At 71.8% G+C, this 55,712-nt stretch carries 55 protein-coding genes, 1 tRNA gene, 1 other RNA gene and 2 riboswitches (2 of these 59 cut by a window edge); of the genes, 43 read left to right on the forward strand and 14 right to left on the reverse strand.

What is annotated here, in order from left to right; translation table 11 throughout:
- The 3 genes in view from EPD65_RS06745 to EPD65_RS06755 are tightly spaced (each overlapping or abutting the next) and all read left to right on the forward strand, a layout consistent with a single transcriptional unit that may run on beyond the window.
- Positions 1–514: the 3' portion of a patatin-like phospholipase family protein gene (locus EPD65_RS06745; RefSeq protein WP_131582473.1), read on the forward strand. It extends 425 nt beyond the left edge of the window; only the last 514 of its 939 coding nucleotides appear in the window; its start codon lies off the left edge, out of view; its stop codon occupies positions 512–514.
- Positions 511–1,977 carry a flavin-containing monooxygenase gene (locus tag EPD65_RS06750; RefSeq protein ID WP_131582475.1) on the forward strand — a complete coding sequence of 489 codons (1,467 nt, stop codon included), beginning with the start codon at positions 511–513 and terminating at the stop codon, positions 1,975–1,977. The genes EPD65_RS06745 and EPD65_RS06750 overlap by 4 nt, the downstream gene beginning before the upstream one ends.
- Entirely contained in the window at positions 1,974–2,807 is an 834-nt protein-coding gene (locus tag EPD65_RS06755; protein ID WP_131582477.1) for an SDR family oxidoreductase, read from the forward strand. Before EPD65_RS06750 ends, EPD65_RS06755 begins: the two co-directional genes overlap by 4 nt.
- Positions 2,808–2,813: 6 nt before the next feature.
- Here EPD65_RS06755 and EPD65_RS06760 read toward each other — a convergent pair whose 3' ends face one another.
- Positions 2,814–3,017, reverse strand: coding sequence for a hypothetical protein (locus EPD65_RS06760; protein WP_131582479.1), 204 nt, complete (start codon positions 3,015–3,017; stop codon positions 2,814–2,816).
- A 93-nt stretch (positions 3,018–3,110) separates the two neighbouring features.
- On the opposite strand from EPD65_RS06760, the gene EPD65_RS06765 reads away from it, so the two are divergent.
- Together EPD65_RS06765 and EPD65_RS06770 are read left to right on the forward strand one after the other, a co-directional pair.
- Entirely contained in the window at positions 3,111–3,983 is an 873-nt protein-coding gene (locus EPD65_RS06765) for an AAA family ATPase (protein WP_131582481.1), read from the forward strand.
- Between the two features lie 2 nt (positions 3,984–3,985).
- Positions 3,986–5,401: a vWA domain-containing protein gene (locus EPD65_RS06770; RefSeq protein ID WP_131582483.1), complete on the forward strand. Its 1,416-nt coding sequence runs from the start codon at positions 3,986–3,988 to the stop codon at positions 5,399–5,401.
- Positions 5,402–5,406: 5 nt separating this feature from the next.
- Here EPD65_RS06770 and EPD65_RS06775 read toward each other — a convergent pair whose 3' ends face one another.
- Positions 5,407–6,546 (reverse strand): glycerophosphodiester phosphodiesterase, encoded by a 1,140-nt coding sequence (locus tag EPD65_RS06775; protein WP_131582485.1) that lies wholly within the window; start codon positions 6,544–6,546, stop codon positions 5,407–5,409.
- Positions 6,547–6,647: 101 nt separating this feature from the next.
- Here EPD65_RS06775 and EPD65_RS06780 point away from each other — a divergent pair, with 101 nt between their 5' ends.
- A complete protein-coding gene (locus tag EPD65_RS06780) occupies positions 6,648–8,153 on the forward strand; it encodes a potassium/proton antiporter (protein WP_131582487.1) in 1,506 nt (501 codons plus the stop codon).
- A 59-nt stretch (positions 8,154–8,212) separates the two neighbouring features.
- Here EPD65_RS06780 and EPD65_RS06785 read toward each other — a convergent pair whose 3' ends face one another.
- The gene (locus tag EPD65_RS06785) at positions 8,213–8,725 is read right to left on the reverse strand and encodes a LytR C-terminal domain-containing protein (RefSeq protein WP_165872916.1); all 513 of its coding nucleotides are present in this window, start codon (positions 8,723–8,725) and stop codon (positions 8,213–8,215) included.
- A 12-nt stretch (positions 8,726–8,737) separates the two neighbouring features.
- On the reverse strand, positions 8,738–9,034 hold the full coding sequence (locus EPD65_RS06790; RefSeq protein WP_131582491.1) for a type II toxin-antitoxin system VapB family antitoxin: 297 nt from the start codon (positions 9,032–9,034) through the stop codon (positions 8,738–8,740).
- A 54-nt stretch (positions 9,035–9,088) separates the two neighbouring features.
- Here EPD65_RS06790 and EPD65_RS06795 point away from each other — a divergent pair, with 54 nt between their 5' ends.
- Entirely contained in the window at positions 9,089–9,736 is a 648-nt protein-coding gene (locus EPD65_RS06795) for a LysE family translocator (RefSeq protein WP_131582492.1), read from the forward strand.
- Positions 9,737–9,798: 62 nt separating this feature from the next.
- Positions 9,799–11,535: a helicase HerA-like domain-containing protein gene (locus EPD65_RS06800; protein ID WP_131582494.1), complete on the forward strand. Its 1,737-nt coding sequence runs from the start codon at positions 9,799–9,801 to the stop codon at positions 11,533–11,535.
- On the opposite strand, the gene eccCa is transcribed toward EPD65_RS06800, so the two are convergent.
- Positions 11,513–14,266 (reverse strand): type VII secretion protein EccCa, encoded by a 2,754-nt coding sequence (gene eccCa, locus EPD65_RS06805; protein WP_131582496.1) that lies wholly within the window; start codon positions 14,264–14,266, stop codon positions 11,513–11,515. The two genes, EPD65_RS06800 and eccCa, sit on opposite strands and share 23 nt — an antisense overlap.
- Before the next feature lie 154 nt (positions 14,267–14,420).
- Between eccCa and EPD65_RS06810 the strand changes: the two genes are divergently transcribed.
- The 8 genes from EPD65_RS06810 to arr are packed head-to-tail and all read left to right on the forward strand — an operon-like array spanning position 14,421 to position 21,239.
- A complete protein-coding gene (locus tag EPD65_RS06810; protein ID WP_165872917.1) occupies positions 14,421–14,735 on the forward strand; it encodes a WXG100 family type VII secretion target in 315 nt (104 codons plus the stop codon).
- A gap of 10 nt (positions 14,736–14,745) precedes the next feature.
- Positions 14,746–15,039, forward strand: coding sequence for a WXG100 family type VII secretion target (locus EPD65_RS06815; protein ID WP_165872918.1), 294 nt, complete (start codon positions 14,746–14,748; stop codon positions 15,037–15,039).
- 3 nt (positions 15,040–15,042) lie between these two features.
- Entirely contained in the window at positions 15,043–16,266 is a 1,224-nt protein-coding gene (locus EPD65_RS06820) for an EsaB/YukD family protein (RefSeq protein ID WP_131582502.1), read from the forward strand.
- Between the two features lie 41 nt (positions 16,267–16,307).
- Positions 16,308–17,363: a cobalamin biosynthesis protein gene (locus EPD65_RS06825; protein ID WP_131582504.1), complete on the forward strand. Its 1,056-nt coding sequence runs from the start codon at positions 16,308–16,310 to the stop codon at positions 17,361–17,363.
- A 4-nt stretch (positions 17,364–17,367) separates the two neighbouring features.
- The gene (locus tag EPD65_RS06830) at positions 17,368–18,855 is read left to right on the forward strand and encodes a cobyric acid synthase (protein WP_243640488.1); all 1,488 of its coding nucleotides are present in this window, start codon (positions 17,368–17,370) and stop codon (positions 18,853–18,855) included.
- On the forward strand, positions 18,852–20,057 hold the full coding sequence (gene cbiE, locus EPD65_RS06835) for a precorrin-6y C5,15-methyltransferase (decarboxylating) subunit CbiE (protein WP_131582508.1): 1,206 nt from the start codon (positions 18,852–18,854) through the stop codon (positions 20,055–20,057). Before EPD65_RS06830 ends, cbiE begins: the two co-directional genes overlap by 4 nt.
- Positions 20,054–20,803, forward strand: coding sequence for a precorrin-4 C(11)-methyltransferase (cobM, locus tag EPD65_RS06840; protein WP_131582510.1), 750 nt, complete (start codon positions 20,054–20,056; stop codon positions 20,801–20,803). The genes cbiE and cobM overlap by 4 nt, the downstream gene beginning before the upstream one ends.
- Before the next feature lie 25 nt (positions 20,804–20,828).
- On the forward strand, positions 20,829–21,239 hold the full coding sequence (arr, locus tag EPD65_RS06845) for an NAD(+)--rifampin ADP-ribosyltransferase (RefSeq protein ID WP_131582512.1): 411 nt from the start codon (positions 20,829–20,831) through the stop codon (positions 21,237–21,239).
- On the opposite strand, the gene EPD65_RS16435 is transcribed toward arr, so the two are convergent.
- On the reverse strand, positions 21,232–22,365 hold the full coding sequence (locus EPD65_RS16435; protein WP_243640489.1) for a cobalt-precorrin-5B (C(1))-methyltransferase: 1,134 nt from the start codon (positions 22,363–22,365) through the stop codon (positions 21,232–21,234). The genes arr and EPD65_RS16435 overlap by 8 nt on opposite strands.
- Before the next feature lie 36 nt (positions 22,366–22,401).
- On the opposite strand from EPD65_RS16435, the gene EPD65_RS16440 reads away from it, so the two are divergent.
- Entirely contained in the window at positions 22,402–23,115 is a 714-nt protein-coding gene (locus EPD65_RS16440) for a cobalt-precorrin-6A reductase (protein WP_207891435.1), read from the forward strand.
- Positions 23,116–23,151: 36 nt separating this feature from the next.
- Here EPD65_RS16440 and cobJ read toward each other — a convergent pair whose 3' ends face one another.
- The 4 genes from cobJ to EPD65_RS06875 form a co-directional block, all read right to left on the reverse strand.
- Positions 23,152–24,708, reverse strand: a complete 1,557-nt coding sequence (cobJ, locus tag EPD65_RS06860; protein ID WP_131582518.1) for a precorrin-3B C(17)-methyltransferase — start codon at positions 24,706–24,708, stop codon at positions 23,152–23,154.
- A complete protein-coding gene (locus EPD65_RS06865; RefSeq protein ID WP_131582520.1) occupies positions 24,705–25,337 on the reverse strand; it encodes a precorrin-8X methylmutase in 633 nt (210 codons plus the stop codon). The genes cobJ and EPD65_RS06865 overlap by 4 nt, the downstream gene beginning before the upstream one ends.
- On the reverse strand, positions 25,337–26,542 hold the full coding sequence (locus tag EPD65_RS06870) for a precorrin-3B synthase (protein WP_165872919.1): 1,206 nt from the start codon (positions 26,540–26,542) through the stop codon (positions 25,337–25,339). Before EPD65_RS06870 ends, EPD65_RS06865 begins: the two co-directional genes overlap by 1 nt.
- 72 nt (positions 26,543–26,614) lie before the next feature.
- Positions 26,615–28,471, reverse strand: a complete 1,857-nt coding sequence (locus EPD65_RS06875) for a CocE/NonD family hydrolase (protein ID WP_131582523.1) — start codon at positions 28,469–28,471, stop codon at positions 26,615–26,617.
- Between the two features lie 114 nt (positions 28,472–28,585).
- Positions 28,586–28,661: riboswitch (cobalamin riboswitch) on the forward strand.
- 51 nt (positions 28,662–28,712) lie between these two features.
- Between EPD65_RS06875 and cobN the strand changes: the two genes are divergently transcribed.
- Genes cobN through cobC form a run of 6 tightly spaced genes read left to right on the forward strand, consistent with a single transcriptional unit; the run spans position 28,713 to position 38,072 of the window.
- The gene (gene cobN, locus EPD65_RS06880) at positions 28,713–32,294 is read left to right on the forward strand and encodes a cobaltochelatase subunit CobN (protein WP_131582524.1); all 3,582 of its coding nucleotides are present in this window, start codon (positions 28,713–28,715) and stop codon (positions 32,292–32,294) included.
- Positions 32,294–34,321: a magnesium chelatase subunit D family protein gene (locus tag EPD65_RS06885; protein ID WP_131582526.1), complete on the forward strand. Its 2,028-nt coding sequence runs from the start codon at positions 32,294–32,296 to the stop codon at positions 34,319–34,321. The genes cobN and EPD65_RS06885 overlap by 1 nt, the downstream gene beginning before the upstream one ends.
- Complete coding sequence (cobO, locus tag EPD65_RS06890) at positions 34,321–34,935, forward strand: cob(I)yrinic acid a,c-diamide adenosyltransferase (protein WP_131582527.1); 615 nt, start codon at positions 34,321–34,323, stop codon at positions 34,933–34,935. The genes EPD65_RS06885 and cobO overlap by 1 nt, the downstream gene beginning before the upstream one ends.
- A gap of 4 nt (positions 34,936–34,939) precedes the next feature.
- A complete protein-coding gene (locus EPD65_RS06895) occupies positions 34,940–36,340 on the forward strand; it encodes a cobyrinic acid a,c-diamide synthase CobB (protein WP_243640490.1) in 1,401 nt (466 codons plus the stop codon).
- Positions 36,337–36,633, forward strand: coding sequence for a DUF1905 domain-containing protein (locus EPD65_RS06900; protein ID WP_131582529.1), 297 nt, complete (start codon positions 36,337–36,339; stop codon positions 36,631–36,633). The genes EPD65_RS06895 and EPD65_RS06900 overlap by 4 nt, the downstream gene beginning before the upstream one ends.
- Entirely contained in the window at positions 36,630–38,072 is a 1,443-nt protein-coding gene (gene cobC / locus EPD65_RS06905; protein WP_131582530.1) for an Rv2231c family histidinol phosphate aminotransferase CobC, read from the forward strand. The genes EPD65_RS06900 and cobC overlap by 4 nt, the downstream gene beginning before the upstream one ends.
- 11 nt (positions 38,073–38,083) lie before the next feature.
- On the opposite strand, the gene EPD65_RS16210 is transcribed toward cobC, so the two are convergent.
- Positions 38,084–38,260 (reverse strand): hypothetical protein, encoded by a 177-nt coding sequence (locus EPD65_RS16210; RefSeq protein WP_165872920.1) that lies wholly within the window; start codon positions 38,258–38,260, stop codon positions 38,084–38,086.
- Positions 38,261–38,441: 181 nt separating this feature from the next.
- Here EPD65_RS16210 and EPD65_RS06910 point away from each other — a divergent pair, with 181 nt between their 5' ends.
- From EPD65_RS06910 to EPD65_RS06950, 9 genes are all read left to right on the forward strand, one after another.
- Positions 38,442–38,630 carry a hypothetical protein gene (locus EPD65_RS06910; RefSeq protein ID WP_131582532.1) on the forward strand — a complete coding sequence of 63 codons (189 nt, stop codon included), beginning with the start codon at positions 38,442–38,444 and terminating at the stop codon, positions 38,628–38,630.
- A gap of 131 nt (positions 38,631–38,761) precedes the next feature.
- Positions 38,762–38,930, forward strand: a riboswitch (cobalamin riboswitch).
- 22 nt (positions 38,931–38,952) lie between these two features.
- Entirely contained in the window at positions 38,953–39,138 is a 186-nt protein-coding gene (locus tag EPD65_RS06915; RefSeq protein WP_131582533.1) for a CbtB domain-containing protein, read from the forward strand.
- Complete coding sequence (locus EPD65_RS06920) at positions 39,138–39,941, forward strand: CbtA family protein (protein ID WP_131582535.1); 804 nt, start codon at positions 39,138–39,140, stop codon at positions 39,939–39,941. Before EPD65_RS06915 ends, EPD65_RS06920 begins: the two co-directional genes overlap by 1 nt.
- The gene (locus tag EPD65_RS06925) at positions 39,938–40,315 is read left to right on the forward strand and encodes a (2Fe-2S) ferredoxin domain-containing protein (protein WP_207891436.1); all 378 of its coding nucleotides are present in this window, start codon (positions 39,938–39,940) and stop codon (positions 40,313–40,315) included. The genes EPD65_RS06920 and EPD65_RS06925 overlap by 4 nt, the downstream gene beginning before the upstream one ends.
- 46 nt (positions 40,316–40,361) lie before the next feature.
- Positions 40,362–40,988, forward strand: a complete 627-nt coding sequence (locus tag EPD65_RS06930) for a TetR/AcrR family transcriptional regulator (RefSeq protein ID WP_131582537.1) — start codon at positions 40,362–40,364, stop codon at positions 40,986–40,988.
- Entirely contained in the window at positions 40,985–41,455 is a 471-nt protein-coding gene (locus EPD65_RS06935; protein WP_131582539.1) for a hypothetical protein, read from the forward strand. Before EPD65_RS06930 ends, EPD65_RS06935 begins: the two co-directional genes overlap by 4 nt.
- A gap of 19 nt (positions 41,456–41,474) precedes the next feature.
- Positions 41,475–42,203, forward strand: a complete 729-nt coding sequence (locus EPD65_RS06940) for an acyltransferase (RefSeq protein ID WP_131582541.1) — start codon at positions 41,475–41,477, stop codon at positions 42,201–42,203.
- Positions 42,204–42,272: 69 nt separating this feature from the next.
- Complete coding sequence (locus EPD65_RS06945) at positions 42,273–43,142, forward strand: alpha/beta fold hydrolase (protein WP_131582543.1); 870 nt, start codon at positions 42,273–42,275, stop codon at positions 43,140–43,142.
- Between the two features lie 68 nt (positions 43,143–43,210).
- Positions 43,211–44,392 carry a serine/threonine-protein kinase gene (locus tag EPD65_RS06950; protein WP_131582544.1) on the forward strand — a complete coding sequence of 394 codons (1,182 nt, stop codon included), beginning with the start codon at positions 43,211–43,213 and terminating at the stop codon, positions 44,390–44,392.
- A gap of 78 nt (positions 44,393–44,470) precedes the next feature.
- Here the strand turns inward: EPD65_RS06950 and EPD65_RS06955 are convergent, their stop codons facing one another.
- Both EPD65_RS06955 and EPD65_RS06960 read right to left on the reverse strand, forming a co-directional pair.
- Positions 44,471–44,920 carry a cyclic nucleotide-binding domain-containing protein gene (locus EPD65_RS06955; RefSeq protein ID WP_131582546.1) on the reverse strand — a complete coding sequence of 150 codons (450 nt, stop codon included), beginning with the start codon at positions 44,918–44,920 and terminating at the stop codon, positions 44,471–44,473.
- A 137-nt stretch (positions 44,921–45,057) separates the two neighbouring features.
- Positions 45,058–45,624: a TetR/AcrR family transcriptional regulator gene (locus EPD65_RS06960; protein WP_131582548.1), complete on the reverse strand. Its 567-nt coding sequence runs from the start codon at positions 45,622–45,624 to the stop codon at positions 45,058–45,060.
- Between the two features lie 93 nt (positions 45,625–45,717).
- Between EPD65_RS06960 and EPD65_RS06965 the strand changes: the two genes are divergently transcribed.
- From EPD65_RS06965 to EPD65_RS06980, 4 genes are read left to right on the forward strand one after another with little or no spacing between them, the layout of a single operon-like run.
- On the forward strand, positions 45,718–46,968 hold the full coding sequence (locus tag EPD65_RS06965) for an NADH:flavin oxidoreductase/NADH oxidase family protein (RefSeq protein WP_131582550.1): 1,251 nt from the start codon (positions 45,718–45,720) through the stop codon (positions 46,966–46,968).
- Positions 46,969–46,988: 20 nt separating this feature from the next.
- Entirely contained in the window at positions 46,989–47,648 is a 660-nt protein-coding gene (locus tag EPD65_RS06970; protein ID WP_131582552.1) for an enoyl-CoA hydratase-related protein, read from the forward strand.
- 14 nt (positions 47,649–47,662) lie between these two features.
- Positions 47,663–48,604: an oxygenase MpaB family protein gene (locus EPD65_RS06975; protein WP_165872921.1), complete on the forward strand. Its 942-nt coding sequence runs from the start codon at positions 47,663–47,665 to the stop codon at positions 48,602–48,604.
- A 1-nt stretch (position 48,605) separates the two neighbouring features.
- Positions 48,606–49,478 (forward strand): alpha/beta fold hydrolase, encoded by an 873-nt coding sequence (locus tag EPD65_RS06980; protein ID WP_131582556.1) that lies wholly within the window; start codon positions 48,606–48,608, stop codon positions 49,476–49,478.
- A 61-nt stretch (positions 49,479–49,539) separates the two neighbouring features.
- On the opposite strand, the gene EPD65_RS06985 is transcribed toward EPD65_RS06980, so the two are convergent.
- Positions 49,540–50,988, reverse strand: a complete 1,449-nt coding sequence (locus tag EPD65_RS06985; RefSeq protein WP_131582558.1) for an MFS transporter — start codon at positions 50,986–50,988, stop codon at positions 49,540–49,542.
- A gap of 97 nt (positions 50,989–51,085) precedes the next feature.
- Between EPD65_RS06985 and EPD65_RS06990 the strand changes: the two genes are divergently transcribed.
- The 7 genes from EPD65_RS06990 to EPD65_RS07020 form a co-directional block, all read left to right on the forward strand.
- Entirely contained in the window at positions 51,086–51,712 is a 627-nt protein-coding gene (locus tag EPD65_RS06990; protein ID WP_131582560.1) for a TetR/AcrR family transcriptional regulator, read from the forward strand.
- A gap of 72 nt (positions 51,713–51,784) precedes the next feature.
- A tRNA-Ser gene (locus tag EPD65_RS06995) sits at positions 51,785–51,873 on the forward strand.
- Between the two features lie 131 nt (positions 51,874–52,004).
- An RNA gene (ffs, locus tag EPD65_RS07000) (signal recognition particle sRNA small type) lies at positions 52,005–52,094 on the forward strand.
- A 13-nt stretch (positions 52,095–52,107) separates the two neighbouring features.
- Complete coding sequence (locus tag EPD65_RS07005) at positions 52,108–53,277, forward strand: cation:proton antiporter (protein ID WP_131582562.1); 1,170 nt, start codon at positions 52,108–52,110, stop codon at positions 53,275–53,277.
- Positions 53,274–54,374 carry a DUF2252 family protein gene (locus EPD65_RS07010; RefSeq protein WP_131582564.1) on the forward strand — a complete coding sequence of 367 codons (1,101 nt, stop codon included), beginning with the start codon at positions 53,274–53,276 and terminating at the stop codon, positions 54,372–54,374. Before EPD65_RS07005 ends, EPD65_RS07010 begins: the two co-directional genes overlap by 4 nt.
- Before the next feature lie 9 nt (positions 54,375–54,383).
- A complete protein-coding gene (locus EPD65_RS07015; protein WP_131582566.1) occupies positions 54,384–55,343 on the forward strand; it encodes a glycoside hydrolase family 25 domain-containing protein in 960 nt (319 codons plus the stop codon).
- Positions 55,344–55,397: 54 nt separating this feature from the next.
- Positions 55,398–55,712, forward strand: part of the annotated coding region (locus tag EPD65_RS07020; protein ID WP_131582568.1) for a DNA polymerase III subunit gamma and tau (this coding region is incomplete at its 3' end). Its footprint extends 1,073 nt past the window's final position; 315 of its 1,388 annotated nt are in view.

Raw genomic sequence — 55,712 nt, forward strand, 5'->3', positions numbered from 1 at the left:
CCCGGACGGGTGGGTCGCCCACCCGGCGACCTGGCTGGTCGCGGCCGACGTCCGCACCGGTCAGCGCGTCGCCTTCGGGTCCCCGGGTGCGCCGCGGGCCACGCTCGGGCAGGCGATCGCCGCGAGCTGGGGCATCCCCGGCTGGTTCCCGCCGGTCGCCATCGACGGGCGCCGCTACATCGACGGTGGAGCCATCTCGACGGGCTCCGCCGACCTCCTCGCTCCGCTGCAGCTCGACGAGGTCGTGGTGATCGCGCCGATGACCACGCAGGGCGGGCTGCCGGCACGCGGGCTCGACCGTGCCGAGCGCCTCCTCCGCTCCGCCATGACGAAGGTGCTGGACCGCGAGGTCGCACTGCTCCGGGAGCAGGGCGTCCGCGTCATCCGGATCGAGCCCGGCGCCGCCGAGCTGGCCGCGATGGGGCCGAACTTCATGGACCTCCGCCGTCGACCGGCGACCCTGGATGCGGCCCGCCATGCCGTTCCCGCCACCATCGAGAGGGCTCTCGCATGACCCACCACGACGTCGTCATCGTCGGCGCCGGCATCTCCGGCATCTGTGCCGCGATCAAGCTGCGCGAGGCCGGCATCACCGATGTCGTCGTCCTCGAGAAGGGCGAGACGTTCGGCGGCACGTGGCGCGCCAACACCTACCCCGGCTGCGCGTGCGACGTGCCCTCGCGCCTCTACTCGTTCAGCTTTGCGCAGCGGACCGACTGGTCGCGCGTCTACGCCGGCCAGGCCGAGATCCTCGCGTACGTCGACGGGGTGGCCCGCGAGCACGGCGTCGACCGCGTGACCCGGTTCGGCGTACGCATGGACAGCGCGCGCTGGGACGGCGACACCTGGCAGCTCGAGACCAGTGACGGGCCGCTCAGCGCGCGCTTCCTGATCTCGGCGGCAGGTCCGTGGGATGCGCCGAACATCCCCGACATCCCCGGCCTGGCCGACTTCCCGGGGGCGGTCTTCCACTCGGCGCAGTGGGACCACGACTACGACCTCGCCGGCAAGCGCGTCGCCGTGATCGGCACCGGGGCCTCGGCGGTCCAGTTCGTGCCGGAGATCCAGCCGCACGTCGCCCGGCTCGCACTGTTCCAGCGCACCGCCCACTGGGTGCTGCCGAAGGCCGACCACGCCGTGCCCGGGATCGAGCAGCTCGCCCTGCGCCGGGTGCCGTTCCTCAGTCGTGGCATGAAGGGTGCCGAGTACGCCGCCATGGAGCTCCTCGGACGCGGCTTCCGTCGTCCGAAGCCGGTCATGGTCGCGGTGCAGAAGGTGGCAGAGGCCTACCTCCGCGCCGTCGTCCGCGACCCGGCCCTGCGCGCGAAGCTGACGCCCGGCTACACCATCGGCTGCAAGCGGATCCTCTTCTCCAACAACTGGTTCCCGGCCCTGCAGCAGCCCAACGTCGACGTGCTCTCCACCGGCGTTCGCGAGGTGCGCGGCAGCGTCGTGGTCGGGGCCGACGGCAGCGAGGCCGAGGTCGACGCCGTCATCCTCGGCACCGGCTTCCACATCCTCGACATGCCCGTCGCCGACCACGTGCACGGTGCCGACGGCCGGTCGCTGGCCGACGTCTGGGCCGGCTCTCCGGAGGCCTATCTCGGCACCGTCGTCCCCGGCTTCCCCAACGCGTTCATCCTGCTGGGACCGTCGCTGGGCACCGGCCACACCAGTGCCTTCCAGATCGTCGAGGCGGCGACGGCGTACGTCGTCCAGGCGATCACGCACGCCCACGCGGACGGCGCCACGCTCGACGTCCGGCCCGACATCCTCCGGGCGTACGTCGACGAGGTGCAGGACGAGCTCGAGCTCACCGCCTACAACCAGGCCCAGTGCAACAGCTACTACCGCGACGTCAACGGCCGCAACAGCTTCGCGTGGCCGTGGTCCAGCGGCGCGCTGGTGCGCCGCTTCCGCCGCTTCGACCCCACCGTCTTCACCGTCACCCATGTCTCCGAGGAGATCTCCGCATGAGCTATCCGTCCATCAACCTCTCCGGCGCCGTCGTCGCCATCACCGGCGGCGCGCAGGGCATCGGTCGTGCGACCGCCGAGCTTTTCATCAAGCGCGGCGCGACCGTCGCCATCGGCGACCTCGACCACGCCCTCGCCACGAAGACGGCCCAGGAGATCCGGGCGCACGCCTGGCCGCTCGACGTGAGTGACGCTGCGGCGTACGAGGGATTCGTCGCCGCTGTCACGGCCGAGCTCGGCCCCATCGACGTCCTGGTCAACAACGCCGGCCTGATGCCCAACGGCGGCTTCCTCGACCTGTCGCCCGCGACCGACCGGCTGCAGTTCGACGTCAACGTCTTCGGCGTCATCAACGGCATGCGCGCGGTGCTGCCGTCGATGCTCGAGCGCAGCCGCGGTCACGTCGTCAACGTCGCCTCGCTGGCCGGGAAGTTCCCGGTGCCGGGCCTGGCCGTCTACAACGCGACCAAGTTCGCCGTCGTCGGCCTCACCGCTGCCACCCGTCTGGAGTACGCCGGCTCCGGTGTCTCGATCACTGCCGTGCTGCCGTCGGCGGTCGACACCGCGCTGGCGTCCGGCCTCGACATGCGGCCGATCCCGAAGGTGCAGCCGGGCGACATCGCCCGCGCCATCGTCGACTCCGTGGCCAACCGCAAGGCCGAGATCGCCGTCCCGTCGTACGTCGGCGGGCTGGCGAACGTCGCCGCGATCACGCCGGAGCCGGTGCTCAACACGGTCCGTCGGCTGGTCAAGGGCGACCGGGCGCTGAAGGGCGACACCCCCGAGCGGATGGCGTACCGCAAGCGCCTGGAGGAGCAGGCCGGGAAGTGACCGGGGTCAGGGAGTCGTGACCAGGTCGGTCTGCCGGACCTCGACGACCTGCGTCGACGGCGTGGCCGGCGCGGGCGCCGCGAAGCCGTAGAGGTCGGTCGCGACCGAGAGCGTGACGTGACCGGCCAGGAAGGCGAGGGTCACGACGACCGCCTTCGCCACGGCGAAGGCCATCGACTGCGCGAGGGAGCGCGGGCCACGGAAGATCACGCTGGGTCAACGCGCGGGCGGGCGTTTGGCTACTCAGGTCTCCTGAGATGCTGGTCACCTGTCAAGAAACCCGTCCGGCCCTAGACTCCGCGGGTGAGCACGAACGCCTGGTTCCAGAGCCCCGACGACGCCGCGAAGCGGCTGGACGCCGTCGGCTACCTGACCGACACCCCGACCGCCACGACGGCGTACCTGACCGGTGCGCTGGAGAAGCCGCTGCTGCTCGAGGGCCCTGCCGGTGTCGGCAAGACCGAGCTGGCCAAGGCGGTGGCGCGCGCGACGGGCGCCGAGCTGATCCGCCTGCAGTGCTACGAGGGCCTCGACGAGGCGCGTGCGCTGTACGAGTGGAACTACAAGAAGCAGCTGCTGCGCATCCAGGCGACCGACACGTCGCAGGACTGGGAGCAGACCCACGACGACATCTTCACCGACGAGTTCCTGCTGACCCGTCCGCTGCTCACCGCCATCCGGCGTACGGAGCCGACGGTGCTGCTCATCGACGAGGTCGACAAGACCGACGTCGAGGTCGAGGGCCTGCTGCTCGAGATCCTGTCGGACTTCCAGGTGACCATTCCCGAGATGGGCACGGTCGAGGCGGTCCGCCGCCCGTTCGTCATCCTCACCTCGAACGCCTCCCGCGAGCTCTCCGAGGCCGTCAAGCGCCGCTGCCTCTACCTGCACCTCGACTACCCCGATTCGAAGCGCGAGAAGGAGATCGTCCTCTCGCAGGTCCCCGGCATCTCGGACCGCCTCGCCGGCCAGCTCGTCGACACCATCGGCCGGATGCGCGACCTCGAGCTGAAGAAGTCGCCGTCGATCGCCGAGTCGGTCGACTGGGCCCGCACGCTCGTCGCGCTGCAGATCGGCAAGCTCGACGACGCCGCGATCACCCGCACCCTTGGCGTCGTCCTCAAGCACCGCTCCGACCAGGACCGCGCCGTGCGCGAGCTCAAGCTGGGACGCTGAGCATGCTCCTCGACCGGCACATCGGCTTCGTCGAGGCGCTGCGCGCGGCCGGCCTGACCGTCAGCCTGGCCGAGGACATCGACGCCGCGCGGGCCCTCGGCCACGTCCAGCTCGACGACCGCGAGACCGTCCGGGCGGTGTACGCCGCGACGCTCTGCAAGCGGGACGGCCACCGGCCCGGCTTCGACGCACTCTTCGACCTGTGGTTCCCCGCCCTCGTGGGCGACGGCCGCATGGGCGGCGGCATCGGCGCCGGTGCCACCGAGGGCTACGAGCTGGCAACCAAGGAGGGCGACAACGAGCTCGCCCAGGAGATGCTCGACGACGGCCCGCAGGCCCTCGAGGACTTCCGCGAGGAGCTGGGTGCCGCGCTGCAGTCCGACGACCGGCAGCGGATGGCCGAGCTCGCGATCTTCGGTGTCGGCCAGTTCGGTGCGCTGCCGGGGCAGGGCCCCGGTCGCTCGACGTGGAGCTCCTACACGGCGATGAAGCGGATCCGGCCCGAGGACCTTGCCTTCCGGATCATGCAGGGTCTCGAGGCGCAGGGCTACGGCGAGGAGGAGGCCCGCGCGGTCGCCACCCGCCGGATCGGCACCTTCGTCGGCCTCGCGGAGGCGGATGCCACCCGGCGCATCGCGCAGGAGAAGGGCGTCGAGCAGATCCAGGAGATCGTCGTCCGTCCCACGCTCGACCGCCTCGACTTCCTCTCGATGCGGCGCGCGGACGTCGAGGAGCTGCGTCGCCAGATCTATCCGCTGGCACGTCGGCTCGCGACGCGGCTCACGCAGGAGCACCACGCCCGCCGACGCGGGCCGCTCGACTTCCGGCGTACGGTCCGGGCCTCGATCGCCACCGGCGGCGTACCGCTGGAGACCCACCACAAGCCGAAGCGGCCGCACAAGACCGAGCTCGTCGTCCTCTGCGACGTCTCCGGCTCCGTTGCGAACTTCGCGTCGTTCACGTTGCTGCTGGTCTTCGCGCTGCGCGAGCAGTTCGGCAAGGTCCGGGCGTTCACGTTCGTCGACGACGTCACCGAGGTGACCGACCAGTTCGTGCCCGGCGGCGACCTCGTCGACATCATGACCGGCCTCGTCGAGCAGTCAGCCCACGCTGCCCGCTTCGGGCGGACCAACTACGGCCGCGCGTTCTCCCGGTTCGTCGAGAACTACCCCGACGCGCTGGGACCCAAGACGTCGTTCCTCGTCCTGGGTGACGCGCGCTCCAACTACTCCGACCTGCAGCTGGATTCGCTGCGGACCATCGTCGAGCGGTCCCGGAAGCAGTGGTGGCTCAACCCCGAGGTGCGCCGCAACTGGGACACCGGTGACTCGGTGGCGACCCGCTACAACGACCTGGTCCCGATGGTGGAGTGCCGGAACCTCACGCAGCTGTCGGAGTTCGTGCACGACATCCTCTGACGCGGTCAGATCCAGGCGTCCCGCGCTGCGACCGCGAGGTCGGGGTTGTCGCTGAACACCCCGTCGACGCCGGCGTCGAGGAACGCCGTGATCTCGGCTGCCAGATCGCCGTGGGCGGTGGGATCGGTGCCGATGCGGAAGTTGGTCGCCATGAACTGGTTCTCCACGCGCAGGGTCCAGATGTGCACCAGCAGCCCTGCGGCGTGCGCGTCGCCGACCAGTGCGGACGGCGTGGTCGTGGCGCCCCCGGTGCGCGGGAGCACGAGGTCCTTGTTGACGCCCACCCCGTCGGCGTACGTGTGGATCCAGGCGAGGTTGGCCGGGCTGGTCAGGTCGACGTACGTGCGCGGGTCGCCGCTCGCGGTGAAGTCGTAGGGGCGTCCGGACTTGTCGATCAGCTGGACCAGCGGCACGTCGATCAGGTGGTCGAGCTCGCGCAGGTTGGCGGTCTCGAAGGACTGGATGACGACCTTGTCGTCGGCGTCGTCCAGGTCGTACTTCTTCAGCAGCGCGACCAGCGGCTCCTCCAGGCTGAGCCCGATCGAGTCGAAGTACGAGGGGTGCTTTGTCTCCGGGTAGACACCGATCGTGCGGCCATAGCGGCGCGACTCCGAGCGGGCCAGGTTGAGCACCTCCTGGAAGGTCGGCACCTCGAACCTCCCGTCGTACGCCGTGTTGGCCGGCCGCACCTGGGGGAGGCGCTCCTTCGCGCGCAGCGTCTTGAGCTCGGCGAGCGTGAAGTCCTCGGTGAACCAGCCGGTGATCGACGTCCCGTCGATGGTCTTCGTGGTCTTCCGGTCGGCGAACTCGGGGTGCTCGGCGACGTCCGTCGTGCCGCCGATCTCGTTCTCGTGGCGGGCGACGAGGACGTGGTCCTTGGTGGAGACCAGGTCGGGCTCGATGTAGTCGGCGCCCATCCGGATCGCCAGGCGGTAGGACGCCAGCGTGTGCTCCGGGCGGTAACCCGACGCGCCGCGGTGCCCGATGACGATCGGCGTCGAGGTGGTGGTGGTGGTCGTGGGGGCGGTCGTGGGGGCGTCGGTGGACCGGTCGGATGCGGCGGCCTGTGCCGGAGCGGAGATGAGGGTCGAGAGGGCGAGCGGGGCGATGAGGGCGGCGACGGCGCCCGAGATGCGCATGGTCATGTGCTGCATGCAAGCGGTCGTGGGTGACGCCCACGCCGCGTCGCGATGAACGGCGCCCGGCTAGACTGCGATCCCGCCGCCCACGACGCCGAGGTGACCTCTTGACCTTCGACGCCCACCAGCTCGACAACGTGCTGCTGGCGGGTTCGGTCATCACCCTGCTGGCGATTCTCGCCGTGCGTCTCTCGGCCGGTTTCGGCCTTCCCTCGCTGTTGCTGTACCTGCTCATGGGTGTCGTGCTCGGTGAGTCCGTGATCGGCGTGGAGTTCAACGACGCGCAGGTGGCGCACGCGCTCGGTTTCGGTGCGCTCGTGCTGATCCTCGCCGAGGGTGGTCTGACGACGTCGTGGGAGTCGATCAAACCGACGATGCGACTCGGCGTCTCCCTCGCGACCGTCGGCGTCGCCGTGTCGGTCGGCCTGATGGCGGTCTTCGGGCATTTCCTGCTCGGCCTCGACTGGCGCCTCGCGCTCCTGCTCGGTGCCGCCACGTCGGCCACCGACGCAGCGGCGGTCTTCAGCGTGCTGCGCACCGTTCCGTTGCCGCGACGGCTGACGGGTGCGCTCGAAGCGGAGTCCGGCCTCAACGACGCGCCCGTCGTCGTTCTCGTCGTGCTGGTGTCGTCGGGTGCTGCCACCGAGCACGGGATCCTCGCGATGCTCGGGCTGGTCCTCTACGAGCTCGCGATCGGCGTACTGCTGGGGCTCGTCGTGGGCTACGCCGGTGGCTGGGTGATGGGCCGCGCGGCGCTCCCGGCGTCCGGCCTCTACCCGCTCGCCGTGCTCTCCTTCTGCATCCTCGCGTACGCCGGCGGCGCGGCGATCCACGCCTCGGGTTTCGCTGCCGTCTACGTGGCGGCCCTCGTGCTGGGCAACGCCGAGCTGCCGCACCGGGCGACCACGAAGTCGTTCGCCGAGGGCATCGCCTGGATGGCGCAGATCGGGCTGTTCGTCATGCTCGGACTGCTGCTGTCCCCGGGCCGGATCACGGTGTCGACCGTCGCGCTCGCGCTGGCCGCGGGTGTCCTGCTCACCCTCGTCGCCCGCCCGGTGTCGGTCTACGTCTCCGCGCTGGGGTCGGGCCTCGCGCGCCGCGAGAAGGCCTTCCTGTCCTGGGCCGGTCTGCGCGGTGCCGTGCCGATCGTCTTCACCACGATCCCGCTCGCGGAGGGCGTGCCCGGTGCGCAGCGGCTGTTCGACATCGTCTTCGTGATGGTCGTGGTCTTCACGCTGCTGACCGGTCCCACGCTGCCGTGGGTGGCGAAGGTGCTGCGGGTCGCCAAGCGCTCCGAGCCGCGCGAGGTCGCCATCGAGGCGGCGCCCCTCGAGCGGATCGCGGCGGACCTGCTCCAGGTGCGGATCAGCAGCCGGTCGAGGATGCACGGCGTCGAGGTCGGCGAGCTCCGCCTGCCGCACGGGGCGTCGGTCTCCCTGGTCATCCGCGATGGCGAGATGGTCGTCCCGCCGACCCGCATGGTGCTTCGGCACGGCGATGAGCTCCTGGTCGTCACGCCGCGCAAGCAGCGTCACGCGACCGAGGAGCGGCTGCGCCTCGTCGCCCGTGGCGGGCGGCTGGCCCAGTGGCTCGGGACCGACACCGCGGAGTGACGCCGAGACCGCCGAGACGGGCCTCGTGCACCGCCGAGACGGGCCTCGTGAACTGTGGGTCAGGGGACCTTCGGGCCGCAGATGAAGCTGTCGGCGTCCGCGGTGACGGACGGGACCTTGGCGTGCCAGGTGTGGAGCCCGTCGCCGACGACGACCACGACGCCGTCGCCGAGGACCGGCTTGCCGTCGACGATCGGCGTGCCGGCGCCGAACTGCGCCGCCACCAGCTGGGCCGCCGGGCTCGACGGGTCGGCCCAGACCTCGACCTTCTTCACGCCGGCCGTGCCCGCGTTGCCCGTGTCGCCGGGGGCGAAGCCACGGCGCATGAACTTCTTCATCGCCTTGCTCGCGCTCCCGGACTTCCGGCCGGCGTTGAAGACGCTGACCAGGACCTCGCTGGGGTGCACCCGCTGGCCCGCCGCGACCTGGGTGTCCACGCAGCTCGAGGAGTTGCTGTACGACGACAGCGAGGGGAACGGCCGGGTCGCCCAGAAGAGGCCGAGCACCAGCATCAGCACCGTCAGGCCGACCAGCGTCGCCAGCGTGGGCCCGGAGGTCTCGCGCGTTTCCATCATTGCTCCTGATCAGTCCCCGAGCTCGAGCACGCGGGCGTGGACGACATGGCGTTGCTGGAGTGCGGCCCGGAGCGCACGGTGCAGACCATCCTCGAGGTAGAGCTCGCCCTTCCACTTCACGACATGCGCGAAGAGGTCCCCGTAGAACGTCGAGTCCTCGTCGAGGAGGGAGTTGAGGCGCAGCGTGTCCTTCGTGGTGACCAGGTGGTCGAGTCGCACCTGACGTGGCGGCACCGTGCTCCAGGCCTGGGACGTGGTCCCGTGCTCCGGGTAGGGCCGGCCTTCGCCGACGCGCTTGAAGATCACGAGGGCGATCCTAATCCGATTGCCGGTCGGGGGTCCGGCGCTGACAATCGAGGCATGCCCGAGCTCGCCCCGCTGACCACGTTCCTCGTCGCCTCGATCCTCTTCATCCAGGTGCCGGGGCCGTCGCTGCTCTTCACGATCGGGCGCGCCCTCACCGTCGGTCGCGCGGACGCGCTCTGGTCGGTCGTCGGCAACGCGCTCGGCCTGGTCGTCCAGGTCCTCGGCGTCACGCTCGGCCTCGGCGCGCTCGTGGCTGCGTCGGCCGCGGCGTTCACGGTGCTCAAGCTGGTCGGAGCCGTGTACGTCGCGTGGCTCGGCATCCAGGCGATCCGGCACCGCGGCGATGCGCGCGCCGCGCTGCTGGCGAGCGACGTCGAGCAGGGGCGCACGTCGGCGGCGGCATCTGTGCGCACCGGGCTCGTGGTGGGCGCGACGAACCCGAAGACGATCGTTTTCTTCGCGGCCTTCCTGCCGCAGTTCGTCAACGAGTCGGCGCCGGCTGCGCCACAGCTCCTGCTGCTGGGTGGTGTCTTCTCGGTGATGGCAGTCGCGTCGGACTCGGTCTGGGTGCTCGTCGCGTCGCGGGCCCGCGACTGGTTCGCCCGGAAGCCCGAGCGCCTCGACCGGATGGGCGCCGCGGGCGGCGTCATGATGATCGGCCTCGGGGCGACGCTCGCGACGACCGGATCCGGCTCGCACTGAGGCGCTGACGCGCGGGTGGCTTTGCGTGGCTTGTCGGGGTGGTGCGTCCTAGGCTTCGCGCCATGACCGAGACGCCTGCCGAGCAGCCCGCCGCGCCTGCTGCCCCCGCTTCGACCGAGGCGCCTCTGGCGCCCGCCGCCCCGGCCGAACAGCCCACCGCTCCGGCTGCCGCGCCGGCGGCCGAGCCGGTCGTAGCGCCGGCGGTGGCGCCTGCCGCTCCGGCTCCGGCACCGGCTGCGGGCAACGCTCTGGCCGACGCGATCCGTCCGGGCTACGCCTTCGACGGCGCGGCCCTCGAGCTCGGTGGGTTGATGGCCGACGCGACCACGCTGACCGACGTCCACATCCGCATTCCGCTCGCCATGCTCAACCGGCACGGCCTCGTCGCCGGCGCGACCGGCACCGGCAAGACCAAGACGCTCCAGCTCCTTGCCGAGCAGCTCAGTGCCAACGGCGTGTCGGTGTTCGCGGCCGACATCAAGGGCGACCTGTCCGGCATCTCGCTTCCTGGCGAAGGTGGGGAGAAGATCACTGCGCGGGCGGCCTCGGTCGGGCAGACGTGGACCGCGACGGCGTTCCCGACGGAGTTCTTCGCGCTCGGTGGTCAGGGCACGGGAACACCGGTCCGGGTCACGATGAAGGAGTTCGGACCGACGCTGCTGGCGAAGGTCCTGGGCCTCAACGAGACGCAGGAGTCGAGCCTCGGTCTGGTCTTCCACTACGCCACGGAGGCGGGCCTCGAGCTCGTCGACCTCGCCGATCTCCGTGCCGTCGTGAAGTTCCTGACCAGCGATGCGGGCAAGCCGGCCCTGGAGGACCTCGGCGGTCTCTCCTCGGCGACGGCGGGCGTCATCCTGCGCGAGCTGATCGCCTTCTCGGACCAGGGGGCTGACCTGTTCTTCGGACAGCCGCAGTTCGACGTGGCGGACTTCCTGCAGGTGCGCGACGGCAAGGGCGTCATCTCGCTCATGGAGCTGCCGAACCTGCAGGACCGTCCTGCCGTCTTCTCAACCTTCCTGATGTGGCTGCTCGCGGCGCTGTTCCGCTCGCTGCCCGAGGTCGGCGACGTCGACAAGCCCAAGCTGGTCTTCTTCTTCGACGAGGCGCACCTGCTCTTCGCGGATGCATCGAAGGACTTCCTCACGCTCATCACGCAGACGGTCCGGCTGATCCGGTCGAAGGGTGTCGGTGTCTTCTTCGTGACCCAGTCGCCGACCGACGTACCGGACGACGTGCTGGCGCAGCTCGGCTCGCGCGTGCAGCACCAGCTGCGGGCGCACACGCCGAACGACGCCAAGGCGCTCAAGCAGACCGTCAACACCTACCCCGACAGCGAGTACGCCGACCTGGGCGAGGTCATCACCTCCCTCGGTATCGGCGAGGCCGTCGTCACCGTCATGAACGAGCGAGGCGCTCCCACGCCGGTGGCGTGGACCCGTCTGCGCGCGCCCGAGTCGCTGATGGCGGCCGCGCCCGCTGCCGGCATGGATGCGTCGGTGAAGGCGAGCGCGCTGTACGCGAAGTACTCCGTCGTGCAGGACTCGGAGTCGGCCGCGGACAAGCTCGGCGCGCAGGAGGCGGCCGCGGCGAAGGCGACGGAGGCGGCACAGCAGGCGAAGGCCGCTCCGCAGCCCAAGGCGGCGCCCGCCCCGAAGCCGGCGAAGTCGAAGCGCAGCGGTGCCATCGCGAACGCTGCGTGGAACAGCGCCGACGACATCGCTGCCGCGCTGGCTCCGCGGGGCAAGAAGCAGCTGGCCCGCCAGGTCACGAACATCCTCAAGGGCGTCTTCCGTCGCTGACCGCGCCTGCCGGGACGGCCGCGAGGAAGTGGTGGCCGTCCGGAGTCAGGCCGTGGCCGGGCGAGCGAGGCACTGCCTGCGCCTTCGCCCGGCCGTGCTCGGACTCCATCGGGTCGCCGAGGCGTAGCTCCAGCCGGGTGCCGACCACGTCCCGCAGCACGTGGCGCAGGTCTGCCCACCGCGTCGCGGTGAGCGCGAGGTGGATCCCGACGGAGAGGGACTCCTGAGCGAGCGCAACCAGCTCGGCCTCGACGTCCGGCCAGCGCTCGCGCAGCGTGGTCCAGCCATCGACGACGACGAACAGGTCGGGCTCGGTGGACCGCTGACGTCGCCTCCTGGATGCCTCGGTCGCCACGTCGCGGACCAGAGCCCGGACCTCGTCCGGTGCACTGCGGTCGACGTAGGCCGACACCTGCGGGAGACCGTCCAGCGCAGCGAGCCCACCGCCGAGGTCGACCACCGCGAACCGGGTCTGCTCGGGAGCGGTCGCGGCGAGCGCCTCGGCGAGGGTGTGGAGGAGGGTGGTGCGCCCCGATCGCGGTGCTCCGACGATCGCGACGTGTCCGCAGGAACCGTCGAGGTCCACGAGTAGCGGCGCGTGCCGCTGCTCGTGCGGGAGGTCGATGAGCCCGACGGGCAGCCGATCCGGACCCGGGTCAGCAACGGTCGCCAGGAGGGCCGGGACTGACGGCGCCTCGCGGAGTGGTGGCAGCCAGATCCGTCGGGCAGTGCGTCCTGAACCGGCACGGCTCCGGGACTCGGCGACCACGCTCTCGAGCAGGGGTGGGTCGATGCGGGTCGAGCCAGCAGGGTCCGTCACAGGCGCCGAGGTGAAGGGGAGAACGAGGCCGCTGGGCACCCTCCGCGGACGCGGCATCGAGACGAGGACCGTGTCGAAGCGGACCTGCTCTCCAGGCCCCGTGGAGAGATAGCCCGCTCCGGGCCGGGGCGGCAGCTCGTGGGCGTCGGGCGTGCCGATGACCGCGCGGGACTCGGCGGCCGAGAACGTCCGGAGCGCGATCCTGAACCCGAGGTGTGACTCGAGTCCGCGCAGACGTCCTTCGTCCAGCCGCTGCGACGCGAGCAGGAGGTGCACGCCGAGGGAGCGGCCGACGCGCCCGATGCTCGCGAAGAGCTCGGCCAGATCCGGCCGCGTCGCCAGGAGCTCGGTGAACTCGTCGACCACCACGAGCAGGGTCGGCAGCGCCGCGACGTCCGGGTCGAGGTCAGCGATGCGAGCGATGTCGCCGGCATCGCGCAGCACCTGCTGGCGTCGTACGAGCTCACCGCTGAGGGCATCGCGCATGCGGTCGACGAGCGTGAGGTCGTCGGCGAGGTTCGTGATCAGGGCGGAGGTGTGGGGCAACCCGGCCAGGCCTGCGAATGTCGCACCACCCTTGAAGTCGATGAGCACGAGGTTGAGCTCTTCGGGGGAGTGCGTCATCGCGAGGCCGGTGACCAGCGTGCGCAGGAGCTCGGACTTGCCGCTGCCGGTCGCTCCGATGACGAGCCCGTGCGGTCCGTGGCCGCCCGCCGCGGGCTCGCGCAGGTCGAGCTGGACCGGAGCGCCGGAGGGATCCGTGCCGATCGGGACGCGCAGCGGTGCGCGCGGCGACGCGCTGAGGAGCGCAGCCAGGCCGTCCTCGGTCGCGCGGTGTGCGGAGGCGGAGCGTCTACGTGCGTAGGCCGTCGCTGTTGCCATGTCGCATGAGTCGGGAAGGAAGCCCGGTGGTGTGACGTCCGCGCCGTCGCGAACCACCCGTGCCGTGTGGGCAGCTGTGTCTGTCGTGACGACCGTGGACGTGGCCGACCGCGGTGGCCCGATCCGCAGGACCGCGGAGCTCCCCGGTGGGGCGTCGGCCGCTCGCTCGTGTCGTTCGTCGATGACCAGGAGGCGCGCTGCGCTGGCGTGGGCGCGGAGGTCGTCGGCATGGGCAGCGACCATGCGGATCGGCCCGACCGCATCGCGCTCTGTCGCGGAGCCGTGGTGGGGGAGCCACTTGAGCCAGTCCCACGCGGCGCGCCCCGTCTCGTTGTCGGTCAGCAGGGCGATCTGCAGGCGCTCGGGATCCTGGCGCGCTGCCGAGCAGACCCATGCCCGCGCAACTGCCCGTGCCTCGTCGCGTGGCCCGTCGACAGCGATCTCGCCGACCACGTCGAGATCGAGCTCGATAGGAAGCTGGGTGATCTCGGTGTGCGCAGCGACGAAGCGCTCGAGGGCGCGCTGGCCGGCGACGTCGGGAGGCTGGCCGGGGGTCGGATCGGCGACGTCGAGCCGCAGCCCGAGTGGCCCGGTGGCGATCCCGAGGCGGATGCAATGGCCCTCCGTCTCCGGCATTGCCGGGCTCGCCGCGAGGGCGGATGGCTCCGGATGACGAGCCAGCGCGTGGGCCCTCTGTGCGGTCGCTGCGGCGATGACCTGGCCGCGTGCTCGCTCGAGATGAAGCAGGTGGTCCTCGCGGCTCATCCCCGTCTGCAAGCGGCGCTGTCGCCGCTGGCGCTCCACCTGCAGGACGACGAACGCCACGGTGACGATCAGGAAGAGGCCCGCCGCCAGGAGGCTTCGCGTGCGCATCGCCCCGCTGCCGGCGAGGCCGGACGACGCGACGAGGGCGACCGAACCGACTCCGCCCAGCGCGGGCAGAGCGAGCAGCAGGGCGCCGCCCTCGGTCGGCCGCTGCGGCGGAGCGGGCGGCAGCCGGAGTGCCGGTCGTGGGTCGTTCGTGGTCATGGTCGCGACGCTAGGTCGGACCACTGACGTTCTGCTCGTGCCGCCGGACTGCCTGTGGAGAACTGCGTTGTGGACGAACCGGAATGGGTCCCTGGCCTCGCGGGCATCCAGCAGTACGACGCCACGACAGGGGGCGGTGACGAAGGGATGCACGATGACCAGTGGTGCCGGGATCGGCAAGGCCGACGGGGTGGTGCTCGCTGCGGCCACGGACGTCGGCGAGACGAGGGCACGGCTGCAGGGCGATCTCGCGTCGCTCCGTGGCCGGCTGGACCACCTGTCGGGTCAGTGGGAGGGCCGCGGCCACACGGCGTTCGTCAACGCGGTTGGTGCCTGGCAGGCGACCGCGGATCGGGTCGTGCGGAGCCTGGATGACTTCGAGGCCCAGCTGCGCGCGACCGAGTCGACGTACGACGAGGCGGAGTCGCAGGTCGCCTCGGCGCTCGGGCGCTTCGCGGGACAGGGTTGAGGTGACGGTGATGAGCGGAATGCTGAAGGTGGGTCACGCCGCCCTCGACGACGCCTCGGCCGGCCTCCGCGGAGCGGCCGCCCAGATCGAGGGCACGCTCGACGATCTGGCGCGCCGACTTCGCGCCCGCTCGCCTGAGTGGACCGGATCGGCATCCGACGCCTTCGAGGAGGCGCGGCTGCGATGGGATGCCGCGATGCGCGACATGAAGGAGGTCCTGCACGCGATGGGCCTCGCGGTGGCGGCGGCCAATGACGAATACCGCGCGGCGGAGTCGGCGAACGCGCGACGGTTCGGCGGCTGATCCGTGGACGGCCTGCTGCGGGTGTCGGTGGTGTCGGGGACGGGCCCGCCGCTCGATCTCGCGCTGCCCGCACACGTGGCAGTGGCAGAAATCCTGCCCGAGCTCATCCGGCTCGGGAGGGCGCCGGCCGCCGCACAACTCGTCACGGTGACCGGCCAGGAGGTCGCGTCGGCGACGAGCCTCGCCGCGCAGGCGGTTCCCGACGGTGCGGTCCTGGCGCTGGTCGAGCCGGAGCCTTCGCGGACCGGGCTGGACGACCCGGCGCAGGCCCTCGCGGCGGCCGTCGGATCCGACGTCCTCGGGTGGCATCCGCGCCTGCTCCGACCCGGGTCGAGGGCGATCGGCGCACTGCTCCTGCTGCTCGCGGCGGGCGCTCTTGCTCGTGGGCCGGCGTGGTCGGGCGCCATCGCCGCCGCAGGAGTGGTCGCGCTCGTCGGCGCCGCGAGCGCGGCCCAGCGACAGCACGACCGGCTGCTCTCGGCCGGGTGTGGCTGGGCTGCCGTCGGGTTCGCGGCCGTCGCCGGTGCTCAGTACGCCGGCCCGGTCGCCGCGTGTGCGGCGGCGGTCGTGAGCGCGGTGGTGATCGCCCGGGTCGTGCGCGCGGTGGCTCGACTCGTGCTCCCCGCAGCGGTCGCCGCCCTCGTCCTCGGGGCACTCGCATCGCTGGTCGTCTGGTGCCCGGTGGACCCGGCGCTGGCAGCGGCGGTCGGCCTGGTCGGCGCCGGAATCACCGGGTCCGTCCTGCCGCAGATCGCGCTGGGGATCGCCCGCGGCGATGCCACTGCTGCGCGGGAGCTCATGCGGGCACTGATGGCGGCCGCTGCGGTCGTCCTCCTGGTCCTCGTCGTCCCGACCGCGGCGCACGGAGGCGCCGGCGCCGGCCTCGCCGTGGCGGTCGGCATCCACACGGCCTGCCGGGCCTCGCGACATCACGGCGCCGTGGAGGTCGTGTCCGGCCTCGCGACGGGGGCCGCGATGGTCCTCCTCGCGGGGGTCGTTCTCGTCATGTCCGGCTCCGGCGCCGCTGGCGTGGTCGGTGCCGTGGGCCTCCTGGGTGCCCTGGGCCTGGGCGTCTATGCGGCACGTGACCCGGAGCAGCGGCGCGAGGACCCGCGGCTGGCCATCGCGGTTGACCGCCTGGAGTCGCTCGCGCTCCTCGCCACCGTCCCGCTGCTGGTGTTCGCCAGCGGTGTGGTTCCGCTCCTTGCGGGTCTGGTCCGTGGGTGAGCGTGCAGCCTCGACGCGCGTCGCGACTAGGCTCGCCGACCGTGGACGGGACGACGGGCGCAGCGCGGGCTGCCGGGCTGCTGGCGGGATACGCGCTCGACGTCGCACTCGGTGATCCCCAGCGGCACCATCCGGTCGCGCTCTTCGGCACGGCTGCGCGACAGCTGGAGCAGCGCGTCCATGCCGACTCCCGAGTGGCCGGGCTTGGCTTCACTGCTGTCCTGGTCGGCGGCACCGCGATCGGAGCCGTCCTTGCGCAGCGGACGCTGGGTGCCGCAGCGGGCAGGGTGGCCGGTCGCGACGCTGCTCGATGTGCGGCCGAGTTCGCCGCCGTCACGGCGGCCACGTTCACCGCTCTCGGTGGCACATCGCTGGTCCGCGAGGGTGATGCGATGGCCCGGCTCCTCGAGTCCGACGACCTCCCCGGCGCCCGCCAGCGCCTGTCACACCTCTGCGCCCGCGACGCCTCGGACCTGACTCCCGACGACCTGGCCCGGGCCACCGTCGAGTCACTCGCCGAGAACACCTCCGACGCCGTTGTCGCGCCGCTCGTCTGGGGCAGCCTCCTGGGCGCACCAGGCCTGCTGGGCTATCGCGCTGCCAACACCCTCGACGCGATGGTGGGCTACAAGTCGCCGCGCTACCTCAACTTCGGGTGGGCGAGTGCGCGCTTCGACGACCTGCTCAACCTCCTGCCGGCCCGCCTCGCGGCACTGCTTGTCTTCGTGGTCACCGGCCGCCGGGAGGCACTGACGACCTGGCGCCGCGACGCCCGCCTCCACCCGTCGCCCAACGCCGGGCCGGTCGAGGCGGCGACCGCGGGAGCGCTCGGCGTACGGCTGGGTGGGACGAACACCTACGACGGTGAGGCCGAGTCGCGCGGGGTGCTGGGTGACGGTCGGGCCGTGGAGGTCAGCGATGTGGCCCGCGCCAACCGGCTCTCGCGCCAGGTCTCCGCTGCTGCGGTGCTCGTTGCGGCGGGCACCGCGTTCGCGCTCGGCCGTCGGGCCCGACCTTCGGCCGGGCTTCCTCCCTCGCTCGCGTCCCGGACGAGCAAGCTCGCCGGTCGCTCGCTCGGTCGTCATGCACGAGAATGACCGCGTGACTCCCCAGACGCGCGGGCTGCTGTTCGCCGGCACCACCTCCGACGCGGGCAAGAGCCTGGTGACGGCGGCGGCGTGTCGGCTGTTCGCGCGCAACGGCGTCAAGGTTGCGCCGTTCAAGAGCCAGAACATGAGCAACAACTCGATGGTCTGCTCGGACGGATCCGAGATCGGGCGCGCCCAGTGGCTGCAGGCAGTCGCTGCCGGCGCCGAGCCCGAGACGGCGATGAACCCCGTGCTGCTCAAGCCCGGCTCCGACCGCCGCAGCCACATCGTGCTCCTCGGCAAGCCGGCGGGGACGCTCGAGGCAGGCGAGTTCGCCACCGGCCGGGCCCACCTCGCGAAGGCGGCCTTCGAGGCCTACCGCGACCTGGCATCGCGCTACGACGTGGTGCTCAGCGAGGGCGCGGGCAGCCCGGCCGAGGTCAACCTGCGCGCGGGGGACTACGTCAACATGGGCCTCGCCCGCGAGATGCACCTGCCGGTGGTCGTCGTCGGCGACATCGACCGCGGCGGCGTGCTCGCGGCGATGTTCGGCACGCTCGGCATGCTCGAGCCGGCTGACCAGCGCCACCTCAAGGGCTGGATCGTCAACAAGTTCCGCGGCGACGTGGAGCTCCTGCGCCCCGGCCTCCGGACGCTGGAGGAGCGCACCGACCGCCCCGTGCTCGGTGTGATCCCGTGGCTCGCCGACCTCTGGCTCGACTCCGAGGACGCGCTGGCCATCGCCGGCTGGCAGCACCGCGTCGACCCGACGTTGCGGGTGGCCGCCGTCCGCTTCCCGCGGATCTCCAACGCGACGGACCTCGACGCGCTCGCCGCGGAGCCGGGCGTCGCGGTCGCCTTCACGACCTCGGCAGCCGAGCTCGCCGACGCGGACCTGGTGGTCCTGCCCGGCAGTCGCGCGACCTTGAGCGACCTCGCCTGGCTGCGCGAGCGAGGCCTTGATGCGGCGATCGCGCGCCGCGTCGTCGAGGGCAAGCCGGTCCTCGGCATCTGTGGCGGCAACCAGATGCTCGCCGCCACGATCCACGACCCGCTCGGCATCGAGGCCGGAAGCCCGACCAGCGTCGCCGGCCTCGGGCTCCTGCCCACACGGGTCGACTTCGGAGCCGACAAGATCCTCGGTCGGCCCACCGGCTCGTGGCGCGGAGAGCACGTTGCGGCGTACGAGATCCACCACGGGGTGACGACGCTCGACGGCGACGCGCTGCGGGCGTGGGAGGCGTCGATGTTCCTCGACGGCTTCACGATGGGTGCGGTCTGGGGCACGACCTGGCACGGGGCGTTCGAGTCGGATGGTTTCCGCCGCGCGTTCCTCGCCGAGGTCGCCTCCCGGACGGGTTCGCCCTGGACACCGCAGCCCGATGCCCCCGGCTACGCCGACCGCCGCGAGGACATGCTCGACCGCCTCGCCGACGCCCTCGACGAGGCCGTCGGCTTCCAGCCGCTCATCGACCTCGTCGACGCAGGAGTGCAGCCATGAACCGGGTGATCGTGGTCGGCATCGGCGCCGACGGGTACGCCGGCCTGACCGGCGCCGCGCGCGCAGCCGTCGATGCTGCCGGTGTGGTCGTCGGCGGCCAGCGCCAGCTCGACCTCCTGCCCGACAGCGTGAGCGCCGAGCGCGTCGCCTGGCCGGTGCCCCTGCGACCGGCGGTGCGCCCGCTGGCTGAGGAGCACCGCGAGCGCGGCCTCGTCGTCCTGGCGAGCGGCGACCCCATGCACCACGGCATCGGCCGGACCCTCGTCGAGGAGCTCGGCGCGCCCGCCGTCCAGATCATCAGCCACCCCGGCTCCGTGAGCCTCGCGTGTGCGCGTATGGGCTGGCCCGTCGAGTCGACGCCGGTCGTCTCGACCCTCACCGGCCCGCTCGGTGCCGTGATGCGTCACGCCGGTCAGGGCCAGCAGATCCTGGTCCTCAACCGCGATGCATCGACGCCGGCGGCACTGGCGGCGTTCCTGACGGCGCACGGGTTCGGCGGCTCGCGGATCACGGTCCTCGCCGACCTCGGCGGTCGGGAGCGGAGCCTGCGCGGCTTCGCGGACCAGGCCGACTACTGGTCCGGGCAGCTGCCGGAGAGCGTGAGCATCAGCGCGGTGGAGTTCGCCGGGCCCCGCGCGATCCAGGAGACGCCGGGCCTGCCCGACGACCTCTTCGAGACCGACGGTCAGCTGACCAAGCGCCACGTCCGCGCCCTGACGCTGGCCACCCTCGCGCCCCGCCCCGGCGAGCTGCTCTGGGACATCGGTGGCGGTTCCGGCTCGATCGCGATCGAGTGGCTTCGCGCGCACGCCACGACACGTGCCGTCTGCGTCGAGCGCGACACCGAGCGGATCGGCCGGATCGTGCGCAACGCGGCGGTGCTCGGCGTACCCCGCCTGGAGGTCGTGGAGGGTGCCGCGCCCGCGTCGCTGGACGCGCTGCCGACGCCCGATGTGGTCTTCGTCGGCGGCGGCCTGACGGCAGACGGTGTCTTCGACGCCTGCTGGGCGGCACTGCCGAAGGGCGGCCGGTTCGTCACCAACGCAGTGACCCTCGAGTCCCAGGCCCTCGTCATGCGGCTCCAGAAGGAGCACGGCGGCGAGCTGGTCAAGATCGACGTGGCCCGGACGACTCCGGTCGGCGGGTTCACCGGATGGCGCGCGGCGATGACCGTCGTGCAGTGGAGTGTGGAGAAGGCATGACCGTTCACTTCGTCGGCGCGGGCCCCGGGGCCCCCGACCTGATCACCGTGCGCGGCCTGCGCCTGCTCCAGACGGCCAAGGTCGTCATGTACGCCGGCGCGCTGGTGCCCGACGAGCTGCTCGCCGAGGTCCCGGCCGACGCCCGCCGGGTCGACACCCAGCACCTCGACCTGGTCGAGATCGTCGCGGAGTACGAGGCCGCCCACGCGGCCGGGCACGACGTCGTACGGCTGCACTCGGGGGATCTGTCGCTCTACTCGGCCGTGGCCGAGCAGGCGCGTCGCCTCGAGGCGCTCGGCATCGACTACGACCTGTGCCCGGGTGTGCCCGCGTACGCCGCCGCGAGCGCCGCGCTCGGCCTCGAGCTGACGGTGCCGGAGGTCAACCAGTCGGTCGTCCTCACGCGGTTGAGCCGGCAGGCGAGCAAGATGCCTCCGCGGGAGACGCTGGCCAACCTCGGCTCGGCCGGTGCCCTGATCGTGCTCCACCTGGCCACGCACCTCGTCGACGACGTCGTCGCGGAGCTCGAGCCCAACTACGGCCTCGACTGCCCGGCCGCCGTGGTCTTCCAGGCGTCACAGCCGGAGCAGCTGATCCTGCGTGGCACGCTCGGCGACATCGCCCAGCAGGTGAAGGACGCTGGCCTGAAGCGCTCCGCCGTGATCATGGTCGGCCGCTCGCTGGCAGCGGAGGGCTTCCGCGACTCGCACCTCTACAGCTGCGACCGCGATCGCTCGCTCGGCTGACAGGTCGGCTGACAGACTGGGGCGCATGACGCGCCCCGCTGACGACGGTCCGTTCTTCCACGGCACGAAGGCCGACCTCGGGATCGGGGACCTGCTCACGGCGGGGTTCCGGTCGAACTACCGCCCCGAGATCGTCATGAACCACATCTACTTCACCGCGCTCCCTGACGGTGCCGGGCTGGCTGCCGAGCTCGCCTCGGGTGAGGGAGCTCCCCGGGTCTACCGGGTCGAGCCGACGGGGCCGTACGAGGACGACCCCAACGTCACCGACAAGAAGTTCCCCGGCAACCCGACGCGGTCCTACCGCAGCACGGAGCCGCTGCGCGTGGTCGACGAAGTCACCGACTGGATCCGGCTGGCGCCGGAGGCACTCCAGGCCTGGCGCGACCGGCTCGCGGTGATCCTCGACGAAGAGCGTGGCGAGATCATCAACTGAGGGTGCGGGGCTCGCAGCGGCCCACGATCGCGCCGGCGCGGTCGATGCAGACGACGTCGACGGCGACCGGTGCCTCGCGCAGCACGGCGAGCGCCTCGTCGGCAGCCCGCGCCGCGACCAGGTCCCCGAGCGGTACGCCGGCGGCCTGGGCCCGGTGCAGGGCCTCCAGGCCGGTGTTGCAGTCGGTGAGGTCGAGCTCGAATCCGCCCTCGGCTGCGATGGTGCCCAGGTGCGTGAGCGACACCTGCGAGCGACCCGAGTGCAGGTCGAGGTGGCCGGCGGCGAGCTTCGAGAGCTTGGCGAACCCGCCGACGATCGTCAGCCGCTCGATCGGGTGCCGGCGGAGGTACTTCAGCACCGCCCCGGCGAAGTCGCCCATGTCGAGCAGGGCATCGTCGGGCAGCCCATACTCCGCCACGGCGACCTTCTCCGACGTCGAGCCGGTGCAGCCCGCGACGTGGGTGTGCCCCGCGGCGCGCGCCACGTCGATGCCGCGGCGGATCGAGTCGATCCACGCCGAGCACGAGTAGGGGACGACGACGCCCGTCGTGCCCAGCACGGAGAGGCCGCCGAGGATCCCGAGCCGCGGGTTCCAGGTCTTGCGGGCCAGCTCCTCGCCGTGGTCGATGGAGATCTCCACGACGAGGTCGCCCGCGTCTCCGTGAGCGGCGGCGACCTCGGCCACATGCGCCGTGATGAAGGCACGAGGCATCGGGTTGATCGCCGGCTCACCGACGGCCAGCGGCAGGCCGGGCTTGGTCACCGTGCCGACGCCGGGCCCGGCGACGAAGGTGATCCCCGAGCCGGGCGCCCCGCGGCGTACGGTCGAACGGACCAGCGCCAGGTGGGTGACGTCGGGGTCGTCGCCGGCGTCCTTGGTGATGCCGGCCATGGCCCACGAGCCATCCGCCGCGAGCGTTTCGACCGTCAGCGCGAACGAGGGAGAGGCCGTCGGCAGCGTGATCGTCACCGGGTCGGGGAACTCGCCCGTCAGCAGCGCCGTGTACGCCGCCGTGGTCGCCGCCGTCGCGCACGCACCGGTCGTCCAGCCGGGGCGCAGGCCGGTGCGTTCGAGCTGCGCGGGGCGCCCGCTGGGCGTCGCCTCGGCTGCCTGCTCGCTCGTCACGCTCGTCAGCCTAACGACGCCGCTACTGTGGCGGGCGTGAGGATCCTGCTGTTGGGCGGTACGTCGGAAGCCCGCGAGCTCGCCACCCGTCTCGTCGCGTCGGGGCACGAGGTGGTCAGCTCCCTGGCCGGGCGCGTCAGCAACCCCGACCTCCCCGAGGGCGACGTGCGCGTCGGCGGGTTCGGCGGCCCGGACGGCCTCGCGGCGTACCTCACCGAGGAGAAGGTCGACGCGCTCGTCGACGCGACGCATCCGTTCGCCGAGCACATCTCCGCCAACGCCTACGCCGCGGCGGCGCAGACCGGCACGATGCACCTGCTGCTGCGGCGTCCCGGATTCCCCCGCCACCCGGAGTACGTCGTCGTCCCCGACGTCCACGCGGCGGCCGAGGCGATCACGCCGGGCTCCACGGTCTTCCTGACGATCGGGCGACAGCAGGTGTCGGCGTTCGGGCACGTGGACGCGAAGTTCGTCATCCGCGCGATCGACCCGCCGTCGGTCCTGCCGCCACACCATGTGCTGGTGCTCGACCGTGGCCCCTTCGCGTTCGACGAGGAGATCGAGCTGATGCAGCGCCACGGCGTGGACACGCTCGTCACCAAGGACTCCGGGGGAGCGGCCACTGCGGCGAAGCTCGAGGCGGCGTCCCAGCTCGGGCTGACGGTCATCGTCGTGGCTCGCCCCGCAGTCCCCGAGGGCGCGCACGTCGTCGAGTCGGTCGAGCAGGTCATGCACCAGCTGGTGCGCTGAGCCTCGATACGGCCTTCGGTCTGCTCGACCAGCCGATCAGTCGGGGTAGCGCCGCGGCGTCCAGACCACGGTCTCGCCGGTCGCGCGCTCCACGAGCTGCGTCTGCGAGGAGCCGACCAGGATCAGCGTGCGCATGTCGATGACGTCGGTGTCGAGGTCGCCGAGCGTCTGGATCCGGACCACCTCGGTGGGCCCGCCGATGTCCCGCGCGAGGACCACGGGGGTCTCGGGCTTGCGGACCTCGAGGAGGAGCGCCTTGAGGTCGACGACCTGCTGGCGGCGTTCCTTGGAGGCGGGGTTGTAGATCGCGAGGACCAGATCGGCCTCGGCTGCCAACCGGATGCGGCGCGAGATGACGGACCACGGCTTGAGCCGGTCCGAGAGCGAGATCGTCGCGTAGTCGTGGCCGAGCGGCGCACCGACCCGGGCCGCGGCGGCGTGCGCGGCGGTCATGCCCGGCATCACGCGGACCTCGATGCCGGAGTACTGCTCCTCGCAGGCGACCTCGAGGACGGCGGTCGCCATCGCGAAGACACCCGGGTCGCCGGAGCTGACCACGACGACGTTGCGACCCTCGCGGGCGAGCGAGAGCGCGAACTCCGCGCGCTCCGACTCGACCTTGTTGTCGGAGAGGTGACGGACCTGCCCGGCGCGCTCGGGCACGCGCTTGATGTACGTCGTGTAGCCGACGAGGTCGTCGGCGACTGCGAGCGCACCCTTGACCTCGGGGGTCAGCCAGAGCGGTCCGGCGGGGCCGGTGCCGATGACGGTGACCTTGCCGCGCCGAGACGGGGCTTGTGCCGCATCGGCGCCCTCGTTCGTCTGCAGCTCATCCGCGGCACCAGCCCCGTCTCGGCGCGGCGTCATGCCGGCGACCTTCGACGGCAGCACGGCCATCGAGAAGTACGGGACGGTCGCGGGGTCGACGTCGGCCAGTCGCTCGACGCGCTGCTCCGGCATCGTCGCGCGCTCGACGTACCACGCGTCGTCGAGCCGTCCGGCGGTCTCGAGCGCCGCGCGGATCGCCGGGAAGGTCCGGCCCATCTTCAGGATCACGGCCGAGTCGGTCGACGCGATGCGCGCCGCGAGCTCCTCCTCGGGCAGCGTGCCGGGGAGCACGGTGAGCACCTCGCGGTCTTCCGTGAGCGGTACGCCGAGGGCGGCGACCGACGCCTGGATCGAGCTCACGCCGGGGACCGTTTCGGTCACGTAGCGGTGCGCCAGGCGCTTGTGCATGTGCTGGTACGACGAGTAGATCAGCGGGTCGCCCTCGCTGAGGATCGCCACGGATCGACCGGCGTCGAGGTGTGCCGCAAGGCGCTCTGCGGCCGACTCGTAGAACTCCTCGATCGCGCCGCGGTAACCACCCGGGTGGTCCGTGGTCTCGGTCGTGAGCGGGTAGACGAGGTGCTCCTCGACGTGGTCCTCGCGGATGTACGCCGCGGCGATGCGTCGCGCGTTGGAGCGGCCGTGCTTCGCCGAGTGGTAGGCGACGACGTCGGCGAGGCCGATGACCTCGACGGCGCGCAGCGTCATCAGCTTCGGGTCGCCGGTGCCGAGGCCGACGCCGTACAGCTTTCCAGGGGCAGTCATCGGATGATCTCCACGTCCGAGGCGAGCGCGTTGAGCGCGCCCGCGGTGATGGCGGAACCGCCGCGGCGGCCGTGCACGACGAGCCACTCGAGGCCCAGGTTCGACTCCGCCAACGCGACCTTCGACTCGATCGCGCCGACGAACCCGACCGGGATGCCGAGGATCGCAGCGGGCTTCGGGCCGCCCGCGGCGATCATCTCGAGCAGATGGAAAAGAGCGGTGGGCGCGTTGCCGATCGCGACGACCGAACCTTCGAGCCGGTCACGCAGCAGCTCGAACGCAGCGGCGGAGCGGGTGGTGCCCAGCTCGGCGGCGAGCGGCGCGACCCGCTCGTCGCGGATCAGGCAGATGACCTCGTTGTCCTTCGGCAGTCGGGCGCGGGTGACGCCGTACGCGACCATGTTGGCGTCGGTGATGATCGGCGCTCCGGCCTTGAGCGCCTCGCGCGCCGCGCGCGAGAAACCGGGGGAGTGCGCGACGTCGGCCGGCAGGTCGGTCTGGCCGCAGGAGTGGATCATCCGGACGACGACGGGCTCGGTGAGCTCGTCGAACCGCGCCAGGTCCGACTCGCGACGGATCATCGCGAACGACTCCTCGTAGATCGCGTTGCCGTCCTTCTCGTACTGCATCAGTGCTGCTCCAGGGTGTAGCTGGTGCCGTCAGCGACGGCGGAGAGATGGGGAGTGGTCGGATGCCCGCACCGGCGGTCGCACCCGGACAGGTGAAGTCGTACGCCGGGGTGGGCGGCGGCTAGTGCGGGGGCATCTGCGCGTACGTCGGCGAGTGCCTTGCCGCAGCCCGGCTTGCCGATGCACGCGGTCACCGTGGCGAGCGGATCGGTGTCGTCGAGCAGGAAACCATGCTCGCGGAGCAGCGACTCGGCGTCCGGCGCGGGGTCGATCAGGACGACCGAGCGCCACGGCGTGAACCGGATCGAGCCCGGCACTTCGTGCGACATCAGGCCGGCGATGGTCAGCCAGGCCTCCGCGGGGGCGGATCCGAGGGGGGCTCCCGCGACGACTCCGCGGACGACGTCATCGACCGCCACACGACCGAGCCCGACTGGGCTGGGGGTTCGGGTCACTTCGCGCAGGTCATGACGTGCGTCAAGTGGCTCCAGCGGGTTGTCCAGTTGCGGGCCGGGGCGGCCGGGGGCGAGCTCGGCCCGTGCCTCGGCGGGCAGCTCCTTCGCGCGCCAGGCGTTCGGAGCGTGCTCGGCGCGCAAAGCCAGGAAGCGGTGCGCGGCGCCGATCAGCAGGTCGGCCGCGAGGTCGACGGGGGCCGTGACGGCAGTCAGCTCGCCCGCGATCGCCAGGCGGGCGACGTCGGTGCCCGCCGTCCAGCCCGTCACGGTGCCGTCGACCGGCAGGACCACGGCGACATCAGGAGCCAGCGCGAGCACGTCGCCCGTCCCGTTGTCGATGCCGAAGAGGAAGCGGCCCGAGAGCGCGACCAGGCCGGGATCCTCGAGCAAGGCCTCGTCAAACTCGTGCAACACCTCGTCGGTCGCCGGGTGCCCGGTCAGGCCGCCCAGCGGCGAGGCGACCACGTTGCGCACCCGATCGTGGGTCAGCGACGGCAGCAGGCCGGCGGCGTACAGGCCGTCGGCGAGGTCCTGACCGCAGCCGGACGAGAGACCGCGCAGCTGCACGTTCCCCCGGGAAGTCAGGTAGAGGTGCCCGTCTCCGAGCGTCGCGGCCAACGAGGCCAGGGCGCCCAGCTGCGACGGAGAGATGCGGCCGCCGGGGATCCGGACGCGTCCGACGAAGCCGTCCGCGGCCTCGTGCAGGCGCACTGCGCCCGGGCAGCGGTCGTCAGCGGAAGCGCGGGGCACCCCGGAAGGGTATGCGTTCGGGCGGCCGGGTCCGACCTCGGTGCGCACGCCGGAACGCGCGCACCGGGTTGCTCAGGATGCGGCGAACGGAAGCGTGACGGTCAGACCGGTCAGGGTCGCCGTGAACAGCGACGTGCTCGCCCGGTACGTCGGGGCGTCGCTCGGCGCGATCTCCAGCTTGATCGTGTGCCCCGCGTCGAACCGGTAGCCGTTGCCGTTGAGCTGGAAGCCGATCGTGCCGGTCTGACCCGGCGTGAGCCGGTAGACCCCGCGCGTGACCAGCCGCTGGGTGCCATCCGGGGCGACGTCCCACAGCCGCCCGGCGAGCTGGCCCGGCCCACCGAGGGTGGTGACCGTCGCGCGGATCGTCGGCCGCCCGAGCATGACGTGCGAGGCGGTGAGGTGCCGGGTGTAGAGCGCGCTGCCCTTCGGGTTGATGCCGGCGATGGACCTGCACGGGTCGGCGGTGCCGAGCGGGTTGGTGCTGGGGATCGCATCGAACCGCGGGCCGATCGTCAGGTCACCGAGCAGCGGGTTGACGGTCTGGGTCGCTGCCGACCCGAAGGTCAGGCTGCCCGGATGGATCGCGTTCCAGGAAGCCGCGCGGTACGGACCCCCGTCGGCGACGGCCGTGTCGCCGAGTGCCGGGCACGTGGTCGTGTAGGCCAGCACTGACCCGTTCGCAGGGCCGCCCGCCACGCCCTTGAGGTGCTGCTCGAAGAAACGGAAGGCCGTGTCGTTGAAGGCCAGGCTCGCGCGGTGCCGGTTGGCGTCACGGGAGTGGCCCACGTCACCGAGCATCATCGAGACGAAGGCGCCGGGGTTCTCCGCGCGCACCGTGTTGTACTCGCGCAGCGACTCGGTGGCGGGGAAGAAGTCGTCGTTCCAGCCGCTCTCGACGAGGAGCGGAGCGGGGGAGCCGGGGATGTCGACGGAGCCGTGGTACTTCCGGAACTCGGCGGCGATCGCCTGCAGCGATGCCCCGTACGGCTCGCCGAGGTCCATCTGGGCGACAGCGGTCGTGAGGTCCCACGGGTGGGTGCCCGGCATCGCGGGGTTCGCGATGTACCCCGTCGTGGCGGCCAGTGCGTAGAGCGCGTGCGTGTAGCTCTGCGTCATGACACCGGTCGGGGCGAGGGTGCTCGCCCCGCTGGACACGACGTCGTCCCGGAAGCGTCCGTTGGGCATCACCGCCGACATCAGGTCCGACCAGAGCCATTCGCCGTACGCCGCACCGATCCGCATCGTCTTCCCCTGCGGCGAGCGCCACGGGACGAACGATCCGTCGGTCAGCCGGACCTTGTCCTTCAGCTCGCCGAGCTGCAGCGCCTGGCCGCCGCCGTACGAGAAGCCGGTGACGCCGATCTTCGTCGGCTGGGTGATGCCCTCGTCGGCGAGGAGGCCGAGGAGGTGCTGGGTGTCGTGCGCCTCGTAACGCTGATCGGCCAGGCGGATGAAGCCCTTCGCGCAGGCCCCCGTCTGGGTCCACGCCTGCGGGGTGCCGCCGCCTCCGCAGGAGTTGCCGAAGCCACGTGCGGACGCGGCCATGACGGCGTAGCCGTGCTGGGCGTACCAGAGGTTGCTGTAGTGCTCGGTGAGCGGCAGGATCCGCGGCGCCAGCGTCGAGGTCTGCGGAGCATTGGGCTCGAGTGCGGTCTTGTCGCCACCCAGGCCGTGGAGCAGGACGATCGTCGGCCAGGGACCGCTGCCCGTCGATGGAAGCGTCACGTCGACGTCGATCGGCGTGCCGTCGAAGCTCGGGACCCGGTCGCCGGTGCAGAAGCGGACACCGGAAACCGGTGTACAACTGCGGCCGAACGGCGCAGGGGTTGCTGCGGAGGCGGGCGCCGTCGCGGCCGGCGCGACGATGGCGATGAGCGTGGAGACGAGAAGGCCGGCAGCGGCCCGGGCTGAACGACGAGGAATCACGAGGGCCCAACGACCGAGGGCGTGATCGGGTTAGGCCCGCCCGGGGGTGCCCGGTTTATGCTCCTCGGGCGTGCGCCCGGCCGGGTGCGCGACCCAGAACGTTGGGTGACGAGCGAGGAAGCCGGTGCGACTCCGGCACGGTCCCGCCACTGTGTACGCCGCGCAGCACGCGCGGCGCAGTCAGGAACTCCCGTCACCCCACCCTGCAACCGGGGCGAGGAAACCCCACGAAGGGATCGAAGTGCTGCTGCTCCTGTCGACCTCCGACACCGACCTGATGAGTGCCCGTGCGGCCAACGCGACGGGCGCCCCCGTCGCCTGGCGGTACGCCAACCCCGCGCGTCTGGCGCTCGACGAGCTGCCGACGCTGCTCGACGGCACCGACCTGGTCGTCGTACGCCTGCTCGGTGGCCGCCAGGCCTGGTCCGAGGGTCTCGACACCCTCCTCGCGAGTGGCAAGCCGGTCGTCGTTCTCACCGGTGAGCAGGCTCCGGATGCCGAGCTGATGGGCCACTCGACCGTGCCCGCCGGCGTTGCTGCCCAGGCCCACGCGTACCTCGCGCACGGTGGTCCGGCGAACCTCGACCAGCTCGCCCGCTTCCTCTCCGACACGGTGCTGCTGACGGGCGAGGGCTTCGACGCCCCGGCCGCCGCTCCTGCCTGGGGTCGCCTGGATCGGACGGCCACCGTCACGACCGGCACCAAGGTCGCGGTGCTCTACTACCGGGCCCACGAGATGTCCGGCAACACCGCGTTCGTCGCGTCCCTGTCCGACGCGATCGAGGCCAAGGGTGGCGTCGCCCTGCCGATCTGGTGCGCCTCCCTGCGTGACGCCGACCCGACGCTGATCGAGGCGCTCGCCGAGGCCGACGTCATCGTCACCACCGTGCTCGCGGCGGGTGGCACCACGCCCGCGAAGGCCCAGGCCGGTGGCGAGGACGAGTCGTGGGACGCCGGTGCGCTCGCCCGTCTCAACAAGCCGATCCTCCAGGCCCTCTGCCTGACCTCCTCCCGTGAGACGTGGGAGGAGAGCGACGAAGGCGTGAGCCCGTTCGACGCCGCCACCCAGATCGCGGTGCCGGAGTTCGACGGCCGCATCATCACGGTGCCGTTCTCCTTCAAGGAGTTCGACACGGAGGGCCTGCCCGCGTACGTCGCCGACCCCGAGCGTGCACTCCGCGTCGCCGGTCTGGCGATCGGCCACGGCCGTCTGGCTCACCTCGACCCGAGTGAGCACCGGATCGCGCTCGTCCTCTCCGCCTACCCGACCAAGCACGCCCGCATCGGCAACGCGGTCGGCCTCGACACCGGTGCCTCCGCGATGGCGCTCCTCCAGCGCCTCGCCGACGAGGGCTGGGTCGGTGCTGACGAGCTGCCCGGTGTCGCGGAGAAGGACGGCGACAAGCTGATCCACGCGCTGATCGCCGCCGGCGGCTACGACCAGGACTGGCTCACCCAGGGCCAGCTCGACGCCAACACCAACCGCGTCCCGGCTGCGACGTACAAGAAGTGGTTCGAGAAGGTCCCCGCGGGCCTGGCCGCCGACATGACGGAGCACTGGGGCGAGGCGCCCGGCGAGCTCTTCGTCGATGGCAACGACATCATCCTGGCCGCCATCCAGAGCAAGAACGTCGTCGTCCTCGTGCAGCCGCCGCGCGGCTTCGGCGAGAACCCGATCGCGATCTACCACGACGGTGACCTGCCGCCGAGCCACCACTACATGGCGGCGTACCGCTGGCTCGAGGCCCGTCCGGAGGAGGGTGGCTGGGGCGCCGACGCGATCATCCACCTCGGCAAGCACGGCAACCTCGAGTGGACCCCGGGCAAGAACGCCGGCCTCTCGGCCGACTGCGCGCCCGACGCGATCCTCGGCGATCTGCCGGTCATCTACCCGTTCCTCGTCAACGACCCGGGCGAGGGCACGCAGGCCAAGCGCCGCGCCCACGCCACGCTCGTCGACCACCTGGTGCCGCCGATGGCGCGCGCGGAGTCGTACGGCGACATCAGCCGCCTCGAGCAGCTTCTCGACGAGTACGGCAACGTCGCCACGATGGACCCGGCCAAGGTGCCGGCGCTCCAGGGCAAGATCTGGACGCTGCTCCAGGCCGCCAAGATGGACCGCGAGCTCGGCCTGATCGACAAGCCGGACGAAGAGCGCTTCGACGACATGATCATGCAGATCGACGGCTGGCTCTGCGAGATCAAGGACTCCCAGATCCGTGACGGCCTGCACGTCCTGGGTGCCCCGCCGGCAGGCGAGGCCAAGGTGTCGCTCGTGCTGGCGATCCTGCGCGCTCGCCAGCTGTGGGGTGGCAACGCCCACGTCGTCGGCCTGCGCGAGGCGCTCGGCCTCGACGAGGCGGCCCGCGACCGCTCGGGCGCCGACAAGTTCGAGGCGATCGCGCGCGACATGCTGGTCGCGATCGACGGTGGCGGCTGGTCCGACGCCGCGATCGACAAGGCCCTCGAGCTGGTGCCGACGGGTGCCGACGCGATCGAGGTGCGCCGGGTGCTCGAGTTCGCGATCGCCGAGGTGGCGCCGCGTCTCGACCAGACCACCGACGAGCTCGACCACATCGTCAACGCCCTGCGTGGCGGCTTCGTCCCGGCCGGCCCGAGCGGATCGCCGCTGCGTGGTCTGGTCAACGTGCTCCCGACCGGTCGTAACTTCTACTCGGTCGACCCGAAGGCGATCCCGTCGCAGCTCGCGTACGACACCGGCGTGATGCTCGCCGAGAGCCTGCTCGAGCGGCACAAGACCGACACCGGCGCGTACCCGAAGAGCGTCGGCCTCTCCATGTGGGGCACGTCCGCCATGCGCACCGCCGGCGACGACATCGCCGAGTGCCTCGCGCTCCTGGGTGTCCGCCCCGTCTGGGACGAGGCGAGCCGCCGCGTCACGCACCTCGAGGTCGTCCCGCTCGGGGAGCTGGGCCGCCCGCGCATCGACGTCACGATGCGCATCTCGGGCTTCTTCCGCGACGCCTTCCCGCACGTCGTGGCGCTGCTCGACGACGCCGTGAAGCTCGCCGCTGCGCAGGAGGAGAGCCCGGAGGACAACTACGTCCGCCAGCACGTCGCCGAGGACAACGGCAACACGGCGCGCATCTTCGGCTCCAAGCCCGGCACGTACGGCGCCGGCCTCCTGCAGCTCATCGACTCCAAGGACTGGCGCACCGACGCCGACCTGGCCGAGGTCTACACGACCTGGGGTGGCTACACCTACGGTCGCGACGTCCACGGTGAGCCTGCCCGCGAGGCGATGGAGTCGGCGTACCGGCGGATCGCGGTGGCAGCCAAGAACACCGACACCCGCGAGCACGACATCGCCGACTCCGACGACTACTTCCAGTACCACGGCGGCATGGTCGCGACCGTGCGTGCGCTGACCGGCCAGGCGCCGGCGGCGTACATCGGTGACTCGACCCGGCCGGAGTCGGTCCGCACGCGGACGCTCGTCGAGGAGACCTCCCGCGTCTTCCGCGCCCGCGTCGTCAACCCGCGCTGGATCGAGGCGATGCGCCGCCACGGCTACAAGGGTGCGTTCGAGATGGCCGCGACGGTCGACTACCTCTTCGGGTACGACGCCACGACCGGCGTCATCGCGGACTGGATGTACGAGAAGCTGACCGAGACCTACGTGCTGGACGCCGACAACCGGGCCTTCCTCGAGGAGGCGAACCCGTGGGCGCTGCACGGCATGGCCGAGCGACTGCTCGAGGCCCAGAGCCGTGGCCTGTGGGAGGAGCCCTCGCCGGAGATGAAGCAGGCGCTCGCGGAGGTGCTCCTCGAGACCGAGGGCGAGATCGAGGGCCGTTCCTGATGACGACCTTCCCGTTCTCCGCCGTCGTCGGGCAGGACGACCTCGGCCTGGCGCTCTCGCTGGCCGTGGTTTCGCCCGCCATCGGCGGCGTGCTGGTGCGCGGCGAGAAGGGCACGGCGAAGTCGACGATGGTCCGCGGCCTGACCTCGGTGCTGCCGCCGGTCTCCGTCGTTGCCGGCTGCCGCTTCTCGTGCGACCCGGCCGCGCCTGACGCCGCGTGCCCGGATGCCGCGGTGCACGGCTCGGCCGTCGAGACGCGTCCGGTCGCCCTCGTCGAGCTGCCGGTCGGTGCCACCGAGGACCGGGTCGTCGGCTCGCTTCACCTCGACAAGCTCGTCGGCTCCGGCCAGGTCGCCTTCGAGCCCGGCCTGCTGGCTCGCGCCCACCGCGGCCTGCTGTACGTCGACGAGGTCAACCTGCTGCCCGACCACCTGGTCGACTCGCTTCTCGACGCTGCGGCCATGGGTCGCGCCCGCGTCGAGCGCGAGGCGGTCTCGGTGACCCACGCGGCGGCGTTCGTGCTCGTCGGCACGATGAACCCCGAGGAGGGCGAGCTCCGCCCGCAGCTCCTCGACCGCTTCGGCCTGGCGGTCGACGTCGTCGCCTCGCGCGAGCCGTCGGAGCGGGTCGAGGTGATCCGCCGCCGGATGGCGTTCGAGGCCGACCCGACCGCGTTCGCGTCGCGCTACTCCGGCGCTGACAGCGAGCTCTCCGACCGGATCGCGAAGGCGCAGGCGCTGCTCGGCTCGGTCGAGCTGCCGGACGAGATCCTCGTGCAGATCGCGACCCTCTGTGCGGCGTACGACGTCGACGGTCTCCGCGGCGACCTGGTCACCGCCCGCACCGCCGTGGCCCACGCGGCGTGGTGCGGTCGCACCGTCGTCACGGCCGAAGACGTCCGCGTCGCGGCCCGTCTGGCGCTGCCGCACCGTCGTCGTCGCAACCCGTTCGACTCGCACGACCAGTCGCAGGACCTCGAGGAGCTGCTCGACGAGCACGCCCCCGAGGAGCCCGAGACCGACCCCGACGACGACCCGACGCCCCCCGAGGGTGGTCCGGAGGGTGACCGCACCGAGGGTCAGGGCGAGCAGACCGACGCCGAGACGGGGCTTGTGCCGCCGCAGGCCGACTCGCGTGCGCCGGACGCTGCCCCCGACGGCGGCACAAGCCCCGTCTCGGCGGGTGGGGACCTCAGCAGCGACGCCGCGGAGCGCACCCGCGAGTCCGCCGGCCAGCCCTACAAGGCCCGGCTGATCCAGGTCGACCGCGTCGGCCAGGGCGTCACCGGCAAGCGGAGCACCGCGATCACGACGGTCGGCCGCCACCTGCGCGCCGTACCTCTGGACCACCCGCAGGGTCAGGGCCTCTCGGTCACCGGCACCCTCCTCGCCGCTGCACGCGACGGCATGGAGCTCAAGCCGGAGCACCTGCGCCGGAGCCTCCGGGAGGGCAAGGAGGGCAACCTCGTCGTCTTCGTCGTCGACACCTCCGGCTCCATGGGTGCGACCAAGCGGGTCAAGGAGATCAAGACCGCCGTCGTCAGCCTGCTGCTCGACGCCTACCAGCGCCGCGACAAGGTCGCGGTCGTGACGTTCGGCGGCGACCGGGCCACGGTCGCGCTCGAGCCCACCACCTCTGTCGACCGCGCCGAGCGCATGCTCGGGGAGGTCCCGACCGGTGGCCGTACGCCGCTGGCCGAGGCGCTTGTCTCCGCCGAGCAGGTCGTACGCCGCGAGCGTGCGCGTGATCCGCAGCGCCGGCCGCTGGTCGTGCTGGTGACCGACGGCCGCGCGACGTCGGGCAAGGGTGCGCTCGGACGCGCCCAGCAGGTCGCCGACGTGCTCGGCACCCACGACACCCCGTGGGTCGTGGTGGACGCGGAGGACCCGCGGGCCGTCGTACGACTGGGTCTGGCGCAGGATCTCGCCGCCCGCCTGGGAGCCGAGCACCTTGCACTGGGCGAGGTTGCCGCGGCCACCCTCAAGAACATCGTCCGCGATCAGACGAACCGAATCGGAGCTGCGTGATGGCCAAGGGAATTCCGGACTACATCCCCGAGGACGGTCTCACGACGCGCCAGCGCCGCAACCGGCCGCTGCTGATGGTCCACACCGGCGAGAACAAGGGCAAGAGCACGGCCGCGTTCGGCCTCGGCCTGCGCGGCTGGAACCAGGGCTGGAACGTCGCTGTCTTCCAGTTCGTGAAGTCGGCGAAGTGGAAGGTCGGCGAGGAGAACGCCTACCTCGCGCTCAACACGATCCACGAGCAGACCGGCCAGGGCGGCCCGGTGCAGTGGAACAAGATGGGCGACGGCTGGTCCTGGAGCCGCAAGAAGGGCGAGGACGAGGACCACGCCCAGGTCGCGCGCGACGGCTGGGAGGAGATCAAGCGCCGCATCCTCGCGGAGGAGCACGATCTCTACATCCTCGACGAGTTCGCCTACCCGGTGAAGTGGGGCTGGGTCTCCGCTGAGGAGGTTGCCGAGTTCCTCAAGAACCGCCCCGGCCACCAGCACGTCGTCATCACGGGTCGCAACGTCGCGCCGGAGATCATCGAGGTTGCCGACCTGGTCACCGAGATGACCAAGATCAAGCACCCGATGGACAACGGCCAGAAGGGCCAGAAGGGCATCGAGTGGTGACCCCGTGCTGACCGGCCTGCCCCGCTTCGTGGTTGCCGCGCCCGGCTCGGGGCACGGCAAGACGATGATCGCGACCGGCCTCATGGCGGCACTGCGCGCCCGGGGCCTCGAGGTGTCGCCGCACAAGGTCGGGCCCGACTACATCGACCCCTCGTATCACGGGCTCGCCGCGGGTCGCGTCGGTCGCAACCTCGACCCGATGCTGCAGGGTGAGGAGCGGATCGTGCCGCTTCTGCTCCACGGAGCGTCGACCCCGACGTTGGCCGACGTCGCCGTCATCGAGGGCGTCATGGGCCTCTTCGACGGCCAGCTCGGTGGCGCAGGTTTCTCGTCGACCGCGCACGTCGCCCGCCTCGTGCAGGCGCCGGTCGTGCTCGTCGTCGACTGCGCGGCTGCCTCCCGGTCGGTCGGTGCCGTGGTGCACGGCTTCACGACGTACGACCCCGACGTCCGCGTCGCCGGAGTCATCCTCAACAACGTCGCCTCGCCGCGCCACGAGGCCGAGGTCCGTGCCTCGATCGTCGGGATCCCGGTGCTCGGCGTCGTCCCGCGGCTGCCCGAGATCGTCGTCCCGTCTCGGCACCTGGGCCTGATCCCGGTCGCCGAGCGCGCTCCCGAGGCGCTCGCCGCCGTCGACGCCCTCGCTGACCTGATCGGCGCCCACGTCGACCTCGATGCCCTCCTCGAGCTCGCGGCCAGTGCGCCCGACCTCGACGCGGAGCCCTGGTCGCCCGCCATGCCCGGTGCTGGCGCGGAGAGCGCCGGCGAGCGTGTCGAGACCCCGACGGTCGCGGTCTTCGGCGGCCCCGCCTTCTCCTTCACGTACGCCGAGAACGTCGAGCAGCTCACCGCCGCCGGCGCCCACGTGGTGACCGTGGACCCGCTCGCCGGTGACCGGCTCCCGCTCGGGACCGCTGCCGTCGTCATCGGCGGCGGCTTCCCCGAGATGCACCTCGACGCGCTCGCTGCCAACGCGCAGCTGCTCGAGGACGTGCGGGCCTTCGCGGCAGCCGGCGGCCCGGCGGTTGCCGAGTGCGCGGGCCTGCTCTACCTCGGTCAGGTCCTCGACGGCGTCGAGATGGCCGGCGTCGTGCCGATGACCGCTGCGATGACGCGGCGGCTCACCCTCGGCTACCGCCGCGCCACCGCGCTCGCCGACGGGCCGCTCGTGCGCAAGGGCGAGCAGGTGACCGGTCACGAGTTCCACAAGACCGCCGTCTCCTACGACGCACCCGGCCAGGAGACCTGGCAGTGGGAGCTCCACGACGGCACCTCCGCGACGGAGGGCTGGGTCAGCGGCAACGTCCACGCGTCGTACCTGCATGTCCACGGGGCCGGCCACCCGGAGCACGCCGAGCGCCTGGTCGCCCTCGCCCGGTCGTACGCCGCGAGCGTGCCCGCGTGAGCTGGACCTTCGACGCGGAGCTCTTCCGCTGGAAGTCGGACGCCTCCTGGTTCTTCGTCCGGCTCCCGCAGGAGCTCAGCGACGAGGTGCGTGACAGCCTGACCGCCCCGCCCGGGGGCTTCGGATCGGTCCGCGTCGTCGTGTCCATCGGCGGGAGCACGTGGGCGACGAGCCTCTTCCCCGAGGGCAAGGGCGGTCCCTACGTCCTGCCGGTCAAGAAGCCGGTCCGCATCGCCGAGGGCATCGACGACGGTGACGTGGTCACCGTCCGGATCGCGCTGGAGCAGGCGTGAGCGTCGTCCTGGGTGTCGGCGGTCGTGAGTCGGCCGCGCCGGAAGCGCTGCTCGCCCTCGCGCAGCAGGCGCTCGCCGACCACCGGATGACCTTCGCCGACGTCGACACGATCGCCACGATCGACCACCGAGCGGCCCACGCCGGGGTCGTCCTCCTCGCGGTCAGCGCGGACGCCGGCATCCGCCCCTTCGGGGCCCCAGAGCTCGCCACGCAGCCGGTCGACCACCCGAGCGACCGCGTCCAGCACCACAGCGGTACGCCGAGCGTCGCCGAGGCTGCCGTCCGCGCGTGCGGCGCCCTGCCCCTTGCTGCCCCGGTGAAGGCCGACGACTGGGTCGTCGTTGTCGGATCGTCAGAACCCGCGACTCGACCCGCCAAAACCCGGGTCTCGACGCGCCAAAACCCGGGTCTCGGCGACTACGCGCTGGGCCACCATGGCGACGTCGAGGTCGAGCCGGGCATGGTCGACTTCGCCGTCAACGTGCACGCCACGGAGCCGCCGGCGTTCCTCTCGGAGGCCCTGCGCGCCGCGATCGCCGACCTGGCCCGCTACCCGGATCCGGCGCGCGCCACGGCGGCCGTCGCCGCGGCCCACGGCATCGACCCGGCCAGCGTCCTGCTGACCCACGGTGCCGCGGAGGCGTTCGGCCTGGTCGCGCAGCAGCCATGGCGGCGTCCGGCGATCGTGCATCCCCAGTTCACCGAGCCGGAGGCGGCTCTCCGCGCGCACGGGCACGACCCGCGCCGCCTGCTGCTGTCGCCGGAGACCGGGTTCCGGCTCGATCAGGTCGACCCCGCCGACGCCGACCTCGTCGTCGTCGGCAACCCGACCAACCCGACGAGCGGCCTCCACCCGCGCGACGAGATCGAGAAGCTCGCCGGCGCGGCCACCGTGCTCGTCGACGAGGCCTTCCTCGACGTCGTCGAGGGCATCGAGGCGCCGGTCCACTCGCTGGTGCGTGACGCGGCCGAGGACCCGCGCTTCCTCGTCACGCGCAGCCTGACCAAGACCTACTCGATCGCGGGCCTGCGCATCGGCTACCTGGTCGGTCACCCCGACGTCCTGCGGCGCCTCGCTGCTCGCCGCAGCCCGTGGCCGGTCTCCACGCTCGCCGCTGCAGCAGCCGAGGCCTGTGTCAGCCCCGAGGGGCTGGCGTACGCCGCCCAGGTCCGCGCCGACCTGCCCGACCGCATTGCTGCACTTGTCCGGGCGCTGAGCATGCGCGGGTTCGCCATCGTGGACGACCCGCGTGGCCCGTTCGTCCTCGCCCGGCACCCCGATGCAGGCCGGATCCGTGAGGGGCTGAGGGAGCGGGGGATCGCGGTCCGGCGGGCCGACACGTTCCCGGGTCTCGACGCGACCTGGCTCCGCTTCGCCGCGCGTGGTCCCGAGGAGACCGCGGCGCTCGTCGCGGCGCTCGACCAGCTCGCCGGCTGACGGGTTCGCCGTCAGGCGGTCCAGCGCACCGCGTCGTCGAGGAAGTCGGCGACCGGGTGCACGCCGCGGAGCCACTCCTTCGCCTCCAGGAGCTGCACGAGGTCGCGTTCGCGACGCGCCTCGAGCCGCTCGCGGCGGGTGGGTGCGCCGGCCTCGGACCGCGCCTGGTCGATCGGGTGAATCGTCATTTCTGAAATGTATATCGAAACACTAGACAATTCGACGTGATGCAGGACTCAGGCGCTCTTACCGTCTTGTAACCCGCCGTGTACCGGGCGCTCATACGCGGCGAGCAGGCTCTAGGAGTCCGCACCAAGACACCGCACCGCAGTGCTGAACAACAGCAGTGCCGAACGCCAGGGGGCCACCATGACCATCCACCCCATCCGTCCCGCCACCAGCGAGGCCACCGCGCAGACCGAGTCGCTGACCCGTCGCGAGCGCCTCGAGACCCGCCACTCCCGCGAGATCGTGGAGCTGCTCGACCGGAAGAACGAGCTCCGTGGCGTCCACGCCATGGCCGACTTCCTCGACGACGCGGTGCGCTGGAGCGCCTGACCGTACGCCGTCGCTGGCGAGCCGGGAGACCTGCGGGTCCCCGGCTCGTCGCGCGTCCGGGCGGCCCTCGCCGTACGCCGGAGGGGTCCTCGTACGTCGGACGGATCTGTCACGCGCGCCCGATTCGTGAGAGAGTGCCGCCAAGCTGCAGTGCACGGGAAGTCGGTGTGATTCCGACGTGGTCCTCGCCACTGTGACCGAGGAGTTCCCCCTCGACATGCCACTGGCCACCAGGCTGGGAAGGCGAGACGGGAGCACTGATCCGGAAGCCAGGAGACCGGCTGCAGCAGAACAATCCACGAGGTTTCTGGAAGGAATCACCATGACCCCCACGCAGCTCTCCGCGATCCGCGTCCCCGCCTGGGCCTGGGCCCTGCTGGCTCTCGCCGCGTTCGCCGTTCTCTTCGCCCTGCAGGCCAATGACGTCGTCATGGGTGCCGACAAGGCCATGTGGCTCCACGAGCTCACGCACGACGCGCGCCACGCCCTCGGCGTTCCCTGCCACTGATGTCCATCGGTGACCTGCTCCGCCGCGGACTTGCGGCCGGAGCCGCTGCTGGCTGCCTTGCCGCAGTCTGGTTGCTGCTGATCACCGAGCGCTTCATCAAGCAGGCGCTTCACATCGAGGACGTGCGCAACGCGCTCCACGAGGCGACCGTCAAGGCGCAGGGTGGCCACATCCACGGTGAGGACGAGCTGGTCACGCACACCCAGCAGATCGTCTTCGCGGTGATCGCCCTGGTCGTCGTCGGCGCGCTGCTCGGGCTCGTGTTCGCCGTCGTCTACGGAGCCGCCCGCAAGCGCCTCCCGGGCTACCACGACACGTCCAAGGCGCTGGCGCTCGGCGGTATCGCCTTCTTCGCGGTGACGCTCTTCCCGTTCATCGCGATCCCGGGCAACCCGCCGGCTGTCGGCGACCCGTCGACGATCAACGAGCGCACGGTGATCTACCTCGGCGCGATCGCGCTCGGCATCCTCCTGGTGCTGGCGGCGTTCGCTCTCGACAAGGTTCTCGCGGACTCCGTCCAGGCCGGTCTGCGCACCGTCCTCGTCCTGGCGTTCGTCGTGCTCGCCGGGATCGGGCTCCAGCTGCTCATCCCGAACACGCCGGACGCCATCCAGAGCAAGGACTTCGCGTTCAAGGGCAACCTGTCCTTCAACGCCTCGCCCGAGCTGATCTGGAACTTCCGGATGGCCTCCCTCGGTCAGTACGTCGTCCTGTGGGGCGCGATGGCAGCGATCTTCGGCGCCCTCGTCACCCGCAAGGCTGAGCAGTCCCTGACGGCCGACCGGGAGACCGTCTCCGCGTGAGCTCCGCCCCTGCAGTGCCCACCGTCACGCTCTGTCGTGACTGCTGCTGCGGGACGGCGCACAAGCATCCGGGCGTCGATCACGACGCCCAGGTCGAGGCGCTGCGAGAGGGCCTGTCCGACTCCGGTCGGGTGGTCGTCTCGCAGTGCCTCCTCGCTTGCGAGCGCTCGAACGTCGTCGTGGTCACGCCGACGCCCTCGGCCCGCAAGGCGGGTGCGAAGCCGGTCTGGCTCTCGCGCATCCTCTTCCCGGCCGAGACCCAGGCCGTCATCGACTGGGTGAAGGCGGGCGGCCCCGGCGTGGTCGACGTACCGACGCGGCTGCTCGGCAAGGTCGCTCCGCGCCCGGGTTTCTGGGAGTCCGACCCGTTCTGACCCGTTCTGGCCGACGCGTGCACGACGCACCGTTTAATCTTCACTGGTGTCCTCCACTCCCGAGTCTGCCGCTGATCGCAACGGCGAGCGCAACGCCGTACGCCGTCGGCTGCTGCTCGACGCCGGCGTCGCGCTGCTCGGCGCCGAGGAGGCCGGCGCGGTCAACGTGCGCGCGGCCTGCCGCCCCACGGGTGTCACCGAGCGCTACTTCTACGACATCTTCGGCACCCGCGACGCGTACGTGCGTGCCGTCTACGACGACGTCTGTGCCCAGGCAGCTGCGGCGCTGGTCGAGGCGTCCTCGGCCGGCGGCGACTTCCGTGCCCTGGCCACCAGCTCGGTCGAGGCGTTCGTCGGCCTGATGATCGACCGTCCCGACATGGGCCGGGTGCTGCTGCTCGCTCCCTATCGCGAGTCCGCGCTGGCCGAAGCCGGCCTCGGCCACATGCCGGAGTTCTTCGCTGTCGTCGCGGCCGCGATCCCCGAGTCGGTCGGTGCGGAATCGCGCCAGCTGCTCTCGATCGGGCTCGTCGGCGCGCTGACCTCGCTCTTCACGCAGTTCCTCGCCGGGGCCCTGCAGGTCAGCCGTGATGCCCTCGTGGCCCACTGTGTCGCGCTGATCGTCGACGCTGCCGAGGCGTCGACCCGCCGGATGGCGGATCCGGAGCGATGAGCGCGACGAAGACGGAGCGCGGCACATCGGCTCGAGCGGTGATCGGCTGGATCATCGCTGTGGTCGTCGCGGAGCTGCTGCTGATTGCCGGCGCCGTGACGCTCGTCCGCGGACTGCACCGACTCTCCTTCCCGGTGGGTGACGGGATGGTCACGAACATGGGCCCGTTCGAACGGATGGGTCGCAACCTGTGCGGCGACCGGATGGATGCGCTGGCGACCTTCGGGCTGCGCCACGGTGCCGGCGTTCTCGTGGCGGGCGGCGTCATCGCGGTCGTGGCAGCCCTGATGGTCCTCGTCGCCGCGGCCGTCGGCTGGAGCCGGCTGGCCGGCGCGCTCCTCGTCGTGGCCCTGGTCGTGACGATCGGGGCCGGGCTCCTCGTCCGCCACGCCGATCGGTCGTTCTGGAACGGGCCGTCGCCCAGCAGTGGCCTCTGGTCGGCGGCGTGCGACGGCTCGGCCACCTGACGGCCCTATCCTGACGCGCATGCCCTGGACGACTCGCGGAGACGCACTGCAGCCGGAGCATCGCGCCCGCCTGCTGGCGTCCGGCGTACTCGCGGAGGTGCTCGACGACGTGCCGCTCCGGGAGGTGACTGCGCCCCTTCCCGCGTGGTGGCACGACTACGGCAACGCGCTCTACCTGGCCGACCGGATGTCGATCCCGCAGGCGATGGTCGAGGTGCTGACCACGTACCCCTTCCGTGACGCATTGATCGTCTGCGCGACCGGCATGGAGTTCTTCTCGAGTGTCCTGGTCGGGGGAGACGGGGCGACGATCTTCGTCGGGCCGCACACGTTCATGACGGCCGCCGACCTCTACTGCGGCGCCGGATCGACCCTCGTCCTCAACTCGCACGTGGTGGCCACCGGCAAGGCGATCGTCGACGCCCGCAACGGCGGATCGATCGTGGCCCTGCCCGACCAGCTCTGGGCTGCCGGCGCCTACGTCGTCACCGACGACATGCACCGGCTCGAGGACCTGGAGACCGGAGCGCGTCTCAACGCCTACGGCGCGCACGTCCGCCTCGGTCGCCACGTGTGGCTCGGGCGGGACGCCATCGTCAGCGGTCACGTGGAGATCGGCGAGGGTGCCGTGGTCGGCATGCGCAGCCTGGTCCGCAACCAGAAGGTGCCTGCGCACACCGCCGTCGCCGGCACCCCGGCGCGGGTGATCCGCGAAGGCGTCACGTGGCAGGGCGAGGACACGCCCTGAGCGCTCACCGCCGGGCAGCGTGGCGCACGTCACCCACCCGGAGTGGCGTCAACCACTGTCTGTGACGTCATGTCGCGAGTAGCGTCGTTTGAGCCGGTCATCGCCGACCGGTTCCTGCTCGCGAAGGTTGGTCCGATGCTCGCCCACGAACGTCACGGCGCTGGTTCGCCCATCGTCCTCATCCACGGCATCGGCCACCGCCGCCAGGGTTGGGACCCGATCGTCCCGCTCCTGGTCGCCGCCGGCCACGAGGTGATCACGGTCGACCTGCCCGGTCACGGTGAGTCCCCGGCGTACGACGCGCAGGGCAAGGACGTGAAGACCTATCTCGCCGAGGTCTTCGACGAGCTCTACGACGACCTCGGCATCGACCGCCCGCACGTCGTCGGCAACAGCCTCGGTGGCCTGATCGCGCTCCAGGGTGCGATGAACGGCAATGCCGGCTCGGTCACCTGTCTGTCGCCCGCGGGCTTCTGGAAGAACGACCTCGACTTCCTCTACGTGCGTGGCCTCTTCCGCACGATGATCACCGCTGCGGGTCTGCTGGCGCCGGTCGCGCCGCGCCTGATGAAGCACACCTTCGGCAAGGCGCTCGGCTTCTCGTGGCTGGTGCAGCACCCGGGCCGCATCCCCGAGGACCACGCGCTCGGCGACTTCCGCAACATGCTGAAGGCGCGACCGGCCGTCAAGCAGCTCTTCCAGGGCGCGTACCGGTTCGAGGGCCCGCTGCCGGTCCCGGCGACGATCGCCTGGGCGGAGCACGACAAGGTCCTGCTGCCCTACCAGGGCCGCGTCGCGGAGCAGCGCCTGCCCGAGGCGTTCCACACGATCATGAAGGGCGTCGGCCACGTCCCGATGTCCGACAACCCCGAGCTGGTCGCCCGGGTCATCCTCGAGAGCGTCGCGCGTGCCGCGAAGGGCACCGGCGCTGCCGCCTGATCCCGACGTACGACGGAGCCCCGGTCGCCTTTGGCGTCCGGGGCTCCGCTGCGCTTAGGGTCCGGAGCATGACGGTGGGATCGGGGTCGCTGGTCGGAGAGCGGTATCGCCTCGGCGACTTGATCGGTCGCGGAGGGATGGCGGACGTCTACCGGGCCGTGGACGAGCGGCTCGGTCGCGCGGTCGCGGTGAAGGTGCTGCGGCTCCAGGCGGATGCCGGTCCGGACCGTGCGCGATTCAGCGGTGAGGCGCGGACGCTGGCCCGCCTGGGTCACCCGTCGATCGTCACCCTGCTCGACGCGGGGCTCGAGGACGCGCATCCGTGGATCGCGATGGAGCTCGTGGAGGGCACCACCCTGGGTCACTGGTTCGGTCGGGGCCCGCTCCGCGCCGCCGAGGTCGCCACCGTCGGCCAGCAGGTCGCGGAGTCGCTCGCCTACGCGCACGCCTCGGGTGTGGTCCACCGGGATGTGAAGCCCGGCAACATCCTGCTCGCCGGAGATCAGCGGGTGCTCCTCGCCGACTTCGGGATCGCCCACGTGCTCGACGGCGCGACCCGGCACACGGCCGTCGGTCAGTCCGTCGGATCGCCCGCGTGGCTCGCTCCGGAGCAGGCCGCGGCGGAGCCGGTCTCCAGCGCCACCGACGTCTACTCGCTCGGGCTGGTCCTGCTCGAGGCCCTCAGTGGCGAGCGCGCCTTCAGCGGTACGCCGACCGAGCTGGTGCATGCGCGGCTCGCGGCGCCGCCCGTCGTGCCGTCGAGCGTGCCGCCCGGCTGGGCGGCGCTGCTGGCTTCGATGACCGCGCTCGCGCCGGCCGACCGTCCGGCTGCCGCCGAGGTCGCCGCCCGGCTCGCGGCGTTCGACGGTGCCGACCTGCCGCCGGATCCGGACGCGACCGCGCCGTTCGCGGCGACGCGCGTCCTGCCGGCCGTCCGTGTGGCAGGGGCTGCCGCCGCGGGCTCGGCGCTCCTCGCGGCGCTCGCCACGGTGCCGCGACGCCTGCTGATTGCCGCCGCCGTCGCCCTTGCCCTGCTGCTCGTGCTGGTCCTCTGGCTCGCGCTGCGCGGCGATCCGGCGCCGGTGGCGCCGCACGTCAGCCCGTCGACGTCGGTCACGGTGAAGGCCTCGCCGACTCCGACGCACACGGCCGTGGCGACCCCGCCGCCGACGAAGCAACCGGTGCACTCGACGAAGAAGCCCCACGGCAAGCATGGCGCCAAGGGCAAGGGCGGCAAGCGCAAGAAGTAAATGCGTCGTCCCCGCGCCCGGTGCTCTCGGGGAGCGGTGGGGGCGGGGACGACGGGTGGAGCGGTGGAGCCTCGCGCGTCAGGCGGCGTGCTTGGCCAGCGTCGCGTCGAGCGCGGCGCGGAAGGCCGGGACGTCGGCGTACAGCTGGGTGACGGCGTCCGCGGTGAAGTGCAGGACCTCGAGCGGGGTGGCCGCGACGACGGTCGCCGAGCGCAGCTTGTGCTCGAGGATCGCCTTCTCGCCGACGACGTCGCCGGCGCCCAGGCGCACGGTCTTGCCGTCGGTCAGCTTGATGTCGACCTCGCCGGAGAGGATGACGTACGCCTTGTCGGCGGGCGTCTTCGCCCAGATCAGCGACCAGCCGGCCGGAGCGTCGAGCTCGACGCCCGAGGCAGCGATCGTGAGCAGGTCGCCACGGTCGGCGTCCTGGAAGAGCGGGAAGGTGCCGAGGCGCGAGGCGATACGGGCGCCGTCAGCGTTGAGGCTGGGGGTGCCCTGCGTGCGGAGGGCGCGATTTGCAGCGTTCATTGGTCACTCCTTTGTGAGTGGTGAACAGCAGGTGAACTCAGTGATCACCCGTTCACTGAAACTCTCCTCCACTGCGGTTACGAGAGCAAGCAAATGCGGTGTGACCTGCGTCTTTGCCCTGTGACCTGGGGCACTGGTCAGCGCGCGGCAGGCGCCGTCAGAAGGGGGAGCAGGTGCTGCTTCGTCTGCTCCAGCGGCTCGGTCGAGCGCGTCGCCCGCGCGTGCATGAGTGCCCCTTCGTAGCTGCTCACGACGAACCCGGCGAGCGAGGCTGCCGCTTCGGGGGAATGTCCCTCGCGGACCAGGTGCTCGGCGAGGGCGGCAGACCAGGAGGCGAACGTCGTGCCCGCAGCGTCGATCACGATCGCCGCGTCGGCGGGGGCGAGGGCGGCCGCGCCGACCGGGCAGCCCAGGCGGAAGCCGGTCGCGGCGGCGTTGCTGATCGAGCCGTCGAAAAATGCGGCCATGCCCTCGGCGACGCTTGCGCCCTCGGCGCCGCGGATGCCGGACTCGATGAAGCGGCCAGCGGCCAAGGTGGAGGCCTCGATGAGCTCGTGCTTGCCGCCGGGGAAGTGCTGGTAGAGCGAACGCCGCGCGGTGCAGCCGCGCTCGAGGAGCTCGGTGAGGCCGGTGCCTTCGACGCCCTTCTCGCGGACCAGCTCGATGGCTGCGCTGATCAGGCGCGAGCGTGGACCCTGTGCCATGGCTGCTCCCTTCTGTGTCGCACGTTACCTAGACCTGATGTCTCAGACATGTTTTCCTCTGTAGACCATTCAGTCTACCCCGAGGACCTGCCGATGACCTCCGACATCGTGGCACCGTCACGCGCGCTCCTGGCGGAGCCGCTCGTCCTTCCGAACGGATTCGTCGTCCCGAACCGGCTCGCGAAGGCCGCCCTGAGCGAAGGACTGGGTCGTCGCGACTTCACGCCCGGCACCCGGATCAAGAACCTCTACCGCCGGTGGGCGGACAGCGGTGTCGGCCTCTCGATCACCGGCAACGTGATGGTCGATCGCACCGCGGTGGGGGAGCCCGGCAACGTCATCGTCGAGGATCGTCGTCATCTCGACGACCTGGCGGCTTGGGCCACGATCGCCAAGTCCGGTGGCTCGAAGGTCTGGGTGCAGATCAACCACCCCGGTCGGCAGACGCCGCGCACGCTGACCCCGCGGCCCGTTGCGCCGTCGGCCATCGCGATCCCCGGCACGGCGAAGATGTTCGCCCAGCCGCGGGCACTGAGCGATGCCGAGATCAGGGACATCATCCGGCGCTTCGCCACGACGGCTGCCGTGGTCACCGAGGCCGGCTTCGACGGCGTACAGATCCATGGTGCCCACGGCTACCTGGTGAGCCAGTTCCTCTCGCCGCTCTCCAACCAGCGCACCGACGACTGGGGAGGTACGCCGGAGAAGCGCCGCCGCTTCGTCCTCGAGGTCTTCCGGGCGATCCGTGCCGAGGTCGGTGCTGACGTGCCGGTCGGCATCAAGCTCAACTCGGCCGACTTCCAGAAGGGCGGCTTCTCGGAGGACGAGTCGCTCGAGGTCGTGCACGCGCTCGCCGCCGAGGGCATCGACCTGCTCGAGATCTCCGGCGGCACCTACACCTCGGCCGCGATGCTCGGCGTCGACGACTCCCTCAAGGAGAGCACCCGGCGTCGCGAGGCCTACTTCCTGGCGTACGCCGAACGGGTTCGCGCCGAGCGTCCCGAGCTGCCGCTCATGCTCACCGGTGGTTTCCGGACCGCCGACGGCATGGTCGACGCCCTCGCCTCGGGTGCGATCGACCTGATCGGTCTCGGTCGCCCGCTCGCGGTCCAGCCGGACTTCCCGGCCGACCTGCTGGCTGGCCGCGCCGACGCGAGCGTCGTGCACCCGCGACGCAGCGGCATCCGGCTGCTCGACAACCTCACCGAGCTCACCTACTACAGCGTCCAGATGTGGCGGATGGCGGCGGGCAAGGAGCCTGCGCCCGACCGTCACGCTGCGCTCAACGTCGCCCAGTACCTGTTCAACAACGGCCTCGAGAGCCTGCGCTCTCCGCGCGCCTGACCGGAAGAAGGACCAGTTCCATGCCTCAGCTCACCCTGATCGACGGGGTCCACGTCCTCGACCTCGGCGACTCCGAGAACCGTTTCGGCCCCGCGTGGATGTCCGAGGTCGAGGCCGCGCTCGACGCGGTCGTCGCTGCTCCGGCGCCACTCGTGGCGATCGGCTCCGGCAAGTTCTTCTCCAACGGCCTCGACCTCGACTGGGTGATGGCCAACGCCGACCAGCTCCCGGCGTACACGGCACGGGTGCAGGCGATCTTCGCCCGGGTCCTGACGCTGCCGGTCCCGACCGTCGCGGCGGTCAACGGACACGCTTTCGGTGCCGGCGCGATGCTGGCGCTGGCCTTTGACTGGCGCGTGATGCGCGAGGACCGCGGCTTCTTCTGCCTGCCCGAGGTGGACATCCAGATCCCGTTCACGACCGGCATGGCGGCGCTCATCCAGAGCAAGCTGACGCCGCGCGCCGCCGTGGACACGATGACCACCGGCCGTCGCTTCGGTGCTGCCGATGCCCTCGCCGCCGGGATCGTCGATGGTGTCGCCGCCGAGGACGACCTGCGCGCCGCGGCGACCGCCCTGGTCGCCCCGCTGGCCGGCAAGTCGCCGGAGACGCTCGGCCGGATCAAGGCGACGATGTTCGCCGACGCCGTGTGGGCGCTGGCTGAGGGGGATGCGCCGTGATGCCGGATGCCGTGGTGCCCCATGCCGCTGAGTCGGGTGGCTTCGCGCCGGTCCGCGCGGAGAGTCGGCCCGAGCTGCTGGCGCCGGGCACGCCGGGTCACCAGATCTTCGCCGAGCCGTTGATCGCGCTGTACGCCCTGCCGGGCTTCCTGTTGCCGCTGATGCACCCGGCGACGGCGGCCGCGACGGCGTCGAGCGACAAGGTGTTCGTCGACCCGAACGCGGACCTCGTCGACTTCGCCTGCCGGCTCCGCGACACCGTCGAGATGATCTCGGGTGTGGCGCACGCCGGCACCGAGGCCGACCACGTCGCGTACGCCATGCGTGAGCTGCACCGCCCGATGAAGGGTGAGGACACCCTCGGTGCGACGTACCACGCGTGGACCCGCGACATCTGGACGTGGAACTGGGCCGCGATCGTGGCCGGCTACATGCACGGCTACGGGCAGTTCCGCGGCTGGCCGTCGGCGTCGTTCCGTCAGGACGCCTACCTCGGCATGGTCGAGGCGGGCCGCCGCTTCGGCGTACTCGGCATGCCTGCGACGTACGAGGACTTCCTGGCCGAGTGGCCGACGCACCGTGACCGCGACGCCGACCCGCGCAACGTCGGTGTGCTGCGCCTGCTCGCGCTGCTCACGCCGAGCGGCCTGCCCCGCCCGCGGGGTTTCCGCTGGCTCCCGCTGCCGCTGTGGGCGGTGCTGTCGCTGCCGATCCGGCACTTCCTGCGGGTCGCGATCATCGGCGGGCTGACGGACGACGAACGCCGCATGATCGGGTTCCCTGCCCGTCGCCTGGACGGCCTCCGGGTCGGCGTGCACGTCGCCGTCTGGCGCTGCGTCCCGCGGGGGATGACCTACCGGTTCGGCCTGCTCTGGATGGCCGGCCGCGCGCGCTGGACGAAGCCGGTCTGGCGCACCCGCTTCTCCGCCGAGACCCTTGCCGCACGAAAGGCCTGACATGGAACGCCTCACCACCGCCGACGGCATCGAGCTCGCCGTCCAGGCCAGCGGCAACCCGGACGGTCCGACCGTCGTCCTCGTCCACGGCTTCCCTGACGACCACTCCGCGTGGGACGGCGTCGTCGACCGGCTGGCCGCCGATCACCGCGTCGTCACCTACGACACCCGCGGCACGGGTAGCTCGTCGCGCCCCCGGCGGATCGCCGACTACCGGCTGGATGAGCTCGCGGCTGATCTGCAGGCGGTGATCGATCACGTCGACACCGGCGACGGTGTGCACCTGGTCGGCCACGACTGGGGCTCGGTGCAGGGCTGGCACCTCGTCACGGGCGAGGGCGCCCGGGGTGTCCGCAGCTACACCTCGATCTCGGGAGGCTGCGTCGACCACATCCCGGGGTGGGTCGCCCGTCAGGCGAAGGCGCGCCGCTTCCGCGCGATCGCCGCGATGTGGAAGTCGCCGCTCTACATGGGGCTCTTCTCGATTCCGCTGCTGGCGCCGCTGCTGGCCCGGCTCGGGGTGTTCGACCCGACGATCCGGCTGGCGCTCAACGTCTTCGAGCGGCCCGAGCAGGGCGAGGGGACGCGACCGGGGCCGAGCGCTCGCCGCAACGCCCCCTCCATCCGGATCTACGCCGCCAACGTGTTCCCGCGCCTGCTCCGCCCCGATGGCCGCGGTGGCACCGACGTACCCGTGCAGGTGCTGACGCCGCTGTGCGACATCTTCGTTCCGGCCGTCACGCAGGGCGACCCGCATCCGGAGGTCCGCACCGTCGAGATCCGTGAGGTGCCGGGTGGCCACTGGGCGCCGACGTACAACCCGGGGGCAGTGGCTGGCCCGATCCGCGACTGGATCGCTCGCCACCCCGGCTGAGCGCAGACGCCAGACGAGCCCGGCAGGTCAGCAGACCTGCCGGGCTCGTGTGCGTTGTCGATCAGTGCGTGTCGCGACGGAGGCCGAACGCCGCCAGCAGCGCGGCAAGCGCGAAGCCGATCCCGCCGAGCACGAACGCCGTGACGTAGGCGCTCTCGCTGGGCAGCGCCACCGGGCCGCCGGGGGTCTGGAAGACCTGCGCCGATCCGGCCAGGATCGAGATGACGACCGCCGAGCCGATCGCACCGCCGACGGTGCGCATGATCGAGTTCACCGAGTTGGCGACGCCGGTGTCCTGCGGGGCGACGTGCTGGACCAGCAGCGCGGGCATCGCGGCGTACGCCACCGCGATGGCGGCGTTGGCGGCGACCAGGGCGACGATGAACTCGAGGCTGTGCGCGTGGAGGAGTGACAGCGAGGTCATCGAGGCGATGCCGATGAGCGTCGAGCCGAGCAGCACGCGGCGCGCTCCGTGGCGGACGACGTAGCGGCCGGCGATCGGGCCCAGCGGGATCGCGAGCAGGGTGCCCGGCAGCATGTAGACGACGCTGGTGCGCAGGATGCTCGCGCCGAAGCCGTAGCCGGTCAGCGCCTCGGGGGCCTGGACGAAGTACGTCGCGCCGAGGAAGACGCTGAACATCGCGAAGCCGACGAACGCCGAGGCGAGGTTGGTCGCGAGCACGTCGCGGTGGGCGAGGACCGAGAGCTTGATCAGCGGGCTGCTCGAGCGCGCCTGGAGCAGGCCGAAGCCGAGCAGGATGACGGCCGAGGCGATGAAGAGACCGATCGTGCGGCCGGCGCTCCAGCCCCATTCGTGACCCTGGGAGACCGGGAGCAGCAGCGACACGAGGCCCGCGCCGAGGACGACGGCGCCGACGTAGTCGACCCGGCCGCCGAGGCCGGCGCGGCGGGGGAGAGCCTTCGCGCTCAGGCCGATCATGGCGACGGTCGCGGCGACGGTCAGCCAGAAGATGCGGTGGTAGTCGCCGTCGTTCTGGGTGAGGACGCCGGTGGCGACCAGGGCGAAGCCCGAGCCGAAGCCGAGCGCCGAGGCGGCGATGGACATGCCGTGGGCGATCTTCGCGGGCGGCAGCTCGTGGCGGAGGACCGAGATCGCGAGCGGGAAGAGGCCGAAGCTCGCTCCCTGCAGCGCGCGACCGGCGATCAGGACGCCGATCGAGTCGCCGAGGCTGGCGATGAGCGAGCCGATGAGGGTGAGTCCGAGCGCGACGAGGATGACGCGGCGGTTGCCGAAGACATCACCCAGGCGGCCGAACAGGGGGGTCACCGCGGACGCGGTCAGCATCGTCGCGGTGGCGACCCAGCCGACGGTGGTGGCCGACGTGTGCAGCTGCTGGCCGATGAGGGGCAGCGCCGGGATGACGACGGTCTGGATGAGGGAGAGCAGGAAGACGTTCGCCGCCATGGCGGGGAGGACGAGCCGTGAGTACGTCGCGGGGCCGGTCTGGGCCGAGGGCGCCTCGACGGCGGTGTCGAGGTGAGTGGTCATGAATCGAGAGTGACACAGAATTGACGCAGTGTCGAAAAGTGATGACGTGACGTCAAGCACGGTCGACAGTGCGTCGCGCCGACGTACACTGGCGAGCATGACGACCGAGACGACGACCCCCGTGCGTCGTCGTGGCGGCCCCACGAAGGGCGACCAGCGCGAGGCGCAGATCCTTGAGGCCGCGCGGGGGCTGCTGGGCGACCGGAGCGTCAACGACCTGACGGTCGACGCCATCGCCAAGGCGGCGGGCGTGACCCGCACGGCGTTCTACTTCTACTTCCCGACGAAGCACGCCGTCGTCGCGGCGATGCTCGACGGCCTGTGGGAGGAGTTCGGCGCGACGCACGCCTGGCTCTCCTCGACCGGGCCCGATGTGGCAGGTCTGCGTGAGCACCACCGCCAGACGGCGGCCGTGTGGCACGAGCACCGCGAGATCCTCACCTGCACGATGGGTCCGGTGGGCTACGAGCCTCTGGTCGAGTGGGTCGAGAAGGCGCGCTCGCGCTACGACGACGCACTGACCGCGAAGATCCAGCGCGACCGCGAGGCCGGTCTGGCTCCGGGCGGCGTCGATGCGGCCGTCCTCGCCGACATGGTCTCGGACCTGCGCACCGCCCGCTTCCGGCTGATGGCCCGCTCGAGCGGCGCACAGCTCGACAAGGCGCTCGACGAGCTGACCGAGGTCGTGCTGCGGATGATCTACGGCGAGGCCCCGCACGCCTGAGTGCTGCCCGGACCAGCGGTGCGTGCCCACGCGATTTCTCCCCGGGGTGCGCGGGCGGGTAGCCTCCTCCACGGATCTGTCGCCTAGTGGCCTATGGCGCACGGCTGGAATCCGTGTTGGGTTAATAGCCCTCGGGGGTTCGAATCCCCCCAGATCCGCCAGATGAGGGTCATCTGTGGCAGCGATGCCACGGATGACCCTCTCTTGTTGTCCGGCTCGTGCATCGGTGGCAGTGCTGCCGCGGATGCACCCGGAGTTGGGCCGTCGGCGGTCGCCCTCTAGACTTCGGGACAACCCCCCGTGCGGCGGCATCTCGCTGAATCCCCCAGGGCCGGAAGGCAGCAAGGGCAGGTGAGCTCTGTCGGGTGCACGGGGGGCCTTTGTATGTTCAGGTCATGACGTTCACGCAGCTCGCGGTGATCGGGCTCGTCGCCCTGGCCGGCCCCCTTCTCGCCGTACGACGCTCGTGGCATCTGCCGGTCGTCCTCGGTGAGCTCCTCGCGGGCATTGCGATCGGCCGCACCGGTCTCGCGTACGTCGACCCGTCGGACCCGACGTTCACCTTCCTGGCCGACATCGGCTTCGCGCTGGTGATGTTCGTGGCCGGCACGCACGTGCCGGTGCGCGACCCCGCGCTGCGGCCGGCGCTGAGGTCCGGCGTCGTCCGCGCCGTGCTCGTCGGCCTCGCTGCGGCCGGGCTCGGCTGGGGCGTCGCGAACGTGTCCGGGGTCCACCACGCCCCGCTGTACGCCGTCCTCATGGCGTCCTCGTCAGCCGCGCTGATCCTGCCGGTCGTCGACTCGCTCGGCCTCGGCGGACCGGCGGTCATCGGAGTGCTGCCGCAGGTCGCGGTCGCCGACGCCGCCTGCATCGTGGCGCTCCCGCTGGTGATCGACCCGGCGCACGCGGGCCGGGCGGCTCTGGGCGCCGCGACGGTCATCGGGGTCGCGGCCGTCCTCTTCGTGGTCCTCCGCTGGCTCGAGCGCCGAGGCATCCGCGATGCCGTGCACGACGTGTCGGAGGAGCGGCTCTTCGCGGCCGAGCTGCGGATCCAGCTCGTCCTGCTCTTCGCGCTGGCGGCGCTCGCGCTCCAGATGCACGTCTCGATCATGCTGGCCGGCTTCGCCTTCGGCCTCGGCGTCGCGGCGGTCGGGGAGCCGCGCCGGCTTGCGAAGCAGCTCTTCGCGCTCACGGAGGGCTTCTTCGGTCCGCTCTTCTTCATCTGGCTCGGCGCGACGCTGAACCTCCGCGCCTTCGGCGACCACCCCGACATGGTGGTGCTCGGCCTGATGCTGGGGGCGGGCGCCGTGCTCGCCCACCTGGTCGCTCTGGCGCTGCGGCAGCCGGTCTCGCTGGCGCTGCTCGCGGCCGCGCAGCTCGGCGTACCCGTGGCGGCGGCGACGGTCGGCACCCAGCTCGGGGTGCTCCGGCCGGGAGAGGCGGCCGCGTTGATGCTCGGGGCGCTCGTGACGATCGCGGTGGCGGTGGCCGGAGGCGCCCTGGCGGCACGCGCCGGCCTCGTGGCCACCGCGCCGCACGAGCCGGCAGGGGCACCGGTCGCATGACGCCGGATCACAGCAAGCCCCGTCGTACGCCGCAGAGCGCCCGCGCCCTCACCTCGGCGTACGACGCGTGGCTTGCCGACCAGATCCCCGTCGTGGCCGCCGACATCACGACCAAGCATGCGCAGCTGGCAGCGGACCGGCTCCGCTTCCTCCGCGGCACCTACTACCTCTGGCTGGTGCGCGTCGCCGAGCAGGTGCCCTGGGTGCTGGAGACGACGCGGCTGCCCCTCGTCGGTGACCTCCACGTCGAGAACTTCGGCACCTGGCGCGACGGCCACGCCACCACGCGCTGGGGCGTCAACGACCTCGACGAGCTGGCCTGCGGCCCCTGGCTCCTCGACCTCTTACGGCTCGCGGTCTCCGCCCAGGTCGCTCCGCACGTGAAGGTCGCGGACGACGACGTGTGCGACCTCCTTCTCGACGGCTACGTCGCCGCGCGACCGACCGCGGGCCTCGACGTGAGCAGCGCCGGGGCGAAGCACCTCCGTGCCCTCCTCCCGGATCCGGTGGACGCCGAGCACTTCTACGGCAAGCTCCTGAAAGGCGCGCCCGCCGTCGTACCGGAGGCGGTGGCGACGGGTTCTGCCGCCACCGCGCCGGCAGGCTGGCAGCCGACCTGGCACGTGCACGCGGCCGGCACCGGCTCGCTCGGTCACCGTCGCATCGTCGGCGTCGGCCGAGCCGCCGACGGCACGTGGCATGCGCGCGAGGCCAAGGAGATGGGACCGGGCACGGCGGTCTGGGCCGCGACGCAGGTCGGCAGGATGCCGCGGCCGGATGCCTCGTTGTTCGGCGCGGTGACGCAGCAGCTGGACTCCTCGCCCGACGCGATCCGTGTGGCCGGGTGGCAGGTGCGCGACCTGGCCCCCGACCTGGCCCGGATCGACCTCCCCGGGCTTCGCCGCAAGGACGGCGGCCAGCTGCTCGGGTCGATGGCGGCGGCCACGGTCGACGTGCACGGTGTGGATCGTGCGGCGCAGAAGAAGGCGCGAGCGGAGGCGAAGGCGATGGACCGCTCCCGCTTCGCCGACGCGGTGGCGACGATGAAGCAGGTCGTTGTCAACGACCACCGGGCGTACGTCGGTGGGGCCACCTAGGCTCGTCACGTGCCGTCCCGCCTCGCGTTGTCCGCCGTCCTGCTCGCCGTCTCGGCTGCGCTGCTGGGCGGTTGCGGGGGAGCGCCGCCTGCCTCGCCGGCGACGTCTGCCACACCCGCGCACCCGGCGTCCGCGGCGACTCCCGCGCTGCCCGACATCTCGGTGCCGGCCAACCTCGACGACGTGATCGCCTCGGTCAACGCCCGGTCGGGCTCGACCGTGCCCGATGGCCCGGACCGTCGGGTCCTCGGCGCCGACGCGAGCTGGCCCCAGTGCCCGAAGGGGATGGGCATCCCGCAGAAGCAGTCCAAGGGCTCGCCCATGCCGACTGACGACGCGGAGTTCGTCGTCCTCGGGCTGACCAACGGGCCGAGCTTCACCCCGAACCCGTGCCTGGCCGACCAGGTCGCGTGGGCCCGTTCGCGCAGCCTCCTCGCGTCGGCGTACGCGGTGGTGTCGTGGCCGTCTCCGACCACGCTCGCGCAGGTCAAGGACGCCGGTCCGTACGACGGTGGCACGCACCTCGGGGCGCTGCACAACGCCGGCTACGCCGCCGCGGCGTACTCGGTGAAGACGATGCGCGCGGCCGGCCTGGACAGCCCCGCCGTCTGGGTCGACGTCGAGCCCGTGCCGGACTTCGACTGGAGCAGCAGCACCGCGGACAACGCCGCCGTGGTCGAGGGCACGGCCCGGGGCTACCGCGACGCGGGCCTCGAGGTCGGTTACTACTCGGTCGGCTCGCTGTGGAAGCGCGTCGTCGGTGCCCACACGACCGGTGGCGTGCCGGAGTGGCGCGCGGCCGGGGAGACGTCGATGGCCACGGCTCTGGCGCGCTGCGCCCCCTCCTGGTCGTACGGCGGAGGGCCGGGCGTCCTCGCCCAGTGGGTCGAGGACGGGCGCGACCGCGATGTCACCTGCCCGGGGCAGGGCGGGCGGCTGGGTCGCTGGTTCATCCCGTTGAAGCCGTGACCGGCGGGCGGCCCGTCATGGTGCGTGTCAGTGGTGGCAACTAGGGTTCAGGACGTGGAAGCACCCCTCGCGCTCTACCGGCGCTACCGGCCCGAGACGTTCGCCGAGGTCATCGGCCAGGACCACGTCACCGAGCCGCTGCGTGCTGCCCTCGCCAACAACCGCGTCAACCACGCCTATCTCTTCTCCGGCCCGCGTGGCTGTGGCAAGACGACGTCCGCGCGGATCCTGGCGCGCGCCCTCAACTGTGAGAAGGCGCCGATCGCCGACCCGTGCGGGGAGTGCGACTCGTGCCGTGACCTCGCGCGCGGAGGCCCGGGCTCGATCGACGTGATCGAGATCGACGCTGCCTCGCACGGTGGTGTCGAC

Source organism: Nocardioides jejuensis, from assembly GCF_004337475.1.
GTDB lineage: Bacteria > Actinomycetota > Actinomycetes > Propionibacteriales > Nocardioidaceae > Nocardioides > Nocardioides jejuensis.

Excerpts from the sequence above, each read along its gene's own strand:
- EPD65_RS06750 (WP_131582475.1), top strand. The coding sequence starts at position 511 with ATGACCCACCACGACGTCGTCATCGTCGGCGCCGGCATCTCCGGCATC.
- EPD65_RS06755 (WP_131582477.1), top strand. The coding sequence starts at position 1,974 with ATGAGCTATCCGTCCATCAACCTCTCCGGCGCCGTCGTCGCCATCACC.
- EPD65_RS06770 (WP_131582483.1), top strand. The coding sequence starts at position 3,986 with ATGCTCCTCGACCGGCACATCGGCTTCGTCGAGGCGCTGCGCGCGGCC.
- EPD65_RS06775 (WP_131582485.1), bottom strand. The coding sequence starts at position 6,546 with ATGACCATGCGCATCTCGGGCGCCGTCGCCGCCCTCATCGCCCCGCTC.
- EPD65_RS06785 (WP_165872916.1), bottom strand. The coding sequence starts at position 8,725 with ATGGAAACGCGCGAGACCTCCGGGCCCACGCTGGCGACGCTGGTCGGC.
- EPD65_RS06795 (WP_131582492.1), top strand. The coding sequence starts at position 9,089 with ATGCCCGAGCTCGCCCCGCTGACCACGTTCCTCGTCGCCTCGATCCTC.
- EPD65_RS06800 (WP_131582494.1), top strand. The coding sequence starts at position 9,799 with ATGACCGAGACGCCTGCCGAGCAGCCCGCCGCGCCTGCTGCCCCCGCT.
- eccCa (WP_131582496.1), bottom strand. The coding sequence starts at position 14,266 with ATGACCACGAACGACCCACGACCGGCACTCCGGCTGCCGCCCGCTCCG.
- EPD65_RS06810 (WP_165872917.1), top strand. The coding sequence starts at position 14,421 with ATGACCAGTGGTGCCGGGATCGGCAAGGCCGACGGGGTGGTGCTCGCT.
- EPD65_RS06815 (WP_165872918.1), top strand. The coding sequence starts at position 14,746 with ATGAGCGGAATGCTGAAGGTGGGTCACGCCGCCCTCGACGACGCCTCG.
- cbiE (WP_131582508.1), top strand. The coding sequence starts at position 18,852 with ATGAACCGGGTGATCGTGGTCGGCATCGGCGCCGACGGGTACGCCGGC.
- cobM (WP_131582510.1), top strand. The coding sequence starts at position 20,054 with ATGACCGTTCACTTCGTCGGCGCGGGCCCCGGGGCCCCCGACCTGATC.
- arr (WP_131582512.1), top strand. The coding sequence starts at position 20,829 with ATGACGCGCCCCGCTGACGACGGTCCGTTCTTCCACGGCACGAAGGCC.
- cobJ (WP_131582518.1), bottom strand. The coding sequence starts at position 24,708 with ATGACTGCCCCTGGAAAGCTGTACGGCGTCGGCCTCGGCACCGGCGAC.
- EPD65_RS06865 (WP_131582520.1), bottom strand. The coding sequence starts at position 25,337 with ATGCAGTACGAGAAGGACGGCAACGCGATCTACGAGGAGTCGTTCGCG.
- EPD65_RS06885 (WP_131582526.1), top strand. The coding sequence starts at position 32,294 with ATGACGACCTTCCCGTTCTCCGCCGTCGTCGGGCAGGACGACCTCGGC.
- cobO (WP_131582527.1), top strand. The coding sequence starts at position 34,321 with ATGGCCAAGGGAATTCCGGACTACATCCCCGAGGACGGTCTCACGACG.
- EPD65_RS16210 (WP_165872920.1), bottom strand. The coding sequence starts at position 38,260 with ATGACGATTCACCCGATCGACCAGGCGCGGTCCGAGGCCGGCGCACCC.
- EPD65_RS06910 (WP_131582532.1), top strand. The coding sequence starts at position 38,442 with ATGACCATCCACCCCATCCGTCCCGCCACCAGCGAGGCCACCGCGCAG.
- EPD65_RS06915 (WP_131582533.1), top strand. The coding sequence starts at position 38,953 with ATGACCCCCACGCAGCTCTCCGCGATCCGCGTCCCCGCCTGGGCCTGG.
- EPD65_RS06920 (WP_131582535.1), top strand. The coding sequence starts at position 39,138 with ATGTCCATCGGTGACCTGCTCCGCCGCGGACTTGCGGCCGGAGCCGCT.
- EPD65_RS06935 (WP_131582539.1), top strand. The coding sequence starts at position 40,985 with ATGAGCGCGACGAAGACGGAGCGCGGCACATCGGCTCGAGCGGTGATC.
- EPD65_RS06940 (WP_131582541.1), top strand. The coding sequence starts at position 41,475 with ATGCCCTGGACGACTCGCGGAGACGCACTGCAGCCGGAGCATCGCGCC.
- EPD65_RS06945 (WP_131582543.1), top strand. The coding sequence starts at position 42,273 with ATGTCGCGAGTAGCGTCGTTTGAGCCGGTCATCGCCGACCGGTTCCTG.
- EPD65_RS06950 (WP_131582544.1), top strand. The coding sequence starts at position 43,211 with ATGACGGTGGGATCGGGGTCGCTGGTCGGAGAGCGGTATCGCCTCGGC.
- EPD65_RS06955 (WP_131582546.1), bottom strand. The coding sequence starts at position 44,920 with ATGAACGCTGCAAATCGCGCCCTCCGCACGCAGGGCACCCCCAGCCTC.
- EPD65_RS06960 (WP_131582548.1), bottom strand. The coding sequence starts at position 45,624 with ATGGCACAGGGTCCACGCTCGCGCCTGATCAGCGCAGCCATCGAGCTG.
- EPD65_RS06965 (WP_131582550.1), top strand. The coding sequence starts at position 45,718 with ATGACCTCCGACATCGTGGCACCGTCACGCGCGCTCCTGGCGGAGCCG.
- EPD65_RS06970 (WP_131582552.1), top strand. The coding sequence starts at position 46,989 with ATGCCTCAGCTCACCCTGATCGACGGGGTCCACGTCCTCGACCTCGGC.
- EPD65_RS06980 (WP_131582556.1), top strand. The coding sequence starts at position 48,606 with ATGGAACGCCTCACCACCGCCGACGGCATCGAGCTCGCCGTCCAGGCC.
- EPD65_RS06985 (WP_131582558.1), bottom strand. The coding sequence starts at position 50,988 with ATGACCACTCACCTCGACACCGCCGTCGAGGCGCCCTCGGCCCAGACC.
- EPD65_RS06990 (WP_131582560.1), top strand. The coding sequence starts at position 51,086 with ATGACGACCGAGACGACGACCCCCGTGCGTCGTCGTGGCGGCCCCACG.
- EPD65_RS07005 (WP_131582562.1), top strand. The coding sequence starts at position 52,108 with ATGACGTTCACGCAGCTCGCGGTGATCGGGCTCGTCGCCCTGGCCGGC.
- EPD65_RS07010 (WP_131582564.1), top strand. The coding sequence starts at position 53,274 with ATGACGCCGGATCACAGCAAGCCCCGTCGTACGCCGCAGAGCGCCCGC.